We start from the raw sequence: 57,671 nt of genomic DNA, 5'->3' as shown, positions 1-57,671 counted from the left end.
TTGGAATAGAACATACTGAATGCCTTTACTCCTGAAACTTCTTTACCTAAAGAAACCATTCTGTTGGTAAAAGAAGATTTTGTAGCCTCGTTATCAGATGCCAGAACTGCAATTACAGGAGCGGACTGTCCCGTCATCATGTTCTTATCAACCTGAATATCATTAGGATTTGCTACAATAGCGATATTTGGTTTTTTAAGAGACTTTTCTAATCTTGTGCGAATATCTTCAGCATAAGCATCTCCTACGATGTATATTTTTTCTCCATTATAAGAGTCCGAAATCTCTTTAGCAATTCTCTCTGCGTAGATAGAAGCATCTGTTTCTATAATGATAAGATTTCCATATTTGTACAAATCCTTAGAATTTGCAAAAGGGGATATTACCGGAATTTTCTTTGAAGACACATAAGACATAAGCTCTACAACATCAGACTTGAAGAATGGTCCTACAATAAGATCTGTATTGTCCTTATTAATGGAAGTTAATGCTTTCTGGAATGAAGATTCGCTCCCTTCGTCAATTACATTAATATTTAACTTTTGTCCTTTCGCTACATTTCTTTGGATTGCCAGTTTAGCACCTGTTAAAAAGTCAAGCGCTGCAGTTCTGTATTTAGCATCATTGGTATCGAATCCGAACGGCAACAACAGAACAACGTTCAGCGCATCACCTGAAGACTTGATAAATGAGCTATCGCTAGATTTTTTAATTTTAAGTACCATTCCGGCTTTTAATCCGTTTGAAAGCTGAGGATTCAGTTCTATTAACTGATCCAGACTTACACCGAATTTATTCAGAATACCAAAAATAGTATCTCCTGGCTGAACGGTATAGGTAATATCGTCTGCAGCAGCCTCAGTTTTTATAGTTTCACGTTTAGGCTGCTCTATCGGGGTAATACCTACGTCTGAAATCTTTGGCTTTTCTTCAGGTTTTATAGTTTCTACTGCAACACTTCCACTTCCTACGACGATGGGTACTCCGGGCTGTAGTCCTTTTTCTTCCAACCCAGGATTCATACGGAATAAATCTTTCTGGGAAATATTGAATTTCTTGGTAATCTTATAGTAGGTATCTTTTGGCTGTACCAGATAATTTTCTGCTTTAGCAGATATTTCTACAGGCTTTTCTTCGCGCTTCTTCTCCTGAACTAAAGGCTCAGCAGTAACTTCAGCAACACCGTATTTCTTTATATTTGCAGCAGGCAGATTAATCTTCTGTCCGATTTGCAGTCCTTCTCCTAATTCAGGGTTCAGTTTTTTAATATCTGCTAATGAAACATGATAATCTCTTGAAATAGCATACAAGGATTGTCCTTGTTTTACAGCTATCTGTCCTGTAGTTGTTTTGGTTGTTACTGTTTCAGTAACATTTTTTCCTGTTTTGGATATCACCACAATATCTCCAATATCCAAAGTTTTGTTTTTCACATCCGGATTCAGTGCATAGAACTGATCCAGCGTAAGACCATACTTTTTGGAAATGCTATACGGATTATCTTTAGCTATTACTGTATGTGTCTTTTGTGCAGATGCAGAAAGCCAGAAAACAGATAATGCTGATATAAATAATTTCTTCATTAGCGTATATTATTATGCAAAAATAAACTTTTTTGTTTTTATAAAACCACCACTGTTAATTCAGGGTGGGCAACTTCGATATTCTCGTAACAAGTATTAAGCCAGTCGCGTCCATTTTCAGCATAGAAGTTACTAAAATTAATTTTACGTTCCTGCCATACTCCGGCAGGGTTTACTACTTCATATAATTGGTTGTAGCGCTGATAGAGATCTGCCTGCACAATTTTTTCTGCACGCAGCAATCTTTTATGCATTTTTTCGAAAGATTTAAGCTGACGAACTTCTTCCGCTGCTACAAGGTTACCAAATGTCTTATCGGTTGTTTCAGCTTGCTTTTTCAGCTCGCTGAACATGGATTTAATATTCTCTTCTTTTTCTTCCAGCAATGGCTGAAGAGATGTTTTCCCAAGCAGTTTACTGTGAACAACTTCCTGATAATTTCCAAAGAAATTTTCTACACATAAGTCCAGTTTTTGGATCTTACGAAGTGTTTTTTCTGTGATAAAGGCCAGTGAATTTCTGGGTACTAAAATAGGAAACTCTACATCTATTGCTTCAAAGAATTTCTTAAGTTCCAGCCAGTACATAATCTCTGCATTTCCACCTATATAAATAATATTAGGCAAAACAGTTTCCTGATATGCTGGTCTCAAAACTGCATTTGGGCTAAACCGCTGAGGATTAGTATTCAGTTCTGCTAATATTTCTTCTTCACTAAAACTAATCTCTGTATCTACAACATGATAGGATCTGCCTGTCTTTTCAATTCTGTCTCTGGAATCATCTCTAAGGTAAAAGAGGTTTATTTCCCTTGGATTAACCTGAACCTTACCATATTTATTGATCAGAACATCAACAGTTTCTTTAGAATTCTCATAAAGACTATTTTCCAGCAGTTCTTTTCTGAAAACTGGAGCCGCCAATGCTTTTAGTTTCTTATCATCTCCATTAAGGATAAGCAATCCTGAATCTCCAAAAATCCGGTTAACCAAAATTCTTGTAGCGAGGGTTAGCGATCTCCCTTCCTGATATGCCTCCTTTGCCCATCGGACTAATTCGGTTCCGTAAGTAAAATCTTTAAATTCTTTTTCAAAAATATCCAGAAAAGAAAGATCAGAGGACTTGATACGTCCCACTGCTCCACCTGATTTTTCCTGAATTTGATAGAAATTACCTTCTGTTTTAAAATGGTTGATTTCATCAAAATCATGATCTTCTGTTGCCATCCAGAATACCGGAACGAAGTTTTTCCCTTCATTATTCTCATTCAGGTATTTGGCGGTTTTTATCGTCTGAAGAATTTTATAGATAAAGAATACCGGCCCGGTAAATAGGTTTAACTGATGTCCTGTGGTTACCGTAAAAGTATTCTCCTTACGCAATAGCTCGATATTCTGCATCTGCTTGGCACTAATAGCTATATTTCGCATCTGCTTTGTCAGAACCTCTGTAAGAACTTCTCTGTGCCCGGAAGGATAGTTTCTTGATTTTTTATTTGCCTGTACTAAGGCATTATCTTTACTGAATTGTAATCCGTGGTACGCTGAAAGATTACCATCCAGGTAATCCTTCAACATTTCAGGAATGCTTGGTATGTCCCTGAAATCAATATTAAAACGACAATCTGCCATTCTTCAAATTTATGAAAAAATATACCAAACTATACCCAAATTAAGCCTGAAATCGGCAACCGGATAATATGGTGCAGCAAAACCTTTATTCCCTGATATTGTTGTATTAATCTGCTGTCCTTCTATAAAGAACATCATGGTTTTTACTTTCAGATTAATATACAGGTCCATCATTGGTTTTCCACCGATAGAATAACCTGATGTTGCACTTGGCAGCACAAACTCGTTAAGTACCGGGAAAAATTCTCTGGAAGCAAATTTACTGAAGTAATATGCCTTAACCCCTGCCTGAACTTCAGCTGCGTCTTTGAATACTTTGGACTGGAAATATACATTTGCACGTCCAACAAAGCCTGGCATAGGCATAAGGTCCTTATTATTAATTGCTGACTGGAATAATACTCTTCCGTTCAGATGGAATTTTCCATATTTAAAAGTTGCATCCCCTCCGGCCTGAGTAATATTAATGGATGAAGCTGACTGCTGCATTTGCTTGTTAGCATCAATATAGGCATAGTTTCCGATACTGAAATAGTTAAGAAACGCTGATGCATCGAACCATTTTAGTCTCACAATACCACCGGCTTCCAAAACGCTCTGGTTTTTGAAACCTAAATTAACATAGTTGAAATTTCTATATTGAGATCCGTTCAACAGCAGGTTAAATGATGGTGCTCCGGATTGGAAGTTTAGCTTCCCCTCTACTGCAAAACCTTCTGCTGGTATAAAGGAAACCTTGTTATTTATACGAATAAAATTTCCAAATGTACTTCCTGTGGTATATTCTGCAGAGGAATTAAGATCGAATCTGTTCCAGAGTTTAACCTGTAAATTTCCTTCCACTCCTATCCGATTTTCCTTCCAAACGGTATTATTATCTACAACATTACTCGGCAGGAAGATTTGATTAGTCCCCAGAATTACATTCTGATATTTCAGTCCGGCATCTAATTTAAATTTCTCCCTGTCAAAAACCAAGCTTACAACATTAGTCAACTTTTTAGAATATTTTTTTGTCGATGGTAAAAAGCCACTGATAATATCTGCTGCATTGGTTGTATAATAGCTTTCTGTTCCATTTTGAGCGTAATAGTATTTATTCCCCTCATGCATCAACATATGTCTGATTTTCAAAGGAAAAGCATCATTAATCTTAAATAAGCCAAAGTCATGACTCAGGTAATACCTTCTGTAAGAAAAGAAACTTTCTGTATTATTCAGGTTAACCTCCATATTCAGTCTATTGTTAAAACGGGAATCTCCACCTAAGAACTGATCTAAAGTTTTGATACCACCATTTTCTTCATTATTCACATTCTGATTAAGGTAATGTGCATAAAGTTCATAGCGTCCTGTTTTATTCTTATAGTGAGCTCCGGCATTAAAGTTATTGCTCGCTGAAAGGTTTCTCTGGTAGATTCCCTTGGCACGCAATCCCATATAATTTACAAAGAAGTTAAAATCCTTCCCAATATTCTGGGTATAGGTAGAGCTTAGTACATGTCCGCTTCCGGGCGCTGTATGATATATAAATGTAGTTGTAGGTGTTTTTACATCATAGTATTTAATATCGTCTACACCTAGTATAGCAAATGACTTTCCTGTTGGTAATACGGCAAGATTCTGCTGAAGATTAGTTTCATAAACTAACGGATTAAAAGTCTGTCCGGAGTTAGCGAACTGAACTTTTCCAAAATTATCTCTGTTATTATACTGTGAAAAGATATATGTTTTTTCATGTGAAAAAACCGTATCAAATATCTTTGCTTCCCCTCTCTGCGTTTTGAATTTATAGTCGCTAATTACAGGTTTAAAGATTTTCATAGAATCTTTTTTACCATTATCTACAATAACAGAATCTTCTGCAATTCTATTATTATCAGTCTTATTAACAACCTGTGCCGATATAGTTCCCGACACCAAAACTACCCATAAAAAAAAGTACCTCATCTTGTTGGAATGAGGTACAAAAGTAGAGATTTTTTTGATAAAGAATTACTGATTCTTAAAGTCTACCAATTTCACTATATGATCTTCTTTACTGAGGTCTATTTATATCCTAATAATAACCTAATCAGCAAGAGCTTTTATTCAAAGACAATCTCCTTTTTCAGCATATCAGGTAAACATGTATTCTTCTCTCATTAACTATACTTTTTCTCAAATTTTTATTACCTGTAGTTATTTTCTGCAAACCAAATTAATTTCTGTAACCAGGGTTCTGTTGTATTGCAGGATTTCCTTGTGTTTCCGACTGGGGAATAGGTAACGTAAATCTATAGTCTGTATTTAAAATGGTCAAAACAGCATTTTTATCAAAATCATCTGTTGGATCTCTATCAATACTACTGTTTGCCAACTTACCTATTCTTTTAATATCAATGTATCGATGTCCTTCAAACGCTAGCTCAATACGCCTTTCTTTTAGTACATCTCCCCAGGCTTCGATTTCATTTGCATAATTGGATATAGGTATTACACCCAATATTTGCCTTGCCTGTCTAACTTTTTGGATATAGCCTGCAGCTATAGAAAATTGCTTTTCATTAATTGCACACTCTGCAAGGATAAAATACATCTCAGATAACCTGAAGACCTTCTGATCATTTCGTAACGGCTGTGTGCCTGTGCTTTTTCCTGGGTATTTATCTATAACAAGTACATCAGATGCTTTATAGTCAGGATTGGTTTTATAATTAGCATCCAATTTAGATGTAGGATCTATATATGCCCACCTCCTTATATCGTTGGTGTTTTCATTAATAAGATTAAACAATTTTCTTCCCATATCATAAGTAACTGAACCCGTTACATTTGTGGAATTAGTTGTATACAGGTTAGCTATATTCCCCCACCCCCCGGAAACAGGTCTGCTTAAAGCAAAAATTATCTCCCCCGGACTACTATCATTCCACATCTTGATATAGGGGTTGGTAGAAGAGTAGGCGTTTAAAGAATTATGCCATGCGGCAGACCCTATAACACCAGAGGGAACAGGATTAGCTGACACTAGTAACAAACCCGACTCATCAAGTACTTTTTGGGCATACATTTTAGCCTCAGGATACTTCCCTCTGTACAGATAGTATCTCGCTTTGAAGGCATTAATGAAGTTTTTATTAAAGAATAAATAGCTATTTGAAGGATTCATATTTGCCTCAGCGAATGCAATATCTGCATCTATTACTGCAAATACATCTGCATTTTTACTTCGCGGAATCTTTTCATTAATATTAGGTACACGATCCAGAATCATTACTCCAATTGCATTATCATCCTTCATATCTGGAGAGTAATAGGTTTCCAATTGTAAATATGCAAAAGCTCTGGCGGCACGTGCCTCTGCTAAAACCCGCATCTTGGCCTGAACAGCATCAGCAGAAGTTGGGTTGACATTATCAGCAGCCGCTAATAGGCGATTTACTCTATTAATTACATAATAATTATTAATCCATATAGAAGATGCAAACCCATTGGTTATGTCCAAATAAAACTGATGGGTTCCTTGAGTTAAGGAACTATTAGCAGGCCCCTGCCCTACCTCATCAGTAAACTGAGAAGTGAAACTTATTGGTCCGGATATATCCAATCCGGTATATACATCACCTATAAGAAACTGTCTAAGATCCTCGACTGTTTGGAATGTTGATTCATTTGTTAAAATACCATCTTGCATAATATCTAAAGCATCCTGACAAGACGGTATAGCAAATGCAATAAAAGCTGTTGCTAATAAATTTGTAATTACTTTTTTCATAATTCATAAAATTTAAAAATCGATACTTGCACCAATTGATACAATTTTAGGGTTTGGATAAATACTTAAAGGATATGTCCCTAATCCTTCAGGATCAAATCCCTTCCATTTTGTAAATACAGCCAGGTTTTCTCCTTGTAGAAAAATTTTCAATGATTTTACAAATCCTTTATCTAAATAATCTTTAGGAAGATTATATCCGATCATAACAGATTTTAACCGTATAAATGAGGCATCGAATAAGAATCTGTCACTTATAGCAGAATAATCAGGAGCCTTTAAAGCTGGTATAGATGTGTTTTTATTCTGAGGCGTCCATGCATTTAACAATTCCGCTGAAACATTGGTGCCAGATGCTGCGTATGAAGGATTCATTGCCCATACCAATTGATTGTCGGATCTATAGAAACCTGCCTGAAAAGTAAAGAATGTATCCAGGAAGAAACCTTTATGAGAAGCCTTAAACCCGAATCCACCAACATAAGCCGGAAAGAAATTATTATTTTTCTTTCGTCTATCAGCATCTGTTGGGCGTTCTGTAATACTACCATCTGCCGCCAAATACTGTCCATTTCCATTTTCAATATTAACACCTAACCATGGCACAAGATTCCATTGGTTCAGCGGACCTCCTTCTTCCATTAATAAAGATCCAGATCTAACAGGAACCTCCAGTCTTGTAAGCTTATTCTTATTCCACGAAGCGTTTGCAAATAAGGCAATTTTGGTATTCGCATTATCTATAATTTTATAATTTAATGCTACTTCAAATCCTGTATTTTTCAGATCTCCAAAATTCCCTTTGTAAGTATAAAAGCCTGTAATAGCAGATGATCTTAGATCGTTATAAAGTTGACTTGTCTTTTTCTCATAAAAATCAATGTTACCATCCAACTTATTTTTAAAGACACTAAAGTCTAAACCAACATTTAATTGGGTAATTTCCTCCCATACCAACGTTTTATTCGCAATATTACTTACCGATATCCCGACATTATTATCATAACCATTTGTAGCGGAATTGAGATCATATATAATATTAGGACTTAAAAGCAGTGCATTATTCCCTCCCGCTGCTCCTACAATATTCTGATTTCCTTGTGTTCCGTATGAGGCTCGTAATTTAAGCATTCCAAATCCTGCACCTTCCATAAACGATTCTTTATCAATATTCCATCGTCCTGCCACAGACCAGAAGGTACCCCATCTGTTTTCTTTAGTAAAACGATAACTACCATCTCTTCTCACAACAGCGCCAAGTCCATATTTTTCACCAAAGTCATAATCCAGAGTACCAAAATAAGAGAGTGCTCCGGCATTAATTTTACCCGAGGAAACGCCTGGTATATATTTATTAGGGTCGGCTGCATTATAAGGAACATATCCACTTCCTGCACCCAAAGCCCAAGTCTTAGGGTTCAATCCGTTTTGAGTCTGCGAGGTAGAGAAATAATGAACTTTTGTATATTCCAGATATGCGCCTAAATCGAGACTATGCCTTCCCCAAATTTTATTGAACAAAGCCTTGGTTACTGAATTTAAATTAAGCTCCCTAGTATTCTGCTGCGTCTCATTGCCCCCATACTGGGTATTAGAATTTCTAGCCACAACTAATGCCAGATATCCCCAAGGAGCTCTCCCTGTAAACCTGTTACTTACCCTGTAGTCGGCTCCGGTTGTATTACTTATCGTAATATTATCTGTAATTTTATAATTTATACTTCCATTCAGGAAAGTGTTGATTTCCTCATAACGGTTAAACATACTGAGATACCCCTTTCTTATATTATCTTCCAAGACATAAATATCACGTCCTCCTGAAAAATTGCTACCAATAGCATCTAATAGCTCTTGCCCGGTTTTATATTTCCCCGACTCCAAATACGGAAGTCCTCCAAGCGATCCTAATAATGGATTCTGAATGGCATTAGAATTCAATCCACTATTATCTTCCTGATTTAATTGATTTCTTCTGGAAAACCCTACAGCTGCCTGAGTTGAAAAGGTTAACTTGTTATCTTTAGACTTTCCGTTCAGGTTTGTCCTCATCGTCATCCGTTTAAAATCTGTATTTGGAACCATACCTCCTTGCTCTAGATACCCAACTGATGCATACCCATTCACATTCTCCCCTCCCCCTGATAGTTGCAGATTATGCTGCATTGTTAAGTCCTGCTTAAAGAATACTTTTCGCCAATCAGTATTAATCGGGTAATTCGCTATCTCATCATCAGTCATACCTAATGCGGGGTTCAATCCCAATCTCTTTTGGATAGTAAGAAATTGGGATGCATTTGCCAGATTATAGCTATGCTTCGGAAGACTACTTATTCCCGTTGTAGTACTATAACTCACTTTCAGAGGAGCATTATATTTTCCTGATTTTGTCCTGATTAACAAGACTCCATTTGCACCTCTGTTTCCATAGATTGAGGTAGCAGCAGCATCTTTCAGCACTGTAACGGATTCTATATCTTCTGAATTAAGATTTCTAAACTGATTTGCATTAGTGGGTACTCCATCTAAAATAACAAGAGGCTCCGTGCTTGCACTGATAGATGAAATCCCTCTAATGATTACATCTATCTTTGCTGAACCAGGAGATCCGGAATTAGAAGCAATTGTCAGTCCCGGTGTAGAGCCTTGTAATGAATTCAGGAATGATATGTTAGGCCTATCTTCAAGCCTTTCTGCCGTAACAACTGTATTTGCGGAAACATCTTTTGGTTTTGACAGTCGTTTATTATAGCCCAAAACAATAACCTCGGCAATATGTTTTACTTTGGCAGTATCCGGCTTTTTCTTTTGTGCTAGCAGTCCCTGTCCTATAAAGAACAAAACGCCTGCACTAAGCATGTGTAATTTTATTTTCATATTAACAGATTTATTATATAACTATAGGTTTGTTAAAGCAACAGGAACCTGGTATAATACAAGATTTAGATGCTATACCGAGTTAGGGAAATGGCAATGATTGAAATAATTACTGAAACTAAAATGTTTAATCTATGAATGCGCCATGAACATACAACCGAAAAGTACTTTATCTAAAAATACCATCCAGATTCTGTTGCAGTATATTTTCGGGAGTATTATTACCCGTGTAATTTTACACTAGTAATTCCCTGTGAAGAAATAGGAAACCGTTGATATTTTTTGTTATTTGTTGTCAATCGTACATGTACTACATCACATCAGCACTGTTTCCCGGGATTATTCCACTATTAGTATTCATGATATACTTTTACTAGTGGTCTTTCGTAAAGTGTCTATAGTTTAAAATTTTATCCAAACATTATACACTCCTTTTTATCCGGATTACCGGATCCTGTTCATTTTGTAAAACTAATGACCAGTTCTAAAATCATTTATAGCTCTTTCTGAAGGGCCTGCTAATTCGTAATATTTCTTACGTATAGCATCTGCAGTAAGACTATATTTTTCTTTACGAATACATTGTCTAACAAATTGAGGTGTAACCTCAAACTCATCTGCCAGAACTTTTACAGCTTCAGTGTTGTAAGTCTGTCTTTTTTTTGTAGGTTTGTTCATTGCTCTTTTTGTTTCAATTAAGAAACAAGTATATAGAGTATTTTCTAGAAAACCAAATTTTTATAGTAAATAATCTAAACTTTAACATTTTGATCATTGACAGAATTCTACAGATTATCGATTTTAAGGGAATTAACAAGAACAGATTCTATAAAGAAGCAGGGCTATCTAATGGCTTTTTAGATAAGGTAAGGAAAGATATCGGGTCTTCGAAGATAGAGCAGATACTAAAGGCATATCCTGAAATAAATCCTGACTGGTTTCTGACAGGAGAGGGAAAAATGTTGAAAAAAGATATTCCCGGCACAAGTGTAAAAGAGTCTTTAAAAGCCTACAGTCAGGAAGATGAGAAAAACATCATTAATGAGTTGGAGAAAAGGTATAAAGAAGATAAGGAACTCTATGAAAAATTAATCTTGTCGTACAAGGAGAGAATATCTGAACTTAAGGAAGAGATTGTTTTCCTGAGAGAACAATTAAAAAAATAGCGTATTTTCTAAAAATATAGTGAATTAGCTATGTAAATTCTCCTCGCTTTGGTATCAATTGAAAAAGCAAATAAAAACTACTTTCACTTTTCAACATAGCTTCCTGGATATTAAATATTTAATTATTTATAAAATAGAAAAAACCGGAAGAAATTTCTTCCGGTTTTTTCATTAGTAACTATAAAATTACAATCAATTTACTGATCCCACCAAACTTTGGTCTTAAGGGACTCGAATGGGACAGGTATCCCTGGACCATTTTGTAATGAACTCGTATTGACATTAATCTCTATCTGCGGATAGGAAAGCCTTCTTGGAATAGTATTTCCAGTCGTATTGAATGAGGGTATTGTTGTAAAGACTAGAAAACCTGTTCTTCTCCAGTCTACCCGTGATTCATAAGCGCTCTGAAACATTGTTATCCATTTCTGCTCCATAATTCGCTCTAACGAGTTGTTATAAACAACCCTTGAATCTGCCATATAAGCAGGAAGCCTACCTGAAAGCCCAAGAACAGAGAAATCTTGCGCTATGGCTGTATCAAAAGAAGCTTTAGATTTACTCATATCATTTGATCTGAAATAAATCTCTGATTTTATAAAGAAACAGAACAATAAAAGTAAAAAAAAGGGGTGCAAAAGCACCCCATCTTATCTTTCTTAAAACCTTCAATATTATTTATATCCAAAGTTTTGTTTAATGTTACTATTAGCAGAAACTTCTGCATCTGGTATTGGAAAAGCATAATTATACTCCCCAAATTTAACAACGCCGTACCTTTGTCTTAAATTATCGACTAAAGGCATATCCATTCCCGTTCTTGCAATATCATCAAATCTAAATCCTTCAAAAGCCAGTTCTTTTCTCCTTTCCAACAGAATATTTTGCATCGTTACATTTGTATAAGTTACAGCATTTCTATTAGCTGGTATTTTATTTAGTTCTGTCAACGCCTGAGATACTTTCCCGTTAGCCAATAGAGCTTCTGCATATAATAAAATTATTTCCTCTATTCTGATTACCGGAATATCATCAATAGGTGATGCAGTAGAAGGATATTTTCCTATATTCCTATATTCCTCAGTTGAAGCCCCATTCTGACTAATAAAAGCTGTGGTTCTTCTTACATCTGCACTATCATAGATATCATATAAGTCTTTCAGCGCAACTATATCACCATAGGCAGCACCTCTATATATATTTGCTAAAGAATTATTACCAAGATTATCGTTGGCATTCATCGCAATAGAAAAAATAACATTAGCTGTCGAATTCTGGCTAAAAGTATTGGCATAACCGGCCGCCGTAGCGATAGTATATTTTCCGGAGTTCACCACTATTCCAGCCTCCCTCTCCACAATATCATATCTTTTGAAGTATGCTGCAATTCTGGCTTTTAGCGCATTCGCTGAATACGATGTAAAATAATGTTTTGTCTGATTATCCAAAGAAGAGTTCATCAAAGCTATTGCCTGATCTAAGTCTTTCATTATATTATCATAATTCTGCTGAACAGTCTCTCTCGAAGGAAATAAGCCTCCAGCTTCTCTAAACGTTACAACGTATGGTACTCCCATAGACCCCATTCCTCCTTGTCCAGTAATAAACTGTTGCCCGAAAAGCCTTAACAAATCAAAATGTCCCAGAGCTCTCATTGCATAAGCCTGTCCTTTTAAATGATCAAGCTGAGCAGCATCTCCTGTTGCTCCCTGTTTATTAATCACAATATTGGCATTTCCTATTACTTCATATATTTTATTCCATGTATTATTGGGATAGCCATCTGTTATAATCATTTTCATTTGAGACACAGTCACAAATCTATTAGAGTTAGCATTAGAAAAAGCATTATCACTCCTTGCTTCTCCATAAATAATCATATCTCTGCCATAATAAGATGGGTGTTGCATTCTGTCATAACCACCATTTAAAACAGTTCTGAGATCTCCTAATGTCTTCGCATTCTGCTCCAAATCTTTAGACTGTGCTAATGTAGGCTCCAGAGAGTTATCATTACAGGACCATAATAATCCTGTTAGCATTACACTAAATAATATTTTTATTGTTATTTTTCTCATTTTTACTAATTATTAAAATTGCACATTAACTCCAAACATTACAGATTTTACAGGGGGAGTTGTTAAGTTTGAATAACCATTTATATCAACCTCCGGATCAAATTTTAAATTTCTGTCGAATGTATAGGTCCATAAGTTAGTTCCCCTTACAGTTAATTTCAAACCTGTTACCCCTATAGAATTAACAAAATCCCGAGGAAGGCTATATCCTAAGGTAATATCTTTTAGACGGATAAAATCCCCCTTATACAAATACCTAGATGAAACAGCATCAAAATTATCTTGCCCATTTAAAGCCAGTTTGGGGATATCTGTTACATCTCCAGGTTTTTGCCATCTTCCCATTAAATCTTCACTACCATTATATGTTGCTAAAGTAAAGCTATTGGTCCTGTAATAAAACTGAGCAAATTGCTCATAAATTTTATGACCTCCGGAGTAATAGAAACTAGCATTCAGAGATATGTTTTTGTAGCTAAGATTAGTACCGAAACCTCCCGTATATTTAGGAATAGCGGTTCCCTGAAACACTCTTTGGGCTTTATTATAATCAGAAGTCTTTTCTCCATCAACTCCGTTCACATACCATTCAGGAGCTCCTGTCTGTGTATTAACTCCAGCCCACGTACGCATAAACCAACCCTGAAAAGGCATCCCTTCCACTGCTTTCCTATACTCGCTACCTGCATATACATCTATTGGCAACCCATTGACACTAGGAGCCAGTTTCAATATAGTATTCTTTACTGTCGCTACAGATCCAAAAACACTCCAATTAAAATTCTTTGAATTAATAATCTGTACGTTCAAAGATGCTTCAATTCCACTGTTATGCATCGATCCTACATTTTGAGCCTGCTTGGTAAATCCGGTTGTTCTGGATAGAGGAACATCCTGAAGCAAATCAAAAGTCTTTCTGTTATAATAATCTACCGACCCACTAATTCTGGCATTCCATATAGAAAAATCAATTCCCGCATCAAAAGTTTTATTCTTCTCCCATGTCAGATTTGGATTACCAAAGTTGGTAACGTAAGACCCCCCATTTCCATCATAAGCCACATTGTAAGAAAGTGTTGCCTGATATGCATTAATTCCGACACCACTATTACCTGTTAATCCATAAGATGTTCTTAACTTTAGTTCATTAAAGAATTTAGGCACAAAATTTTCTTTATGTATATTCCATCCTGCCCCAAAAGACCAGAAAGTACCGAATCTTTTATTAGGGGAAAATCTTGAGGACCCTTCCCTTCTTATTGTAGCATCTAAAATATATTTATTAGCAAAAGAATAGTTTAATACACCAAAATAAGATGCATTCTTCCAATCTGAATAATTTGATTCTACCCTATAATTTGCACTTGCATTATCAAGATTTGTTAGACCATCCGTTGGAAAGTTTTGTCCTGCTGCTCTAAGAAAATCTCTTTGGTTTTTCTGATATTCAAAGAATGCGGATACGTCTAACCTATGATCTCCAAATCTTTCAACAAAGTTTAACTGATTTATTGATGCCCAGTTGAAATTTTGCGTATTCCTTCTATCCGCAGAACCATTATTATTACGTCCATCACCATGATTTCTGTTATCATAACTCTTATAATCATTAAACATATAATCAATATTTAACCGAGTAGTGTAAGTCAGAGTTTTCAGGATTTTGTAATCAACCTTAGTATTGACCATACCTCTCATCTGTTTATTCCACAGAATATTGTTTTTCTGAGTATATAAGGTATTTGCAATGGAGGTCATTTGAGAAAAGTTATCAATATTATAAGACCCATCTGCATTATATGGCCTAGCCCATGGTGTTAGCAAAACCCTGGTTAGATAAGGATTTGAAAAAAATGAACCTCCTTCTAATAAAGGATTCTGCTTTAACCAAGATCCGTTAATAGAAGTTTCAAAATTTACTTTATCCGTTAACTTTCTTGTATAACTAAATGCTCCTGTTATTCTTTCAAAAGGATCACCTATTGAAATAGGCTCAGTTTTATTATATCCTAATGAAGTGTAAAAAGTAGATTTATCATCGCCTCCTTTAGCACTTAAGTTAACTACATAAAGCCCTGCATTTTTGCGCGTCAATAAATCCTTCCAATTGTATTCCTTCCCATCCCACAGATTATATCTCCCTATTTTATTTGATTTAATCCTCTCAAAAGCAAGATCTTTAGAAAGGTTAAGAGAATTAGCTACAGCTTCTGTCAGTAGCTCTAACCTTTGTTTTCCAGATAACATATTCATTTTATTATATGCTTCATTCTGAAATCCTACAGTAGTGGACAGATCAAATTCAGTTTTCCCTTTCTTTCCTCTTTTAGTTGTTATAACAATAACTCCATTAGAGCCTCTGGCTCCATATACTGCAGTAGAAGCAGCATCTTTAAGTACCGTTATTGACTCAATATCATCATTGCTTAAACTAGCTAATGCTGAAAGCGTAGTAACATTCGTAATAGCTGCATTATTTCCATTTACAACCGGAACACCATCAATTACAAATAACGGAGCATTTGATGCTGTAAATGAACCAACACCTCTGATTCTGATATCCTGAAATGCTCCCGGAGAACCAGAAGAAGTATTAACAACAACCCCGGGTACCTTACCTTGCAATGCCTGATCAACACTGATAGCGGATGGAGTATCAATATCCGAAGCTTTTAAGGTAGTTGAACTTCCTGTTAATTGAGCAACACTCTTTTTAACATACCCTACAACTACTACCTCATCTATATCTTTTGTTGAGGCAGTGTCTTTTTTCACTTTTTGCGCTAATGCACCATGCCCTATAAAGAACAAAACACCAGCACTAAGCACGCGTAATTTTACATTCATATTTAAACAAATTTTAGTTTCAGTTTTTTATCTTATATATCTAAAAAGAGTTTAGCACATGAAACAGTTGATTATGTATCCTTGTATTCTATGACAAAAAAGGTGAAAAGAAACTTTAGTTGAAAAATAATTTGCTTTATGAATGTCATATAAATGCAGAAAACAGGCTAAAAACCAAATTGCACAGTACCAAACTCTATAATGTTTATTATATCTGAATAGTAATAATGTGCTAAAGATAATTTCGCCACTTCAGCTTTCACAAAAATTCGCATTCCATTACCTTACAGGTAGGCATACGATTTCTTACTCATTCAATAAAACATTATTAAATGAGCATCTCATAGAATAGTAAAAAATATAAATCAACAGGAATTTATAAGGAATGACAACATATTAATTGTTCAAAAAGTATTATCGTAGGGAAGTGAATGGAAAAAAGAATAAAGAAAAAAGCAATGTATTGTTTTTCTAATTAGTTATCAATATAGCTTCAATAAATTGACGCTAAATATTTTTAATATAGTATTTTTTCAACAAAAATATTGGTATACAACATAGTAAGAGCAATAAAATAAATACTATTTTTTACAAGTAGACTTTATTTTATTTAACTTTATAAAAGAAAATTTTTGAAATATGAAAAAAATAATTAACACAGCCTTATTCCTAATTTTACCTATCACTGTTTTTTCTCAAGAACTAAACCGAAGCCTTAATGATATAATGAATTATGATGTAAAAAGAGCTTCTAAAAATACTGAAATCGGAGGGTCTCCATATTTAGACAATAATTACTCTGTAAGCAGTATATCAAATGTAAAATATAAATTACAGGCTAAATACAATGTTTATACTGATGAAATAGAGTTTTTAGCAAAAGATGGTACTGTTTATATCTTACCAAAAGAAAAACAATACTCTGACATTACCTTTAATGACAACACCCATATCAAATTAATAGACAATATTTATTATGTAGTACTTTCTTCTACTCCCAATATTTATTTGTTGAAAAAATACCATATTGTATTGGATAAACAAGAAACTGAAGTCAAAACCGGGTACTCATCTGCAAAGAATCCTGAATACATAAAAGAAAAGCCATCTTATTTTATTTATAACAATACTGAGATTATTGAACTCGACAAATCATTTGGAAATCTTCTTAATAAATATAAGGATAATAATCTTCCAGATTTTATAAAGAAACAAAATATTACAATAAAAAATGAAAAATCATTATTCAAAATTGTTGATTTCCTTTCTGGTAAAAACTAAACTAAAAAAGGAGTGGTAAATCCACTCCTTTTTTTATTGCTAAAACTTGTATCCTACTGATATCCAAAATTCTGTTTAACATTATTGTTTGCAGAAATTTCGGCTTGAGGTATAGGAAACGCGTACTTATACTCGCCAAATTTCACTACACCATAACGTTGTCTCAGGTTATCTACTAAAGGCATATCCATACCTGTCCGGGCAAGATCATCAAATCTAAATCCTTCAAAAGCCAGTTCTTTTCTCCTTTCTAACAGAATATTTTGCATTGTTGCACTTGCATAAGGAGCAGCATTTCTATTTGAAGGAATCTTATTCAATTCAATAAGAGCTTCAGGAGTTTTTCCATTATTTAATAATGCTTCAGCATATAATAAGACAACTTCTTCGAACCTAATTACAGGGACATCATCTACGGGTGATGCTGTAGAAGGATATTTTCCAATATTTCTGTATTCTGCCGTGGAAGTTCCATTCTGACTAATAAATGTAGCGGTTTTTCTAATATCTCCATTGCCATAAGCATCATATAAATCCTTTAGAGCAACAATATCTCCATATGCAGCTCCTCTATAAATATTAGCTAACGAATTATTACCCAAATTATCATTTGCATTCATAGCAATAGAGAAAATAACATTAGCTGTTGATTTCTGACTAAAGGTATTAGCATAATTAGTTGCTGTTGCTATTGTATATCTACCAGAATTTACTACTATTCCAGCTTCTTTTTCTGCAATATCATATTTTTTAAAATAAGTTGCGATTCTTGCCTTTAAAGCGTGGGCTGAATATGATGTAAAATAATGTTTAGTTTGATTATCTAATGAAGGATTCATTAAGGCAATTGCCTGATCTAAATCTTTCATAATATTATCATAATTCTGCTGAACAGATTCTCTCGAAGGAAATAAGTTCCCAGCAACTCTAAATGTTGTTACATATGGAACACCCAATGCACCCATTCCTCCTTGTCCAGTAATAAACTGTTGCCCGAAAAGCCTTAACAAATCAAAGTGCCCCAGAGCTCTCATTGCATAAGCCTGTCCTTTTAAATGATCAAGCTGAGCAGCATCTCCTGTAGCCCCTTGTTTATTAATTACAATGTTAGCATTCCCTATAGCCTGATAGATTTTATTCCATGTATCACTAGGATAAGCATCTGAAACAAGCATTTTCATTTGAGACACTGTAACGAATCTATTTGAATTAGCATTAGAAAAAGCATTATCTGTTCTTGCTTCTCCAAATATAATTATGTCTCTTCCATAATAATTTACATGCTGCATTCTATCATATCCTCCAGCTAAAACAGTCCTTAGATCATCTAACGTATTAGTATTCTGTTCTAAATCTTTAGATTGAGTTAAAGTTGGTTCCAGAGAATTATCATTACAAGATGATAATGCACCACCAATCAAAACTGCACTAAATAAACCTTTTAATATTATTTTTTTCATTTTCTACTAGTTATTAAAATTGAACATTAACACCAAACATTACAGACTTTACAGGAGGTGTCGTTAAGTTTGAATACCCATTTACATCAACCTCCGGATCAAATTTCAAATTTCTATCAAATGTATAGGTCCATAAGTTAGTTCCCCTTACAGTTAGTGTAAGCCCCGTTAAACCAATTGTACTAACAAAGTCTTTAGGCAGATTATACCCCAAAGTAATATCCTTCAGACGGATAAAATCTCCTTTATATAAATGCCTTGAAGAGGTTGCATCAAAATTATCCTGGCCGTTATATACTAATTTTGGAATATCTGTTACATCTCCAGGTTTTTGCCATCTTCCCATTAAATCTTCACTACCATTATATGTTGCTAAAGTAAAGCTATTGGTTCTGTAATAAAACTGAGCAAATTGCTCATAAATTTTATGACCTCCGGAATAATAGAAACTAGTATTTAAGAAAACATTTTTATAACTAATATTTGTACCAAATCCTCCCGTGTATTTGGGAATTGCTGTTCCTTGAAATGTTCTTTGTGCCTTATTATAGTCAGATGTTTTATCTCCGTCAACACCATTAATATACCACTCAGGAGCTCCTGTCTGTGTATTAACTCCAGCCCAAGTCGGCATATACCAACTATGAAGAGCCCTGCCTTCTTCAGATTTTTTATATACACTACCTGCATAAAGATCTATAGGCACCCCATTTACACTAGGTGCTAATTTTAAGATTTCATTTTTCACAGTAGCAATTGATCCAAAGATACTCCAAGAAAAGTCTTTAGAATTAATAATCTGTACATTCAAAGATGCTTCAATTCCACTGTTACGCATCGATCCTACATTTTGGGCCTGGATTGTAAAACCTGTAGTTCTGGATAATGGAACATTCTGAAGCAAGTCGTATGTCTTTTTATTATAATAATCCACTGATCCACTGATTCTAGAATTCCATATTGAGAAATCGATTCCTACATCAAAAGTTTTATTCTTCTCCCATGTCAGATTTGGATTACCAAAGTTGGTAACGTAAGATCCCCCATTTCCGTCGTAAGCAACATCATAAGAAAGTGTTGCTTGGTATGAATTAATATCAACACCACTATTACCTGTTAATCCATAAGATGTTCTTAACTTTAATTCATTAAAGAATTTAGGTACGAAATTTTCTTTATGTATATTCCATCCTGCCCCAACAGACCAGAAAGTACCGAATCTTTTACCAGGGGAAAATCTTGAGGATCCTTCCCTTCTTATTGTAGCATCTAAAATATATTTATTAGCAAAAGAATAGTTTAATACACCAAAATAAGATGCATTCTTCCAATCTGAATAATTTGATCCTACCGTATAATTTGCACTTGCATTATCAAGATTTGTTAGACCATCTGTTGGAAAGTTTTGTCCTGTTGCCCCAAGAAAATCTCTTTGGTTTTTCTGATATTCAAAGAATGCGGATACATCTAGCCTATGATCTCCAAATCTTTCAACAAAATTTAACTGATTTATTGATGCTAGATTAAAGTTTTGTGTGTTTCTTCTGTCTGCAAACCCATTACCATTACGACCATCACCATGATATCTATTGTCATAGCGTTTATAATCGTTAAACATATAATCAATATTTAATCTTGTTGTATAAGTTAAATTTTTCAGGATTTTGTAATCAACCTTAGTATTGACCATACCTCTCATCTGTTTATTCCACAGAATATTGTTTTTCTGAGTATATAAGGTATTTGCAATGGAGGTCATTTGAGAAAAGTTATCAATATTATAAGACCCATCTGCATTATATGGCCTAGCCCATGGTGTTATTAAGATCCTAGTTAAGTAAGGATTTGAAAAAAATGAACCTCCTTCTAATAAAGGATTCTGCTTTAACCAAGATCCATTAATAGAAGTTTCAAAATTTACTTTATCCGTCAACTTTCTTGTATAATTAAATGCTCCTGTTATTCTTTCAAAAGGATCACCTATTGAAATAGGCTCAGTTTTATTATATCCTAATGAAGTATAAAACGTAGATTTATCATCACCCCCCGTAGCGCTTAAGTTAACTACATAAAGCCCTGCATTTTTACGAGTTAATAAACTTGTCCAGTCATATTCTTTCCCATCCCATAAATTGAATTTACCAATATTATCGGATTTAATTCGTGCTAATGCAACATCATTAGTTGAATTAAGAGTATGAGCTACAGCTTCAGTTAATAATTCAAGTCTCTGAGCTCCAGATAACATATTCATTTTATTATATGCTTCATTCTGAAACCCAACGGTGGATGATAAATTAAATTTGGTCTTTCCTCTCTTTCCTCTTTTAGTTGTTATAACAATAACTCCATTAGAGCCTCTGGCACCATATACTGCAGTAGAAGCAGCATCTTTAAGTACTGTTATTGACTCAATATCATCATTGCTTATACTAGCTAATGCTGAAAGCGTAGTAACATTCGTATTAGCTGCATTATTTCCATTTACAACCGGAACACCATCAATTACAAATAACGGAGCATTTGATGCTGTAAATGAACCAACACCTCTGATTCTGATATCCTGAAATGCTCCCGGAGAACCAGAAGTAGTATTAACAACAACCCCAGGTACCTTACCTTGCAATGCCTGATCAACACTAATAGCGGATGGAGTATCAATATCAGAGCCTTTCAATGTTGTTGAGCTTCCTGTTAATTGAGCAACACTCTTTTTAACATACCCTACAACTACCACCTCATCTATATCTTTTGCTGAAGCAGTGTCTTTTTTCACCTTTTGTGCCATAGCGCTGTGTCCAATAAAGAACAGCACACCTGCACTAAGCACGCGTAATTTTACATTCATATTAACAAATTTTAATATTTCAACTTTTACAAATATGTTAATAATTTTTAACATATCCAAAAAAAACAATAACACACAAGCTCTTGAAATACGCATAAAGCACCATAACACCAATTAACACAAGGATTAGATAATTTATCTATATAAAAAAAAGTTAAATTTTAACATAATCTAATTGTAATTTTGATATGTTTTTAATTCTTTTTGAAGAAAAAAAACTATCAATATTCACATATCCAGGTCAAAAAACATTTATAATTGCAATACTTACAAATTGTTATTACTCATATCCAAACAATTAAGCATAATAATCATATTATATACAGTCGTGAAAGAGGTGAAGTTTATTTCGCCTTAATTTCTCTAAAAACACTTACCCTAATTATATTTATACAAAAATCCCCGAACATTAATGTCCGGGGATTATAATTAAAGAAAATTAATTTCTTATATCTGACTAATAATTATCTATAATTATCTATAATTATCATATCCAGGATTACCTTTTACTAATGTACCAGAAAGATCCGTTTCAACTCTTGGCATAGGGAAAGCTGTTAAATTTTTATCTTTATTAGCCCCCGCTGGTCTTGGAACTTCTACACCCCATCTCAACAAATCCCACATTCTGAAACCTTCACCAATCAGTTCCTTAGATCTTTCAGCCATAATGCTTTCCATTGTAATAGAAGTTGCTTTATCAAGCCCTCTATTTTCAAGAATCATATTAAGATATTCTAATGCTTTAGCTGTATTACCTAATTTAAATTCAGCTTCTGCTCCATCCAATACAACTTCTTCAAAACGAACAATACGAATACTGGTTGCTCCTGTAAGGCCTGGGAATTTTTTATTTAAGAAATAGCTTCCGTCTACTTTTTCAATTAGACCAAGACGTGCATCATTACTAGCATAAGAAGCCATACCTGAATCACTCACAACAGTATTAGCATAACCTCTACTATTCATAATATATGCATAAGATGCTGCTCCTGGCTGAGCTACTTCACCATAAGCCAATTCAAAAATAGAGTTCATAGCTGAGCCACTTGCTTCCCAAGAACTCACTAAAGCATCTTTTTCTATAACTTTATATTTCTTGCTTGCAACAATATCATTTACCAAAGACTGTACTTTAGCATAATTGTTTTTGTACAAGTAATATCTTGCCGCTAATGCTTTTACCGCATTAACAGAGATTTCAGATCTTTTATCAGGTCTGTCAAAGCTTTTAGAACTTTCCATTTTAGTTATAGCTGCATCGAAATCTGCTTCAATCTGTTTTTCGGTATCAGCAATGCTAGATCTTCCTTGTTTATTTAACGGATCAAATTTCAAAGGAAGAACAATACCATCATTACCCCCTATATATTTTTGTCCAAATAATCTTAATAAATCAAAGAAGCTTTGTGCTCTTAGTGCGTATGCCTGTCCTACATAATACGTCGCTTCAGCTTTACTTGCAGCAGCATTATCTAGTGAGTTAATATCAAAATTAACAATATTATTTGCCTTTGCTACAACTTTATAAATTTGCTTATAAGTATTTGAAGCATAAGCATCAGCAGAAGTCATTTCGTAACCAGCTACCGTGTTATAATACCCTGACCTACCATTACTAAACATATGATCAGATCTTACTTCTGCAAAGATTGAGAAATCTTTTCCATAATAGTATTGAGATCTCATATCTACATATGCACCTAAAACAAATGAATGCATCTGCCCTGCAGATTTCCATGAAGATGCAATTTCACTTTCATTAAAAACCGTTTCTGTAAAATCCCTGCTACAGCTTACACTCGTTAAAGCTAGAGAAAGTGCAAGAACTCCTGTTTTTATATTTAAATATTTCATTTTATATTTTTTTAATTAAAATCCGAAATTAACCCCTAACATAAACGCCTTCTGAATTGGCAATCCTAAATCGTAGTTACCTGCCAAATTAATTTCCGGATCTAATTTTAAGTTTTTGTCGAATTTATAAGTCCAGATATTATTTCCTAATAAATAAATCTGTAATGATGTAAGACCTGTTTTTTCTAACACATCTCCTTTGAAAGTATAAGCAATTTTAAGATTACTTAATCTTATATAATCAGCCTTAAACATTCTTCTTGTAGACAATCCATAACCTCTTTTATTTCCTAATGAATAAATAGGCATAGGATTAGCAGCATTTGGATTTTCCGGAGTCCAGAAATCCATCTGAGAAGCATACCCAGGTGTATCATATACACTTGCTCCATCAGAAACAACATTACCCATCCACTTATCTAGGATTTTACCTCCGAATCCGTATGTAAAGAATGCATCTAAGCTAATATTCTTATAACTAAGGTTAGTACCAAATCCACCTGTAACTTTACTTAAAGCATTTCCTTGAATTTCCTCTTTAGCTAAGTTATAGTTATTAGTAGTTTCACCATCCTTACCGTTAAGATACCATAGTGGATCTCCGTTTCTTGGGTCTACACCTGCCCATTTTCTCATATAGTAAGAATTAATACTCTCTCCCTGACGAAGAATCATACCACTCATAGTAATACCATCAATTGTTGGATTTACAACGTCTCCTCCATATAACTTAGTGATTTTATTACTTAGCGTAGAAAGGTTTGCATTTACACTCCAGTTAAGTCCGTGTGGATTCTTTAAGATTTCCGCATTAACAGAGAATTCAAAACCTTTATTTACCATATCTCCAATGTTTGCATTGTAGCTGGTCATACCCTGAGATACCTGCAATGGTAATTCATAGATAAGGTCTTTAGATTTTTTGTTGTAATATTCTGCTGTAAAAGTAATTCTGTTATTCAGGAATCCGAAATCTACACCTACGTTAAAAGGATTAATAGTTTCCCAAGAAAGGTTAGGATTATAAACTCCTCTCAAGTCACCAGCTGCTAAAGCATTGTAGTTTCCTATATAAGTATATAATGCATAAGGATTTGCTCTCACCTGGTTACCTACCTTACCATAGGATGCTCTAAGTTTTAACATTGAAATTGCAGGATCATTCTTTAAGAATCCGAATCTCGCAACATCTAGCGCAACCCCTGCAGACCAGAAATTACCTGCTTTTTTACCCGGAGTAAAGTTAGACAGAACGTCTCTTCTGTACGATCCATCCACCATTATGATTCTATCATAATCCCAGTGTCCAATAAGACCATAACCCCATCTTGAATCAATAACTTTTCTACCTCCTACTCCAAGTGGTTGAATAAAATTATCCATTGTTTCCAAGAATGGAGACCCTACAGTACTACCTCTGGCAATTACCATGTCTTTTTGAGTTCTGTAAGCTTCCTGTAATGCTGTAAAGTTGAAGTTATTTACTCCCGCTTTAAAGTTATACGTTAACATATTCTGCACATTAAAACTAAAATATCTTGAAGATATATCAGTTTTTCTTCCTTGATAGGCATATCCATCACCATGTAATGGGGAGTAATATGCATTTTCCAGGATATTAATAAATTCCGGTGCAAAAACGAATTTATAAGTAAGACCTTTTATGATTTTGTATTCAGCCTGTAAGTTTGCAAAAACTCTCGCTGTTTCATTTCTGCTATAGTTCAGATCCTGAAGCGCAGCAACGTTGAATTTACCGTTAGTCAAACGACCGCTTTGCCCTAGATTCCAAGACCCATCAGCATTTCTTAAAGCATCCGTAGGTCTGTTAAAATATTGTGCTAAAATTGGGTTGGCTGTAGCTCCACCTTCCGATAAAGTATTTGTTTTACCGTAAGACATTTGGATATCTGTAGTAATTTTAAGCTTTTCTGTAGCTTGGTACCCAACTCTTGTAGATGCAGCTAATCTTTTAAAGTTAGCTCCCTTTACTGTAGACTGCTGATCAAAATAGTTGATCGAACTGAAGTAGCTCAGTTTATCATTTCCTCCAGAAAGAGAGAAATCTACATTAGTCTGATAAGCTTCATTTTTCTGAGTTGCATCTTTCCAGTTTGTATTATACGGACTATTTAAAACATTAGCAATATCAGTTTTTTTAAGATCTCCCTTAACATCGGAACCTCCCGCCTTTAAAAAGTCATAAACTTCCTGATAGCTTTTACCTACGAAACCAGGATCATTTGCTCCCTGATATCTATTCATAACAGAATAAGTAAGTAATTTTTTATATTCATCGGCAGTTAATCCTCTTTGTCTTTTTACAGCATCGCTAGTAATCCCCTGAGTAAAGTTTAAACTAAACTTTGCTTTACCTTTTTTACCAGATTTTGTTGTAATAATAATTACCCCAGAACCAGCATCCGCTCCATACATCGCCGTAGAAACCGCGTCTTTCAAAACACTGATATTTTCTATATCATTTGGGTTAAGACTCGCTAAGATATTTCCGGTAGTAGAGTTACTAGATAAATCTCCTGACTTTACACGAACTCCATCAATAACATAAATAGGATCTTTAACACCATTAATAGAAGAGATACCTCTTACACGAACAGAAGCGAATCCACCAGGCTGACCATTAGAAACACCTGTTTGAACTCCGGCAACTCTACCTTGCAACATTTTATCTACAGAAGCAGAAACAGGGTTATCTTCAATAGCCTTAGCTGTCATCGTTCCTACAGAACCTGTTAATTCTTTTACAGTTTTTTTCTGTCCAAAACCTACTACTACTACTTCTTCAATAGTTTTTGTTGAAGCAGCAGTGTCCTTCTTCACTGACTGAGCCATAATATTTTGTCCCATAAAGAACAAAACCCCTGCACTCAATACTTTAAATTTTACATTCATATTAACAATATTTAATATTTCAACAGACAAATATGTTAAAAAATATTAATACACGTAAAATTCATTTTTTTTACAACATTATTTTATATAATTAACAAATTATTACACATTGATATTGTTAAATTATTAACTAAATGTTAAAATTCAATAAGGATAAATCACCTCAAAGGACAATCTGTTAACAAACCTATTCAACACTCAACAAACACCGATTAATACTACATTTTAACATTTTTTATAAAATAGAATATTTTTAACCAACAGAATCACAATAGCAATCATTAAAAATGAAGCACTAAGACTTACTCAGCCATAATTAAACTTACTACAAGACATATCAAATGTTAAAAACCCCATCATTACACAGTTTAAAGAGATTATTAACATATAATAACAAAGTTTAAATTTTTCTTAATTAAGGCTAATATTAAATTTTTACATAAAAAAAGCCCCTGTTAATTTTAACAGGGGCTTTCTATATATAAATTGAATTATTTCAATTTCTTCTTAACAGCTACTTCTTCGTAAACCTCGAGTATATCGCCAATTTCGATATCATTATAGCCTTTAATATTAAGACCACATTCGTAACCTTTAGTTACTTCTTTAACATCATCTTTGAAACGTTTTAAACTCTCTAACTCACCTGTATGTTGTACAATTCCATCACGGATTAGTCTGATCTTAGAGTTTCTGGTTATCTTACCTGTCAGTACCATACAACCTGCAATTGTTCCAACTTTGGAAATCTTGAAAGTTTCACGGATCTCAACGTTACCAATAACCTGTTCTTTGATCTCAGGAGAAAGCATTCCTTCCATCGCTTCTTTAACCTCGTCAATTGCGTCGTAGATTACAGAATAAGTTCTGATTTCAATCTCCTCCTTATCAGCAAGGTCTTTTGCATTACCACCAGCTCTTACATTAAAGCCAATAATAATAGCATCAGATGCAGAAGCTAACAACACGTCAGACTCAGTAATCTGTCCTACACCTTTATGAAGGATGTTAATATGGATTTCTTCAGTAGATAATCTTGCTAACATATCAGAAAGCGCCTCTACAGATCCATCCACGTCACCTTTAAGGATAATATTCAACTCTTTGAAGTCTCCTAATGCAATACGACGACCGATTTCATCAAGCGTAAGATGCTTCTTAGTTCTGATTGTCTGCTCACGCTGAAGTTGTTCACGTTTAGTTGCAATTGACTTCGCTTCACGTTCATCTTCAAAAACTCTGAATTTATCACCTGCTGTAGGCGCTCCGTCAAGACCAAGTATCGTTACAGGAATAGAAGGTCCGGCTTCTTGCATAGGCTTACCTCTTTCATCAAGCATTGCCTTCACCTTACCGTGGTTTTTACCTGCTAATACATAGTCACCAATTTTAAGTGTACCATTTTGTACTAACATAGTAGCCACATAACCTCTTCCTTTATCTAAAGCAGCTTCAATAACTACTCCGGAAGCTTTTCTATCCGCATTCGCTTTTAATTCTAATAACTCTGCCTGGATTAATACTTTTTCTAAAAGTGTATCTACGTTATTACCAAACTTAGCAGAAATCTCCTGAGCCTGAACATTACCGCCCCACTCTTCTACAAGGATATTCATCCCCGAAAGTTGCTGGCGGATATTATCAGGGTTTGCTCCCGGCTTATCTACTTTGTTAATTGCAATAATCATTGGTACACCTGCTGCTTGAGCATGGGCAATTGCTTCTTTAGTTTGTGGCATCACGTCATCATCCGCTGCAATTACAATAATTGCAATATCAGTTACCTGAGCACCACACGCTCTCATCGCTGTAAAGGCTTCGTGACCAGGTGTATCTAAGAATGTAATTTTCTCACCATTATCAAGCTTCACATTGTAAGCTCCGATGTGCTGTGTAATACCCCCAGATTCCCCTGCAATTACGTTCGTTTTACGAATGTAGTCCAATAGGGATGTTTTACCGTGATCTACGTGTCCCATTACTGTAACAATAGGAGCTCTTTTTGATAAATCTTCTTCTGCATCCGGTTCTTCTTCTAATGAAGCATCATCGATATCCGCATCCGAGAATTCAACTTTATAACCAAATTCATCAGCAACTAATGTAAGTGTATCAGCTTCCAAACGTTGGTTCATTGTAACCATTACACCTAAAGAGAAACAAGCAGAAATTACCTCAGTAGCACTTACATTCATAAGGCTCGCTAATTCGCTTACCGTAATGAATTCAGTTACTTTAAGAGTTCTGTCTTGTGCTTCCATTTCTTGCTGAAGCTCGTCCTGCTCTCTTCTGAAAGACCTTTTTTCTCTTCTGTGCTTAGCTCCTTTAGATTTACCACCTTTATTAGTAAGCTTCTCTAAAGTTTCTTTAATCTGGTTTTTAACTTGTTCATCAGTTAATTCAACAGGCATAACCTTATTCCTGTTGTTATTACCACCACGGTTATTATTATTTCCACCACGGTTGTTATTGTTACCTCCACGGTTGTTGTTGTTACCACCTTGTTGGTTACCACCTCTGTTAAAAGGCTTTCTGTCGGAATTATTATTGTTATTATTATTTCCGCCCTGGTTGTTATTTTGTCCCTGGTTATTGTTGTTATTCTGCCCTTGGTTTCCTCCTTCCTTGGTTATTCTCTTTCTTTTCTTCTTGAAAGAGTTATCTCCACTTTCTTTCTTAGGCTTTTGCTGGAACTGTGATAAATCCACTTTCTCTTTCAAGATTTTTGGACCATCCAATTTCTGATAAACAGTTTCAATTTTCTGTGGCTCTTGCGGAGTTTCCGGCTGAGCAGGTTTTACTTCTTCCACTTTTTTCTCAACAGGTTTTACTTCCGCTTTCGGTGCTTCAGCTTGTACCTTCGGCTCTTCTTTTTTAGGAGCTTCTGGTTTTTTATCTTTTTTATCAGAATGTTTAGGTCTGTCTGATCTAATCTGAGATAAATCAATTTTACCTAAAACTTTGAATTCCTGCTCCTGAGGCTCCTCTGTTTTTTCAACAACAGGCTGGGCAGGTTCTTTTACAGGTTCTGGCTTAGGAGCTTCTTCTACTTCTTTCGGCTTCTCTTCTCCCAAATCAATTTTCCCTAAAATTTTGGCACCAGTTTGCGGTGCAGCTTTGGCTCTTATCACCTCAGGTTTAACCTCTTCTATTTCCAGTTTTTCATCCGGAACTTTAGAGATCACAACCTCATGGGAAGCTTTCTTCTGTTCGCCATCTTTACGGAACTCAGCCTCCAATGCAGAAAATGCCTCGCTTTCTAATAGAGCGTTAGGATTACTTTCCACTTCAATCCCTTTAGACTGTAGATATTCTACAGCTCTGGAGATAGAGATGTTAAGTTCCTTTACCGCTTTATTCAATCTAATTTTTGGCATAAAAAATATTCGTTCTTTTGAATTTTTAAATTCGTAATTATTATAAAAATTGGGTTAAGATCCAGATTAGTCGTCTAATTCGTCTCTCAATATTTGTTTTACTTCCTCAATGGTTTCTAACTCAAGATCAGTCATACCCACCAATGCAGCTGTTTCTTTATCCAGTACACTTCTTGCAGTATCAAGACCAACTTTTTTAAACTCATTAATGATCCATTCTTCGATCTCGTCAGCAAATTCTACTAACTCAACATCGTCACCTTCTTCCTTATCTCTGTATACATCGATATTATATCCTGTTAACCAAGATGCAAGACGTATATTCTGTCCTTGTTTCCCAATAATTTTGGAGATCTCTTCTGCCGGAGCATATACTAAAGCATGCGACTGCTCTTCGTTCATATCAGCTTTCTGAATATTAACATTTCCTAGAGCTCTCTTCACTAAGATCTCAGGATTTTTAGACCATTGAATCACATCAATATTCTCATTACGAAGCTCTCTTACTACTCCATGAATTCTTGATCCTTTCACCCCAACACAAGCTCCTACAGGGTCAATTCTGTCATCGTAAGCGTCAACAGCAATTTTCGCCTTTTCACCTGGAATTCTAACTACTTTCTTCAGGATAATAGTTCCGTCCTGGATTTCAGGAATTTCAAGTTCTAATAATTTTTCTAAGAATTTAGGAGCAGTTCTGGAAACAATAATCTGAGGTTTAGAACCTTTAAAGTCTACACTTTCGATTACTGCACGTACGCTATCTCCTTTTCTAAAGAAGTCTGAAGGAATCTGATTTTCTTTTGGTAAAATAAATTCATTCCCTTCATCATCTAACAAAATTACATGTTTGTGACGAATATGGTGTACTTCTCCTACTGCAATTTCACCAATCCTATCACGGAATTGATCATATAACATTGCATTATTATGTTCCTGAAGCTTAGTTGCCAGGATTTGTTTTAATGTAAGAATATTTCTTCTTCCTAACTGTGCAACCGGAATTTCCTGAGTAAATTCTTCTCCTACTTCGAAAGTCGGATCGATTTTCTTAGCTTCAGAAATTTCAATTTCAAGATCATCATCTTCTGACATTTCATCCTCAACAATTCTCTTGTTTAAGAAAATCTGGAAATCTCCTTTATCAGGATTTACAATAACATCAAAGTGATCATCTGAATCGTATCTTTTTCTTAAAAGAGTCTTAAGTGAATCTTCAATAATCGCCATAAGGTCAATCTTACTGATCCCTTTTTCATCTTTAAAATCCCCAAAGGATTCAATTAACGCTATATTGTTTATTATATTGCTCATCTTTTTTATTTATCTTTTTCAATCAAAATTTAATTACCACAAGGGCTTTTTTAATTTCAGTCAATGGAATTATCCGGTCTTCTATTACATCTTCTTTACCTTTCCCTACAAGCTTAGGACGTCTGTATTTCAGCTCTAAGGTAATTGAATCTTCACCAACAATCTTTAATTCACCCTGAATTTTTGTATCATCATTCAACAATACATCCAGTTCTCTTCCAATATTTTTAGCAAATTGTCTTGGTAACTTCAACGGTTCTGAAAGTCCTGGTGACATTACCTGAAGACTAAAATCATGCTCTTCTCTGTCTAACTGAAATTCTACTGCACGGCTAACATCCAGACAATCCTGAAGACTTACACTCTGGTCTCCGTCAATAATAACTGTAATATTGCTATCTGCAGAAATTTTAAGTTCAATTAAAAACAAATCTTCCCTTGTTGCAAGGTACTGATCCACTAATTCTTGTACGCGCTCCCTAAATTCCATATTTCATTGTTATGTCTACGAAAAAAGGCTTTCTTCCGAAGGCCTTTGCATTGAATTCCGTAAAACTTCTGCAAATATAGTTTTTTATTTTGAAAATCACAAACATACACGCAGAAAACCAACATTTTAATAAAAAATATCTGCACGAAAAACATTCAAAACCAAACAATTATTCTTCAAAAGGCTTTTTTTGTAACTTCACCCATCTAATTAACCACAAACAGAAAACCTCATGAAGCATTTTACAGCCTGCTTTCTCATACTATTTATTTCAGTTTTCATTCAGGCTCAAAAGCTGGAATCTCCTGACAAAAATCTTACCCTCAGCTTTTTACTAAATGAGAAAGGCGAAGCCTATTACAGATTGAAATATAAAAATAAAGATGTAGTAAAAAGTAGCAAGCTTGGCTTTTTAATTAGCAGCCCAACTTCTTTTGCAGAAAGCTTTAAAATAACCAACACACAATTTTCCTCCTCCGATACATCATGGAACCCTGTATTAGGCGAGCAAAAAACAATCCGAGACAATCATAATGAGATGCTTATTTCTTTACAGCAAGCCAAAACCGGATATCAACTCAACATCAGATTTAGGCTTTTTAATGATGGCCTGGGATTCAGATACGAATTTCCAATTCAAAAAGACCTAAGACACTTTCGTATAGACGAAGAGCTTTCAGAATTCAATCTGGCCCAGAACTGCAAAGCTTTCTGGATTCCTGCAGATTATGACACTAACGAATTCCGAATTACGACCTCTAGAATTTCCGAAATATCTTCACTAATAGAGACCGCAAGAGATGAGCCTTTAGCAGCAAAAGCGCCATCAAAAAACCTGGCTGTACAAACGCCGCTCATGTTAAAAGCTGATAATGGTTTATATATCAACATTCATGAAGCTGCATTGGTCGATTATCCCGCTATGCATCTGAATGTAGATGATAAGAACTATAAATTAAGCACTCATCTTACCCCTAATAAAAATGGCGAAAAAGCCTACATACAAACTCAGATGAATACTCCATGGAGAACTATCGTGGTCAGTGACGATGCACGCGACATACTCGCCTCTAAACTTATCCTAAATCTAAACGACCCAAGCAAAATTGAAGACACATCATGGATAAAGCCTACAAAATACATTGGTGTCTGGTGGGAATACTTTACAGGAGGAGGATCTACCTGGGCTTATAGCGACAATCAGGATATTATAATTGGAGAAACAGATTACACCCGACTAAAACCTAACCAACATCATGGGGCCAATACCCAGCACGTGAAAGAATACATAGACTTTGCCGCTGAAAATGGATTTGATGCCATACTTGTCGAAGGCTGGAATGAAGGTTGGGAAGACAACTGGGCTTATGGAAAGGAAAAAATATACAGCTTTACAAAAGCCTATCCGGACTTCAATGTAGAAGAATTACAGGCTTATGCGAAAGCAAAAGGCATAAAGATAATCATGCATCATGAAACGACCTCTTCAGCAGCCGACTACGAAAGACAATTGGATGATGCATTTTCTTTCATGAATAAGTATGGATATACAGCTGTAAAAACTGGATATGTTGGTCCCATTATTCCAAGAAGTGAATATCATGACGGACAATGGATGGTCAATCATTATAACTTTGTAGCTCAAAAGGCGGCGCAGTACAAAATTATGGTAAACTCCCATGAAGCAGTAAGACCCACCGGACGATCTCGAACCTATCCTAACTGGATAGCTCAGGAGTCTGCGAGAGGAACTGAATTTGAGTCTTTCAACGGAAACAACCCCGATCACACCACCATCCTGCCTTTCACAAGATTAATGGGTGGCCCTATGGATTACACGCCTGGGATTTTCCAGGGAGATCTTTCCGTATATGGTAAAAACAAAGCCAGGCTTAGTACAACCCTGGTAAAACAATTAGCGCTCTATGTAACTTTATACAGCCCACTACAGATGGCCGCTGACCTTCCAGAAAATTACAAAAAACACATGGATGCCTTCCAATTCATCAAAGATGTAGCAGCAGACTGGGACAACACTTATATTCTGGAAGCTGAACCCGGAGATTACATTACGATTGCACGTAAGGCAAAAAATAAAAATGAATGGTTTGTTGGTGGTATCACTGATGAAAATGAAAGAACAGCAACAATTAATCTTAGCTTTTTACCAAAAGGGAGAAATTTTGAAGCTATTATTTATGAAGACGGAAAGAATGCTGACTGGAAAACCAGTACAATAGATTATAAAATAAATAAACAAAAAGTATCCTCCGCTACTATTCTGAAAAAAAGACTGGCTCCAAGCGGAGGTATTGGAATAAGTATTAAAGAAATCAAATAAGCACAAAAAAGCGAAATACAGATTAGTTTATTTAGTAATTTTGCATATTATCTTTTAAAGACAAAACATTGAATATTACGATAGTTGGAACGGGCTATGTAGGCCTTGTTACCGGAACATGTCTGGCAGAACTGGGGAATTCAGTTTTCTGCGTAGACATTGATGAAAAGAAAGTAGAGGGCATGAAGAACGGAATTGTTCCGATTTATGAGCCTAATCTGGAGGAAACATTTTTAAGAAACATTCAGGCAGAACGTTTACATTTTACGACAGATCTTAAAGAAGCTTTGGATCAATCTGAAATTGTTTTTCTTGCGCTTCCAACCCCTCCGGGAGAAGACGGCTCAGCAGATCTTTCATACGTCCTGAACGTTTCTGAAAATATTGGTAAGCTAATTACGGATTACAAAGTTATCGTAAATAAAAGTACTGTTCCGGTAGGAACTGCTGACAGAGTAAGGGAGACTATTGCAGCATTTGCATCCGTAGAATTTGATGTAGTTTCTAATCCTGAATTTTTAAGAGAAGGCTATGCTGTTGAAGACTGTATGAATCCTTCCAGGGTTGTTATAGGCACCAGCTCCGAAAGAGCTAAAAATTTGATGGCGAATCTGTACGAGCCTTTTAGCAATATCGGTATTCCAATCATCTACATGGATGAAAAATCTTCCGAACTGACCAAATATGCAGCCAACTCATTCTTAGCCGTAAAAATTACCTTCATGAATGAAATTGCTAACTTCTGTGAAATGGTAGGGGCTGATGTTGACAAAATAAGATTAGGAATGGGATCTGATAACAGAATCGGACATCGTTTCTTATTCCCGGGAATCGGATATGGAGGAAGCTGTTTTCCTAAAGATGTAAAAGCACTGATAAAAAGTGGTAGCGAACAGGGATTCGATTTCGAAATCTTAAAATCCACTGAAGAAACTAACCAAAAACAAAAAACAATTCTGGTTCCTGCTATCGAGGAATATTTCAACGGAAACATACAAGGTAAAAAAATTGCAGTGTGGGGATTAGCTTTTAAAGCAAATACCGACGATATCCGTGAGGCTTCTTCTTTAGACAATATCGCTTTATTACTTGAAAAAGGTGCTGAAGTTATAGCTTTTGACAGTATTGCTGAAGGCAATGTACAAAAGATTCTTGGTGACAAAATTAGCTATGCAAAAGATATGTATTCCGCTTTGGAAGGTGCAGATGCTTTGTTAATCTGTACTGAATGGCCGGAATTTAAGAACCCGAACTTCGAACTAATAGCAAAAAAGTTAAAAAACAAAGCTATATTCGACGGACGTAATATGTTCTCTACTGAGTTACCATCCAAACATGGTTTCTTTTACAAAAGTATTGGACGTAAAACTGTACAATCAGAAAATTAGATAATTCTAAAGCAACAATGTATTGTTGCTTTTTTTATGCGAAATACTGACTGGTAAAGTGATATCATGTTAAAAAAATATTAAACCTGATAAATTATAGAATTTTTCTATCAGATTTTGCATATTTTTAGCCCCAATAAATTTTAATTTTTTATTTATGTCAAATTCTTATGAACAAATTTTCGAGAACAATCGGAAATGGGTAGAGAGCAAACTCTCTCAGGATCAAGATTTCTTTACAAATCTTGCCGCAACACAAACTCCGGAGTACCTTTACATTGGTTGCTCAGACAGTAGAGCTACTGCTGAAGAACTAATGGGCGCTAAACCAGGGGAAGTATTCGTTACACGTAACATTGCCAATGTTGTGAACACTTTAGACATGAGCTCTACTTCTGTTATTCAGTACGCTGTAGAACATTTAAAAGTAAAGCACATTATTGTATGTGGACACTACAACTGTGGAGGTGTTAAGGCTGCTATGACTCCTCAGGATTTAGGACTTTTAAATCCTTGGTTAAGAAACATTCGTGATGTTTACAGAATTCACCAAGCAGAACTAGATTCTATTAAAGACGAGCACAAAAGATACGACCGTCTTGTTGAGCTAAACGTTCAGGAGCAGTGTATCAACGTTATCAAAATGGCTTGTGTACAGGAAAGATATATCACTGAAAATTTCCCTATTGTACACGGATGGGTATTCGATTTGAGAACAGGAAAATTAATTGATTTAGAGATTGATTTTGAAAACATCCTGAAAGACATCCAAAAAATTTACGATCTTACCAATTCTGATTGGATGATGCGTAATAAATAATTAACATCAGTGAATTAATTTTTGCATTATTTTTGCATTATAAAGTCTTCATTTTCAGAAAGTGAAATATATAAGTATTATCATATTAGGAGTTTTTCTCAATTTCATGGCACTACCGAGTATTGCCAAACTAATGGATTGGGATCTACCTACTATGTCACAAAACCTTTCTGAAGAAGAAGTAAAAATCAAACGAATGAGTGAAGAGCAGTTACACAGCGAGCCTTTGCAAATTCAAAAAATACATAGGGACCACAATCTCAAGAAAGCATTTGTTCTTTACGACGATAGCAAACGTGTAGATCCCCTTCTTATGATATTTTCCCCTCCTCCGGAGGCATAATACACTCTTTCACAGCTTTTACACAAAGCTTTTTATCCAAATTAATTTTTCTTTTTATTGATTTATTGAGAATCGATCTTCATATCATTATTTTTCAAGCGAAAAAAAACTAATCCATGAATTCTCAAATTTTTCAATAAAAACATACTTGTACTCAGTTCAGGTATAATGTATCAGTCATTTCAATATCAAAAGTATTGAAACAATCTCTGGTTCAACATATTCTATATATGATATGCTGGTAAATATTTTATGTCTTTACATAAGGTGTTGATCCATCATTAAAATTAATATTATGAAACAAAATAAAACCAATATATTCAGCGATGTTAAACCCAACTTTGCATCAGGTCTGGTTGTTTTTCTTGTCGCTTTACCTCTTTGTTTAGGTATTGCTTTAGCTTCTGGTGCCCCACCTTTATCGGGTATTATTGCCGGAATTATCGGCGGTATCATTGTAGGCTTTCTCAGTACATCTAACATCAGTGTAACCGGTCCTGCCGCAGGCCTCACAGCTATCATCCTGGCTTCAGTGACCGAATTAGGAGCATTTGATCTGTTTCTTTGTGCCGGAATTATCGCCGGAGCTACTCAGCTAATCTTAGGCTTCCTAAAAGCCGGAAGTATTTCCAATTATATACCTACAGCCGTTATCGAAGGGATGCTTGCAGGGATCGGGATCATCATTATTCTGACCCAGCTACCTCATGCATTAGGCTTCGACAAGGACTATGAAGGTAAACAAACATTATTTGACAATGGATTCAATCTTGTTCCATATATGAATGAAATCGCCTCTGCAATTCATCCGGGAGCAATATTAATTTTTGCAATTTCAATAGCTATTCTGATTGTGTGGGACAAAATTCCTGCATTGAAAAAAATAAAAATGCTTCCTGCGGCTCTTGTAGCAGTGACAGCAGGGATTGTGATTAATCTGTTGTTTACGTCTTCCGGAAGCTCTTTAGCTGTGACTACAGATCACCTGGTGAAGCTTCCTGTACCGAAATCTGCAGAAGACTTCAAAGCATTGATTACCTTTCCAAACTTTACTGGTTTTACAATGCCCGCAGTATGGGTAACAGGTATTACAATTGCAATTGTAGCCTCTATCGAAACGCTTCTTTGTATTGAAGCTGCGGACAGAATGGATTTTAAGAAAAGAATTACTGATACCAATCAGGAACTTCGCGCACAGGGAATTGGTAACCTCATCAGCTCATTTATTGGTGGATTACCTATGACATCGGTAGTTGTAAGAAGTTCAGCGAATGCCAATGCAGGTGCTACAACCAAATTATCTGCCATTATCCATGGTGTACTATTGTTAGTATGTGTACTAAGTATTCCTGCAATCCTAAATATGATTCCATTGGCAACTCTTGCTGCTGTCCTTATCCTTGTAGGCTATAAGCTGGCAAAACCTGCAACAATAAAGCACTTCTGGGACAAAGGAAAATATCAGTTTATTCCATTTATGGCAACTATGCTTGCTGTCGTTTTCACAGACCTGTTAAAGGGTGTAGCTCTTGGTTTAGTAATCAGTATTATCTTTATTCTTCTTGGGAATATGAAACGTGCTTACTACCTAAGCCGTGAGGAGTTGGAAGATGCTGATGCTATCACAATTGAGCTTGCTGAGGAAGTATCTTTCCTGAATAAAGCTGCAATCAAAAAGACCCTGAAGAATATTCAACCAGGATCGCAGGTAACAATTAACGGAAAGCGTACATCTTATATTGCCACAGATGTTTTAGATCTTATTCAGGAGTTTGCAAATATTACAGCAAAAGAAAACAATATAGCTGTAAATCTGGTTGGCTTCCGAACAGATTATAAACAAATCAAAGAATCCCACGTTATAGTGGATCACAAAAGGTCTATGTAATCAGAATTTTATTTTCCGTTAAAACCGGACATCGTATTCTGTATACCTGCAAATACAAAAGATAAAGCTGCTTGAGAAAACTTATCAATTCTTTCCTGCAGCTTTTCTTTTTCTTCTTCACTCCAGCCACCCAGAACATAATCTACTTGCTGACCTTCTTTAAAATCTGCAGAAATTCCAAAACGAAGACGTGTATATTGACCTGTATTTAGTACAGCTTCGATATTGCGCAGCCCGTTATGCCCGCCATGGCTGCCTTTCATTTTCATTCGCAGGGTGCCGAATGGCAACGCCAAATCATCGGTAACAATCAACAGATTTTCTAACGGAATATTTTCTTTCTGCATCCAGTAGCGTACAGCATTTCCACTAAGATTCATATAAGTATCCGGCTTTAGGACAAAGACTTTTCTTCCTTTGTATTTCCCTTCGGCCATCCACCCAAAATTGGTTGTATTAAATGGTGCATCTATGGCTTCTGCTATCTTTTCTGCAACTTTAAAGCCTATATTATGTCTTGTTTCTTTATATTCATCGCCTTTATTACCAAGGCCTACGATTAAGTATTTCATTGTTTTTATTTAAAAAAATATGAAGTTTATTATGCCAATATACTATTTAGCAAAGCATTAACCTCATCCACATTACTAATCTTATCTTTACGCATCATTAGCTGATTCCCTTCTGGTGAATGCTTTTCTTTTAACTGTGCATGTTGAGGATTGGAACCAAGGTATTGAATAATCTTTTTAAATCGATCACTCTGATAAAACTTATCTTGAGGATTACCCGGAAAGTACCCAAGGAAGATTCCGTTTTTCATCACTATCTTATCAAATCCTATATCTGCAGCCAACCATTTCAGTTCAATACTCTTCAGTAAGTTAATCGCTTCTTTTGGTAATGCCCCGAAACGGTCATTCAACTCATATTCGAAACGACTAAGCTCTGCAGCGTTCCTTACATCCGCCAGTTTTTGATATAACAACAATCGCTCTTCTGTACTATTTACATAATCATCCGGAAGCATCAGCTCTAAATCGGTATCAATATTCACATCCTTAACAGAGTTGAAAAGCTTTTTGCGCTCTTCTTCATTTTGGAAAAGGCCTTCCATATCTTCATCCTTCAGCTCTTCCAGAGCTTCCTGCATAATTTTCTGATAGGTATCGAAGCCCATTTCATTGATAAAACCGCTCTGATCTCCTCCTAACAAATCTCCGGCACCGCGAATTTCTAAATCTTTCATCGCAATATGGAAACCGCTACCCAAATCCGAAAACTGTTCAATAGCTTCCAAACGTTTACGAGCATCTGAAGAAACCAAATCCATTGGTGGAGTAATAAGATAACAAAATGCCTTTCTGTTACTACGTCCTACACGTCCACGCATCTGGTGCAAGTCTGCCATACCAAACCGCTGTGCATCGTTGATGAAAATCGTATTGGCATTAGGTACATCCAATCCGCTTTCCACAATCGTAGTAGAAACCAACACATCATATTTGCCCTCCATAAAATCCATCATATTTGCTTCCAGCTGTTTACCATCCATTTGTCCATGCCCCGTAATAACTCTGGCATCCGGAACCAATCTCTGGATAAGACCTGCAATTTCTTTAAGATTTTCTATTCTGTTATTAATAAAATAAACCTGTCCGTCTCTTTGTAATTCATAACTAATAGCATCTCTCAGAGTTTCTTCGTTAAAGCCTACCAATTTAGTATCCACAGGCTGCCGGTTAGGCGGTGGTGTTTTAATAACCGAAAGATCTCGCGCTGCCATCAGAGAAAACTGTAATGTTCTCGGGATAGGAGTTGCAGTAAGCGTTAAAGTATCAATGTTGGTTTTCATAGTCTTCAGCTTATCCTTTATAGCTACGCCGAATTTATGTTCCTCATCAATAATCAGTAATCCCAGATCTTTAAACTTTACGCTGGCGCCTACCAATTGATGTGTACCAATTACAATATCTATTTTGCCGGAAGCTAATCCTTCCAACGTTTCTTTCTTCTGTTTTGCTGTTCTGAAGCGGTTAAGATAAGAGACCTCAACAGGGAAGTCTTTAAGCCTTTCTTTAAAACTTCTGTAATGCTGAAATGCCAGAATTGTTGTAGGAACCAAAAGCGCTACCTGTTTCCCGTCTACAGCAGCTTTAAAGGCAGCACGGATAGCAACTTCTGTTTTTCCAAATCCTACATCTCCGCAGATTAATCGATCCATTACTGTATCTGCCTGCATATCTGCTTTTACGTCCATTGTTGCTTTTTCCTGATCCGGAGTATCTTCATAAATAAAGGAAGCTTCCAACTCATTCTGCATATATCCGTCCGGTGAATAGGCAAAACCTTTTGCACTTTTCCTTTGTGCATAAAGCTTGATAAGGTCAAATGCAATCTGTTTAACTCTTGCTTTGGTTTTTTGTTTCAGGGATTTCCATGCGGAAGATCCCAGCTTACTCAACACAATGTCTTTTCCGTCAGGTCCGTTATATTTTGATATTTTATGAAGTGCATGAATACTGACATATAATAAATCTCCATTTTTATAAGACAATTTAAAACATTCCTGAACTTTACCATTGTTATTGACCTTTACCAGCCCCATAAATTTTCCTATCCCATGATCAATATGTGTAATGTAGTCCCCAACTTTCAGAGACATCAGATCCTTTAAGGTAAGTTGCTCACTTTTGGCAAAAGCATTTTTCGCTTTATACCGTTGGTATCTGTCGAATATCTGGTGATCGGTATAAACTGATATTTTATTTTCATTATCTACAAAGCCTTCATGCAGTTCGGAAGCACAACTTTTAAACGGGATATTCTTTTCAAGCTCTTCAAAAATGCTTTCCAGACGATCCTTTTGTTTTTCGGAGGAGAATGAAATCCATGCATCATAACCTTTTTCCAGTTTATCTTCCAGATCCTGAATCAACCATTCAAAGTTTTTATTAAAAACAGGTTGCTGGGTTAGTTTCAGTTGAATTTCAGCTCGTGAAGATTTTAATACTTCTGAAGTAAAGTCTGCCCATACAAAATGGTTAATCTCATTCAGAAACTCATCTTCTGATACAAAAATAGCTTTAGGTTCGCTGTATTTAATATCCTGATGCAGGGTTTTATATACTTCCTGCGCCTTTTCAAAAAACTCACGAATATGCTTTACTCCCAAAAATGCATTTCGGGTAAACATGACAGTTTCCTTAGGAAGAATTCCTAGCAAAGAAGTTTTCGAAGTATCTCCTGAGATATCCTGAATAGCGGACACCAGCTGGAATTCTTCCACTTTTCCCTGTGTTAGCTGACTTTCTATGTCGAAAGTACGAATACTGTCTACTTCATTCCCGAAAAAACTGATCCGGAAGGGAAACTCGTATGCATAAGAAAACACATCTATAATACCACCACGAACAGAGAATTCACCAGGCTCTGATACAAAATCTGTTCTGTTGAACTTATAATGGTTCAGCAATTCATCTATAAAATCAAAATCCAGTTGTTCTCCTACTTTTATGGTATGGGAGAACTTTCCAAACTCTTCCTTCTTGATTACCTTTTCTGAAAGTGCTGCCGCATATGCTATAATTACTTTTGGTACTTTAGACGAATTCAATTGATTAATAACCTCTGTCCGCAATACTCTGTTTGCATTCTGCGTTTTTTCTATCTGATAAGGCTCCAGAAAAGTTGCCGGAAAATATAATACATTCTCTTTTCCACAAAGTTCTTCCAGCTCTGCGGTAGTATATAAGGCATCCTCTTTATCATCCAAGATTATCAGCATAGGCTGATGGAATGACACAAAGTATTCCGCAGCCAGCAAACTCATAGAGGAACCCGCAGCTCCTTTTATACTAATCTTTTGTTTTTCGCGCAGTGTATCGAATATTTCTTTACCCCATTGTTTCTTTAATAAATCGGGTAACAGCGTATTTTTTATAGAAGTTAATTGCACCTGGTATTAAATTTCATTTAAACGACGAAAAACGGATTCAGTGCTTCCTGAAACCGTTATCGAACTGCAAATTTACGAATAATATAGTTATTCTTTTATAGATAATTGAAAATGAGAATATAAGCCAATATATACTGTCACAGAACAGGAAAACCTGCTATTTCTCTCTTATCTGGTTTAAGCCCGTTTTAAACTGTGATAAAATTTTGTTAAATTAATTGTCATCGAAATTTTTAGCACACATCTTGATAGTTTTTTAGTGTAACTTCACAGAAGTAAAAATTTAAATTACACATACAAAAAACCATTAAAAAATGAAAAATCTATTATCAGCATTATCTCTGGCTTTAGGACTAGGATTTGCAACTGCTCAGACAACTACACCTCGTCAGACAACACCTGTTACTCCGGTAAAAAAAGAAATGAAATCTTCAGTAAAAGAAGTAAAATCTACTGCAAAAGATACCAAGACAACAGCAGTGAAAGAAGTAAAGTCAACTTCTAAAGACGCTAAAGGAGCAGTGAAGGAAGTAAAATCTACAACAACTACACAAGGTGTAAAGCTAAAAAAAGACGGAACTCCTGACAAAAGATACAAATCTTCACAACATCTTAAAAAAGACGGAACTCCTGATATGAGATATAAAGAAAACAAAAAGTAATAATAATCAATCCAAATTCTCTATAACACCGTTTAGTATTAATACTAAACGGTGTTTTTTGTATATCTAAGAAATATCGAACCCGACAGCTTTGACAGAAGCTTATATTATTACTGAACGGTATTCAAAACAAACTTCCATTCATATGATAGAAAATATCTTCTGATCATTCTCACTTTTACAACATTGGTTTCAAGTGGAATTACGTAATTTTGCCCTCGATTATGTTGAGCATCTTAAAAAAAGCTATTGCCAAAATCTGGGCGAAGCAATATGTAAAATCATCGGAAGAGTTTACCCGGAATGCAGTTTCTAATCAGGAAGACTTATTAAAAAGCCTGATTACAAAAGCTGAAAACACAAAATTCGGAAAAGAACACAACTTCGGAAGCATCCGCAATATTCAGGATTTTCAGACAAAAGTTCCTTTAGCTGATTATGAAGATCTGAAAAATTATATTGAAGAAATAAAAGAGGGAGAAAAGGATATCTTATGGCCGGGACAACCAGAATATTTTGCCAAAACATCCGGAACAACATCCGGCAGCAAATATATACCCATTTCTAAAGAAGCAATGCCATATCAGATTGACGCTGCCAGAAGTGCACTATTTTTCTATATTGCACAGAAAGACAATGCTGATTTTGTAAATGGAAAAATGATTTTCCTGCAAGGATCTCCGGAACTTACAGATCTGCATGGAGTAAAAACAGGCCGCCTTTCCGGGATTGTAGCTCATCATATTCCAAATTATCTGCAAAAGAACAGGCTTCCAAGTTGGAAAACCAATATAATAGAGGACTGGGAAACCAAGGTTGACAAAATCATTGCTGAAACTGAGAAAGAGAATATGACACTTATTTCCGGCATACCACCATGGTTAATCATGTATTTTGAAAAACTTACAGAAAGATCCGGCAAAAAAATAAAGGAAATATTTCCAAATCTCCAGCTTATTGTTACCGGCGGGGTCAATTACGAGCCCTATCGGGAAAAGATGAATAGTCTCTTAGGTGGTACTGTAGACATTGTCCAGACCTTTCCGGCATCAGAGGGATTCTTTGCATATCAGAATAATTATAAAGAAGACGGACTTCTTTTACTAACCAATCATGGTATATTCTACGAGTTCATTCCTCAGGAAGATCTTGGAAAAGAAAATCCAAGGAGACTAACCCTTGGAGAAATAGAACTTCATAAAGATTATGCTCTTGTCATTACAACTAATTCCGGACTTTGGGCTTATATGATTGGTGATATGATAAGATTTATTTCTAAAAATCCATATAAAATTCTGGTAAGCGGAAGAACAAAACATTTTACCTCTGCATTTGGCGAGCACGTTATTGCCTATGAAGTAGAGGAAGCCATGAAAGAAGCCATATTAAAACACCCGGCTCAAATCTCTGAATTCCATTTAGCACCACAGGTAAATCCGGAAAGCGGTCTCCCTTATCATGAATGGTTTATAGAATTTGAAAAAGAGCCTGCAAATATGGAAGCGTTCCGACAAAGTCTGGATATAGCACTAAGAAATAAAAACACTTATTACAACGACCTAATTACAGGTAACATTCTACAGACACTTATTATATCCCGACTGAAAAAAGACAGCTTCCTGGAATATGCAAAATCACAGGGTAAACTAGGAGGACAGAATAAGATTCCGCGTTTAGCAAACAACCGTGATATTGCAGACTTCTTTCATCGGCCAGAGTTAAATCTCATAATAAAATAATTAACAAAATTAATTTCCTTCATTTTTTTACTATACTATGATATCACTGGCTCCCCTCCAGACACTAAGAAATACTGAATACAGAAATCTTCTTATTGGGCGATTCTTTCTGATCATCGCTTTCCGAATGCTTGCAACCTTACTTGGCTGGTGGGTATATCACTTAACCAAAGATCCTTTTTCTATTGGACTTATTGGTTTATCTGAAGTAATCCCCGCAGTTGGATGTGCATTATACGCCGGGCATATCATAGATATGAGTGAGAAGAAAAAGTTACTACTGATTTGTAACTACGCTTATTTTTTCCTTTTAAGCTGTTTATTAATACCGGCATTCTGGGGACATAAGCTTAGCTTTAGCAATCATCAGATTACTTATTATATCTATGGTATTATTTTTCTTTCCGGAATCTGCAGAGCATTTTTATCACCATTAGTTCCGGCTTTAATCCCTAACATTGTTAAAAGAGAGGAACTACCAAATGCCATTACACTTAATCAGGCAACATTTCTTACAGCATCAGTATCAGGTCACGCACTGGGAGGTTTTTTAATAGCATGGCTGGGAATCAGCGGTACTCTTGTCGTTATATTATGCTTTTTATTTATCGGATCATTATTTTTCTGGACACTGAACAAACACAGATCTGAATACGAAGGACAAGAAGTAAACGTTTGGGAAAGTATGCGTGAAGGTGTAGTTTATATCTATAAAACGAAAGAAATTCTCGGCGCTCTTACACTTGATCTTTTTGCTGTTTTATTTGGAGGTGCTGTAGCAATGATTCCGGTTTACGCAACTGATATTTTAAAGGTAGGGTCCGAAGGATTTGGACTACTAAATGCGGCATCAGATATTGGCTCAATGTGTATTATTATTACACTATCATTTATGCAGCTTAAAAAGAATCAGGGAAAAATACTTATCGCTGCTGTAAGTGGCTTTGGACTTTGTATTATAGGTTTCGGATTGTCTCATCTGTACTGGCTGTCTTTTGGATTCCTTGTTCTAAGTGGCATGCTGGATGGCATTAGCGTTGTGATCCGCGGTACTATTGTTCAGCTGAAAACTCCCGACAAAATCCGTGGTCGCGTATTAAGCGTCAACACCATATTTATAACTTCCAGCAATGAACTTGGCCAGTTTGAAAGTGGTCTTGCTGCAAAAATGATGGGTGTAATACGCTCTGTTGTTTTTGGTGGCAGTATGACGCTTTTAGTAGCTTTAATGGTAGGGACATTTGCACCAAAACTTCGTAAAATGGAGTATTAACACCAATCACACACCATCAAATATTAACCGAAAAACATTCAAAATTACAATATACAGTTAAGACAAAATAAATATCGTGCTCAGCACATCAATACATAAATATTTATACTTCTTAACACGATTTTTTCCTAATTTAGAGGAGAAATCGCTACTTAAAATTTATTTGTGAATAAAGCAATTGTGCTTTTAGTTTTTTAAAATTTATCTTTGCCTCATGGCTCAAAAGGAAACATTATCATCATTAACGCAAGGGAATTTTGCCAAGGAATTATCTATTTCGCAAGGTAAAATGCCTCCTAATGCAGTGGAATTTGAAAAGCTGGTTATCGGAACTTTTCTCATAGACAAGAAGGCTTTAGACTTTTCTATAGACCTTCTCACCGAGAAGGTTTTTTATGATCCTCGCCATCAGGAAATCTATTCTGCTATTCTGAAATTATATCAGGACAACCATCCTGTAGATATGATGACCGTCATTCAGGAACTTAAACGTGAAGACAGATTAAATCTCGCGGGTGGAGACTCTTACATCATAGAGCTTACCCTGGGAGTATCGTCTTCTGCACACATAGAATATCATGTAAGAATCGTTCTGGAAAAATTCATTCTGAGATCCCTTATCAATGTATCCGGAAATGTTATAGACCAGTCATACAAAGAATCTACCGATGTATTCGAACTTTTAGATGAGGCTGAAAAAAGCTTCTTTGAAATTACTAATGGTACAATTAAAAAAGGGTTTGACACGGCGAATTCCTTAGTAAAGGAGGCTTTGGACAAAGTAAAATCCCTAAGAGGAAAACAGGGACTTTCCGGTGTACCTTCAGGGTTCAAAGCTGTAGATAAAGAAACAGGAGGCTGGCAGCCTTCCGACCTTATTATTATTGCTGCACGTCCGGCGATGGGAAAAACAGCTTTTATCCTTTCGATGGCCAGAAATATTGCTGTAGACCAAAATATACCTCTTGCCTTGTTCTCTCTTGAGATGGCATCTGTACAGTTAATTATGAGGATGATATCCTCTGAAACAGGAATTTCTTCAGAAAAGCTAAGAAAAGGAACGTTAACCGATGAAGAATGGGAAAGACTATTCAGTAACGTCTCCAATCTGGAGAAGGCCCCTCTTTATATCGATGAAACACCTGCCCTTTCGATATTCGACTTTAGAGCAAAATGCCGTCGATTGGTTATGCAGCATGGTGTGCGGATCATCATGGTCGACTACCTTCAGCTGATGACAGCCCAAAGTGGGAAAGGCGGTGGAAACCGTGAACAGGAAATCTCAACCATTTCTCGTTCCCTTAAAGCGATTGCAAAAGAATTAAATGTACCTGTAATTGCTCTTTCTCAGTTATCGCGTTCCGTAGAAAACAGACCCGGTAAAAGACCTCAACTATCCGACCTTAGGGAATCCGGAGCAATTGAACAGGATGCGGATATCGTATCCTTTATTTACCGTCCAGAATATTATAAAATTGAATATTGGGAGGATGAAACTCCTTCTGCAAATCAGGCTGAATTAATTATTGCAAAACACAGAAATGGTACAACAGAAGATGTCCGTTTAGCATTCCATGGCTCCATGGCAAGATTCGGAGATTTAGGTGAAGACACTTTCGGTGGTGGCATGGGAAGCCCATCACAAGCCAATAATGACAATTTCTATGATAAGATAAAGACCACAATGGATCCTGGTTCGGCATTTGGAATGTCTCCTACTCCGCCAAGCAGTAACAAAGTTTCAGGCTCGGCAATGAATGACGATGATGAAGATGAAATGATGCCTTTCTAATGAAAATAGACATCTATACAGACGGAGCATGCAGTGGTAATCCCGGAAAGGGCGGATATGGAATCGTAATGAAGGTTGTTGAAAAGAAATATGAAAAACAATTTTCTGAAGGTTTTCGCCTAACAACCAACAATCGTATGGAGCTTTTAGCTGTTATCGTAGCATTGGAAAAACTCAATACTCCACAAAGTAATGTTCACATTTACACCGATTCCAAATATGTTTCGGATGCTATCAACCAGAACTGGATATTCGGATGGATTAAGAAAGATTTCAATAAAGTAAAGAATGATGATCTTTGGCGCAGGTTTATCCCTTTAATGAGGATGCACAAGCTCCAATTCCACTGGATAAAAGGACATGCCGGACATCCGGAAAATGAACGCTGTGATCAGTTAGCTGTAAAAGCTGCTCAATCTCAGCAATTATCTGTTGATGTTGTCTTCGAACAGCTACAAAATTCGTAAGTTTATACTTTATTAACGAGAAGGAATATAGACTTCAAATTTTATAAGCTATGATTAAAGCGGATGTTTTAGTTATTGGTTCCGGAATATCAGGACTTTCTTATGCCATTAAGATTGCAGAGACGCTGCCGGATGCACAAATTACTATTGTCACCAAGTCGGATGAAGATGAAAGCAATACCAAATATGCACAAGGCGGACTAGCCGTTGTCACTGATTTTTCAAAAGACAATTTCGAAAAACACATAGAAGATACCATGCGTGCCGGAGATGGGGAAAACAAACGCAATGTTGTTGAAATGGTAGTAAAGGAAGGTCCACACCGCTTCAGAGAGCTTGTAGAATGGGGAACCCGTTTTGATAAAGAAAAAGACGGCGACTTCAAACTGGGAAGAGAGGGCGGACATACCGAAAATAGGATTGTTCACCATAAGGACATTACTGGTTTCGAAATTGAGCGGGCACTTCTGGAAACCGTTAATAAGCTTCCGAATATTGAAGTTCTGGATCACCATTATGTGATCGACTTGCTTACCCAGCACCATGTTCCCGGCAAGGAACTGAATCATGACAACATTCATTGTTATGGTGCTTATATTCTGGATCAGAAAAATAAAAAAATAAAGAAAATTACCGCCAAGATCACCCTTGTTGCAACAGGTGGTGCCGGGCATGTTTATAAAAACACCACAAATCCTATTATTGCAACCGGAGACGGAATTGCCTTTGTTCACAGAGCACGTGGCAAGGTATCCAATATGCAGTATTACCAATTCCACCCTACTGCTATGTTTTCAAAAAGAAGCGGCATGCTGTTTTTGATTTCGGAAGCTGTACGTGGTGATGGTGCAAAGCTGAGAACCAAGGATGGACAGCCCTTTATGCAAAAATATGATGAACGTGAAGAATTAGCTTCCCGTGACATTGTAGCCAGAGCTATAGATAATGAAATGAAAATTTCCGGGGATGACTACGTTGGTTTAGATTGCCGTCATATGGATCAGGAAAAATTCAAAGAACACTTCCCGAATATTTACAAGAAATGTCTTGAAGAAGGTATAGACCCTTTCGAGCAGCTTATTCCCGTTGTACCTGCCTGTCATTATTTAATGGGGGGGATAGACGTGGATATAGACGGACAGTCTTCTATTAAAAATCTTTTTGCTGTTGGTGAATGTACCAATTCGGGATTACACGGAGCCAACCGATTAGCGTCAAACTCTTTACTGGAAGGTTTAGTATTCGGTCACGAAGCAGCTGTAAAAACAGTAGAATTACTGAAACAGAATGAATTTAATTTCAATGACCTAAAGGCTATCCCTGAATGGAATCAGGAAGGAATGAAGCTAATGGACGAAATGGTAATGGTCTCTTATTTCAGAAAACAGTTACAAGAAATGATGAGTGACCTTGTAGGAATCGTGAGAAGCAATTCCCGCTTAAAAATAGCACAGCAGAAACAGAGAGAAATTTATGAAGCTGTAACAGCTCTTTATAATAATTCTATCCTTTCGCCACAGCTATCTGAACTTAGAAATCTTGTGAATGTTTCTTACCTGATCATCAAACATTCTATGGAGATGAAAGAAAACAAAGGAGCTTTTTTTAATAAAGATTTAGTAAAATAAAATGAATCCTATTATTAATCCCGATGAGTTAGTGAATATTCTGCACCAACCAGAAACTATCATTATCCATGCCGGAAACAATGCCAAAAGCATATACGATAATGGACATATAACTAATGCCTATTATATGGAACTAAACACTGATATGTCCGATGTTCCTGAAGATTATAAAAACGGAGGCCGACATCCGCTGCCCAAAATAGAAAATTTTATAAAAGTACTGCAGGAAACTGGTATCGAAAAAGACTCTCATATTGTTATATATGATGATAAAAACGCATCGAACGCTGCTGCCCGGTTATGGTGGATGCTTCGTTCTGCGGGACTCGAGAAGGTACAGGTACTAAATGGAGGCTTGCAAGCAGCTATTAGTAATGCTATTCCTACAACAACAGAGGCTTCCTCGAAAAAAACGTCTGGAAATTACACTTTTACAGAATGGCAATTACCTATTGCTAGTATTCAGGAAGCTGAAAAATTCACCCAAAAGGAAGAGACCTTAATTATTGACGTTAGAGAAACGCCTCGTTACAATGGAGAAACAGAACCCATAGATACTATTGCGGGGCATATTCCAACTGCAAAGAATTACCCTTTTGCCAACAATCTTAATTCGGACGGAACTTATAAAGATCCGGAGGAATTAAAACAGTATTTCACAAAAATATTCGAGGGTCATGAACCTGAAAATATTATGGTACATTGCGGTTCTGGTGTTACAGCTTGCCATACATTATTGGCAATAGACTATGCCGGACTCAATATCCCAAAACTTTATGTAGGCTCCTGGAGTGAATGGTCCAGAAACGATAAACCAATTGAAACAACAAGAACAATATAAAATGAACCGTCCAAGTTATATTACAGAAAAAGCACTAAATACTTTTATTAAAAATGCTCTGGCAGAAGATATTCAGAAAGGAGATCATTCTACATTGGCAACAATCCCTGCCACATTGCAACAGTCTGCAAAGTTGTTGGTAAAAGAAGATTGTATTCTAGCAGGTGTTGAACTGGCAATATATATATTTAAGTATTATGATAAAGATCTCACTGTCGATGTCAAAATTAGAGATGGTGAACAAGCCAAAGTTGGTGACGTCGCGTTTATTGTAACCGGTTCTGCTCAGTCTATATTGTCTACAGAAAGATTTGTACTAAACTGTATGCAGCGCATGAGTGGTATTGCTACGCTTACTCATGATTGGGATTCCCGATTGGTAGGAACCAAGACCAAACTTTTGGATACCCGTAAAACTACACCTAATTTCCGTTTGTGTGAAAAATGGGCAGTATCTATTGGTGGTGGAACCAACCACAGATTTGGATTGTATGATATGATTATGCTGAAAGATAATCACATTGATTATAACGGCAGTATTTCCAATGCCGTGAAAATGGCCAGAGAATATGTAGAAAAAAATAAGCTCAATCTGAAAATCGAGGTTGAAACCAGAAACCTAAAAGAGGTTCAGGAAGCCATCAATACTCCGGGAATAGACCGTATTATGCTGGACAACATGGACAACGAAACCATGGCTGAAGCAGTAATTCTCATTAACAAAATTTGTGAAACTGAGGCCTCCGGCAATGTTACAAGAGAAAGACTTAAGGACATTGCAAAAACCGGTGTAGACTATATCTCAGCAGGTGCATTAACCCATTCCGCGAAAAATATTGACCTGAGCCTCAAGGCATTGAAAATTTAACATTTCGTTAAACTGTGTTAAAAAAAAAAAGTGCATTTTGCAACCTGAAACTATCTGCGTATAAAAGTAAATCAATAATATGAAGATCAATTTTAGAAAGCCAATGCTTGCGGCGGTACTTACACTAACTACAGCCAGCGTGTATTATGCACAGCAAACACAGGACACTACAAAATCCAAATCAAAAGACATCGATGAGGTTATTTTAAGGGGTGTTACTGACATTGCTAAAGATAGAAAAACTCCGGTTGCAGTTTCTACCATCAAAGAAGCGCAGATCGTTGAGAGACTGGGTAACCAGGAACTTCCTGAAATCTTAAAATCAACACCCTCTGTTTATGCAACAAAAGGAGGTGGTGGTTTTGGCGACGGACGTGTAAATATCAGAGGTTTTGATACCAATAATATTGCCGTAATGGTTAACGGTATGCCAGTCAATGACATGGAAGGTGGTACTGTTTATTTTTCTAACTGGCAAGGGCTTTCAGATGTAACTTCCGCGTTACAGGTGCAAAGAGGGCTTGGTTCTTCTAAGTTAGCTATTGCTTCTGTTGGTGGTACCATGAATTTTATTACCAGAGCAGCTGACAAAAAAAAGGAGGGCAATGTAACGATAGGTGTTGGTAATGATGGCTATTTAAAATCTTCATTTTCTTACAACACAGGTAAATCTGCTAAGGGATGGTCCACTTCATTCTTAATGGGCAGAACATCTACTGACGGTTACGTTAACGGAACAAAGGGTGAGGCATATAATTATTATTTTGCTTTAGGTTATCAGCCTAATAAGAAACATGATTTCCAATTTACGTTTACAGGGGCTCCACAATGGCACAATCAAAATAACTTCCAGAATACTATTGCAACAGCTATAAAGTATGGCAATGGTGTTGACAAACCTAACAGAAGGTATAATTCCAACTGGGGTTATATGACAGGAGAAGATGGTATTGCCAGAGAATATTCTCAATCAGTAAACTGGTATAGCAAACCGGTTGCTATGCTGAACTGGGACTGGACCATGGATGAAAAATCTAAATTATCTACTGTACTTTATGGCTCTTGGGGACGCGGTGGCGGTACAGGGGTTATTGGAACTATCAATGGAACCAATATTAATAGCCTTCCAAAAACTTCCGATGGTCTTATCAGATTTGATGATATTGTTAGATGGAATCAAGGAGGAAATGTTGCCGATTTTGGTGCAAATAACAAAACACCAGGTGTAGCCACCAGAACTAATGGACTTGTAAGAAGATCCAGCGTTAATTCACATGACTGGTATGGGTTTCTTACTAATTTCCAACACAAGATTAATGATAACTGGAATTTCTCTGTTGGTTTAGATGGTAGATATTATTATGGCTATCACCCAGGTTTATTAACAGGTCTTTGGGGAAATAACAAGTATATTGAGAAAGACAATATGAATATTCCCGGAGGTTATGATGTAACCCTTGTACAGAAGCCACAACCTTCTGCAAACCCTTTCGTAAAAGCAGTTAAAGATCAGAGCCAAATCGTATACAGAAATTATGATGGTGAAATATTATGGGGAGGTATTTTTGGACAATTAGAGTATTCTAACGATGTAATATCTGCTTTTGTTCAAGGATCTGCTTCGGAGCAAGGCTTTCAGAGAATTGACAATTGGATTATAGACGGTGTAACAGTACAACAAGGTCAGACAGTTAATAGAAAAACCGGATTCAAATATATTTTCGGATATAATGCTAAAGCTGGTATTAACTTTAATCTTGATGAGCATAACACTGTTTTTGCAAATGCAGGATATTATTCTAAACAGCCTAATAATTATGCTGTGTACAATACTCCTGTCGCAGATGGTCGCCAAACAGGTAACCAACAGATACTAAATCCTAATTTAACGAATGAAAAAATCGCTTCTGCCGAACTTGGTTACAGATTTAGAAGCGCAATTTTCAATGCAGACGTTAACCTTTATTATACATCATGGAAAGATAGATATCAAAGATTTTCTAATTTATCAGGAAATGATGCTAATAATAAACCATATTCAAGAGCATTTGTAGATGCAACTGGTATTCAGGAAATACACATGGGAGCTGAATTTGAAGGAACTTTAAAAGCCACTGACTATCTAACATTCAATTTAATGTTCTCTATTGGGGATTGGAAATATAAAGGGAACCCTACAGGAAATTTATTTGACCTAAATGGTACCCCAATTCCAATTAATGGAAGCAGTAATACTGCAGTATTCGCTTTAGACAAAGTAAAAGTTTCAGATGCAGCACAAACAACAGGTTCAATAGGTTTTACATTAAAACCTGTAAAACAGTTAAGCATTTTTGGTAACTGGAATTACTTTGGGAATTATTATGGTGGCGTGAGCTTCGGTAATGATTATGTTGTTCGACCTGATGGTTCGATAACTGATAATGCAAAAAGAGGTGCTTTAAAATATCCTAGTTATAATACAACAGATGCTGGTCTCTCTTATACATTTAATATAGGTAACAATCAAAGATTAATTATTACCGGGAATGTGTTTAACCTGTTTGATACAACATATATTTCAGATGCAAGATCTTCTAATTTCGTAAAAGAATTGTCTGATTTTTCTACTACCACATCGGGAGGAGTAACAACTACAGCACAACAAAAGTATGATGCCTATAGAAATAATCCTTTAAATTTCTATAAGGGAATAGATACCAGTAACAACGTTTATTGGGGATTTGGAAGAACTTGGTCTGCTAGTATTTCTTATAGATTCTAATTAGAATATAAAATAATAAAAGAACGAGGCTGCTTTAAAAAGCAGTCTCGTTTTATTTGTTCAAATATTATGGATTTTAATTATTGCAAACCTTTATTTTTTATTATTATCAGAGTACCCCCTTGTTTACTTTACAATTAAAAAGCAGCACAATAAATATCTATTTTTGTTAACAAAATTTGTGAGATATAATAATTCAAACAGATTGCAAAAACCGTTGTAGCCTGCATTTTTACAATCTGTAGTTCAGATCATTTCATGAGAAATATAACCCTGATTATCAAAGTTTTGAAAATTTAACAATTTGTTAAACTACGTTAAAAAAAAAATATGCATTTTTGCACTCCAAAACTATCTGCATAATAAAAGTAAAGTAAATCAATAATATGAAGATCAATTTTAGAAAGCCAATGCTTGCGGCTGTAATTACACTAACCACAGCAAGTGTTTATTACGCGCAGCAAACACAGGACTCCACAAAATCCAAATCGAAAGACATCGAGGAGGTAATTTTGAAAGGTGTAACTGACATTGCTAAAGACAGAAAAACTCCGGTTGCTGTTTCTAACATTAAAGCTGCACAAATTGTAGAAAGACAAGGTAACCAGGAACTTGTTGAAATCTTAAACACAACTCCTTCTGTATACGCAAGTAAAGGTGGTGGTGGTTTCGGAGATTCTCAAATCAATATCCGTGGTTTTGAATCCAGAAATATTGCTGTCTTGGTAAATGGTATGCCTGTTAATGATATGGAAGGCGGTACTGTATATATGTCTAACTGGACAGGACTTTCTGATGTAACTTCCGCTATGCAGGTACAAAGAGGTCTTGGTTCTTCTAAATTAGCAATTGCATCTGTAGGAGGAACAATGAACTTTTTAACCCGCTCTGCTGATATGAAGCAAGGAGGGGTTATCCGTTTAGGTGTTGGTAACAATGACTTTTTAAAAACATCTTTTGCTTATAACACTGGTAAATCTCAAAATGGCTGGTCTTCTTCATTCTTAATGAGCAGACAAGCTGGTTCAACTTTTGTTCAAAATACACAATATGAATCTTATGCTTACTTCTTTGCATTAGGATATCAGCCAAGCAAGAAGCATAATTTACAGTTTATGATTACTTCTGCCCCACAATGGCACAACCAGAGAAGTACATCAAATACTATATCAGATTATATTAAATATAATCCGGATAATGATGGCACTCCTGACAGAAGTTACAATTCAGACTGGGGTTATCGTACAATGCCAGACGGAAGAAGAGTTTCAATTGCTAATAAAGCTAATTATTACTCTAAACCAGTACTTATGTTAAACTGGGACTGGACAATCAGTGACAAATCTACCTTAAGTACTGTTGCTTATATGTCTAACGGCCGTGGTGGTGGATTATCCGATCAAGGTAAGTTAAATGGAAAATTTGCTAGTGGGTATTTAGATAATACAGGACACATTGATTACGATCAGATTTTTAAAGGAAACGCTGCTGTTGATGCTAATACAGCTGCTGCAGGTAGTACACTTATCAGAAGATCTAGCGTAAACTCTCACAATTGGTACGGTATCTTAATGAATTTCCAACATAAAATCAACGATAATTGGAATTTCTCTGTTGGTACAGATGACAGATATTACTATGGTTATCATTACATGGTTGCAACTGATTTATATGGAGCAAATGGTTATAAGGATGACAAAAATCAAAACATTGCACCTAATGTAATTCGTAATACATACGATTATAAAAAATTAGCTTGGAATCCATTTGGAGGAAATCAACCTCCAATGTCAGACAGATTATCATACAGTAATGATGGTGAAGTTCTTTGGTATAGTGGATTTGGTCAAATCGAATATTCTACTGAAAAACTAACTGCATATCTTCAAGGATCAGTATCTAATCAAGGATATCAAAGAATTGATAGTTTTGTAAAAGATGGTGTAACATTACTTAATGGAAAACTAATTGGAGATCCAATCCCGAATACCAAACCTCAACAATATTACGCAGCAACAGATAGTAATCCTGCTGTTCATACTAAAACAGGATTTAAAAATCTATTTGGATTTAATGTTAAAGGGGGAGTAAATTACAATATTGATGATCATCATAATGTATATGCAAACTTAGGTTATTACAGCAAGCAGCCATTTATGAACTCTGTATATCCAAGTAACAAACAGTTTGTTAATCCCGCATTAACCAATGAAAAGATTTCATCTTATGAAATTGGTTATGGATACAGATCTGCTAAGTTCAATGCTACATTAAACCTATATAGAACGCAGTGGAAAGACAGATGGTTAAGAAGATCTATGCAATTTGATATGGGAGCTGCAGGTATAGTTTCCGGATATTCTGAGTTAGCAGGAATTACTGAAGTTCACCAAGGTATAGAATTTGAAGGAACTTATAAGCCATTCCGTTTCCTTGAGTTTAATGGTATGTTCTCTTTAGGTGATTACTTCTACAAAGGAAATGCAACAGGTGCTAATTATGATGACGCTAATAATCCTATTACTGTACCTGGAACTGATAAAAACTCAAGTACATTATATCTTGATGGTGTAAAAGTTGGAGGTTCTAGTTTTAATAGTATCCCACAAATGACATCAGCTCTTGGAGTAACTGTTAGACCTGTTCAAGATTTAAGTGTTTACGGTACGTGGAGACATGTTGGTAAAGTATATTCAGGAATGGATGCTGGGACATTTACAAAACCAGGAGGATCGGCTTTAAAGCTACCTGACTTTGATCTTTTTGATGTTGGTGCTTCTTATAAAATTAGATTAAAAGATTCTAAACAATTCTTTACTATTGGAGCTAACGTATACAACTTATTTGACCTTACTTATATTTCAGATGGAGGAACGAATATTAAACTTACTGACAAACCTGCAAATTTAGCGGACGGAAGTAAAAATTCTCAAAACCTTACATATGAGCAGTTAGGATATGTATATAAAGGTATTGCAAATGGTAATAAAGTATACTTTGGGGCACCAAGAACTTGGGCTGCAACTGTATCTTTCAATTTCTAATCAAAACAACATTAGAATATAAAAATAAAACCCGCCAAATGGCGGGTTTTATTTTTGCTTTTTTCATAAAAAAATTAACATCGTGTTAAAGAATGTTAAAGAATAAATACTCATATTTGCAGCGTTAAAAATCAACACTGTTATTTATGAACATTAATTTCAAAAAGCCATTAATTACGGCTCTTGTATTATCCACAGCCAGTGTGTATTACGCACAGAAAACTAAGGATTCTCTGGAAAAATCTAAGTCTATTGACGAGGTAGTTTTAGTAGGAAGAAACCTTACACAGGTTGCTAAAGAAAGAAAAACACCTGTTGCAGTTTCCACAATTAAGGCAACGGAAATTCAGGAAAAATTGGGAAACAGAGAGTTTCCTGA

At 35.8% G+C, this 57,671-nt stretch carries 36 protein-coding genes (2 of these 36 cut by a window edge); 18 read left to right on the top strand and 18 right to left on the bottom strand.

The features are described 5' to 3' along the window. The 6 genes from AYC65_RS19105 to AYC65_RS19080 all read right to left on the bottom strand — a co-directional run. Positions 1-1,583: the 5' portion of a LysM peptidoglycan-binding domain-containing protein gene (locus AYC65_RS19105; RefSeq protein WP_034871648.1), read on the bottom strand. The gene continues 319 nt to the left of window position 1, outside the view; only the first 1,583 of its 1,902 coding nucleotides appear in the window; its start codon is at positions 1,581-1,583; its stop codon lies beyond the left edge, outside the window. Between the two features lie 38 nt (positions 1,584-1,621). Then, the gene (gene bshC, locus AYC65_RS19100; protein WP_034871649.1) at positions 1,622-3,214 is read right to left on the bottom strand and encodes a bacillithiol biosynthesis cysteine-adding enzyme BshC; all 1,593 of its coding nucleotides are present in this window, start codon (positions 3,212-3,214) and stop codon (positions 1,622-1,624) included. Positions 3,215-3,223: 9 nt separating this feature from the next. Beyond that, positions 3,224-5,164 (bottom strand): putative porin, encoded by a 1,941-nt coding sequence (locus AYC65_RS19095; RefSeq protein WP_034871650.1) that lies wholly within the window; start codon positions 5,162-5,164, stop codon positions 3,224-3,226. 250 nt (positions 5,165-5,414) lie between these two features. Beyond that, positions 5,415-6,971, bottom strand: a complete 1,557-nt coding sequence (locus AYC65_RS19090) for a RagB/SusD family nutrient uptake outer membrane protein (protein ID WP_034871651.1) — start codon at positions 6,969-6,971, stop codon at positions 5,415-5,417. Positions 6,972-6,983: 12 nt separating this feature from the next. Continuing rightward, positions 6,984-9,845 carry a SusC/RagA family TonB-linked outer membrane protein gene (locus AYC65_RS19085; RefSeq protein WP_034871652.1) on the bottom strand — a complete coding sequence of 954 codons (2,862 nt, stop codon included), beginning with the start codon at positions 9,843-9,845 and terminating at the stop codon, positions 6,984-6,986. Positions 9,846-10,316: 471 nt separating this feature from the next. Continuing rightward, complete coding sequence (locus AYC65_RS19080; protein ID WP_034871653.1) at positions 10,317-10,523, bottom strand: hypothetical protein; 207 nt, start codon at positions 10,521-10,523, stop codon at positions 10,317-10,319. Between the two features lie 89 nt (positions 10,524-10,612). On the opposite strand from AYC65_RS19080, the gene AYC65_RS19075 reads away from it, so the two are divergent. After that, positions 10,613-11,011, top strand: coding sequence for a hypothetical protein (locus AYC65_RS19075; RefSeq protein WP_034871964.1), 399 nt, complete (start codon positions 10,613-10,615; stop codon positions 11,009-11,011). A gap of 197 nt (positions 11,012-11,208) precedes the next feature. On the opposite strand, the gene AYC65_RS19070 is transcribed toward AYC65_RS19075, so the two are convergent. The 3 genes from AYC65_RS19070 to AYC65_RS19060 are packed head-to-tail and all read right to left on the bottom strand — an operon-like array spanning position 11,209 to position 15,936. Next, entirely contained in the window at positions 11,209-11,655 is a 447-nt protein-coding gene (locus AYC65_RS19070) for a SusD/RagB family nutrient-binding outer membrane lipoprotein (protein WP_257788228.1), read from the bottom strand. A gap of 30 nt (positions 11,656-11,685) precedes the next feature. Beyond that, positions 11,686-13,089: a RagB/SusD family nutrient uptake outer membrane protein gene (locus AYC65_RS19065; RefSeq protein ID WP_034871655.1), complete on the bottom strand. Its 1,404-nt coding sequence runs from the start codon at positions 13,087-13,089 to the stop codon at positions 11,686-11,688. A gap of 12 nt (positions 13,090-13,101) precedes the next feature. Next, a complete protein-coding gene (locus AYC65_RS19060; RefSeq protein ID WP_034871656.1) occupies positions 13,102-15,936 on the bottom strand; it encodes a SusC/RagA family TonB-linked outer membrane protein in 2,835 nt (944 codons plus the stop codon). 639 nt (positions 15,937-16,575) lie between these two features. On the opposite strand from AYC65_RS19060, the gene AYC65_RS19055 reads away from it, so the two are divergent. After that, positions 16,576-17,217, top strand: a complete 642-nt coding sequence (locus AYC65_RS19055; protein ID WP_034871657.1) for a hypothetical protein — start codon at positions 16,576-16,578, stop codon at positions 17,215-17,217. A gap of 53 nt (positions 17,218-17,270) precedes the next feature. Here AYC65_RS19055 and AYC65_RS19050 read toward each other — a convergent pair whose 3' ends face one another. From AYC65_RS19050 to rimP, 7 genes are all read right to left on the bottom strand, one after another. Continuing rightward, positions 17,271-18,677 (bottom strand): RagB/SusD family nutrient uptake outer membrane protein, encoded by a 1,407-nt coding sequence (locus AYC65_RS19050; RefSeq protein ID WP_034871658.1) that lies wholly within the window; start codon positions 18,675-18,677, stop codon positions 17,271-17,273. Positions 18,678-18,690: 13 nt separating this feature from the next. Then, entirely contained in the window at positions 18,691-21,525 is a 2,835-nt protein-coding gene (locus AYC65_RS19045) for a SusC/RagA family TonB-linked outer membrane protein (RefSeq protein ID WP_034871966.1), read from the bottom strand. 474 nt (positions 21,526-21,999) lie between these two features. Then, complete coding sequence (locus AYC65_RS19040) at positions 22,000-23,382, bottom strand: RagB/SusD family nutrient uptake outer membrane protein (protein WP_034871659.1); 1,383 nt, start codon at positions 23,380-23,382, stop codon at positions 22,000-22,002. Positions 23,383-23,397: 15 nt separating this feature from the next. Continuing rightward, positions 23,398-26,295, bottom strand: coding sequence for a SusC/RagA family TonB-linked outer membrane protein (locus AYC65_RS19035; RefSeq protein WP_034871660.1), 2,898 nt, complete (start codon positions 26,293-26,295; stop codon positions 23,398-23,400). A gap of 491 nt (positions 26,296-26,786) precedes the next feature. After that, entirely contained in the window at positions 26,787-29,672 is a 2,886-nt protein-coding gene (gene infB, locus AYC65_RS19030; RefSeq protein ID WP_078674609.1) for a translation initiation factor IF-2, read from the bottom strand. A 66-nt stretch (positions 29,673-29,738) separates the two neighbouring features. Further along, positions 29,739-30,974, bottom strand: coding sequence for a transcription termination factor NusA (nusA, locus tag AYC65_RS19025; RefSeq protein ID WP_034871968.1), 1,236 nt, complete (start codon positions 30,972-30,974; stop codon positions 29,739-29,741). 34 nt (positions 30,975-31,008) lie between these two features. Continuing rightward, positions 31,009-31,476, bottom strand: coding sequence for a ribosome assembly cofactor RimP (rimP, locus tag AYC65_RS19020; protein ID WP_034871662.1), 468 nt, complete (start codon positions 31,474-31,476; stop codon positions 31,009-31,011). Between the two features lie 232 nt (positions 31,477-31,708). On the opposite strand from rimP, the gene AYC65_RS19015 reads away from it, so the two are divergent. The 5 genes from AYC65_RS19015 to AYC65_RS18995 all read left to right on the top strand — a co-directional run bounded on the left by AYC65_RS19015 (position 31,709) and on the right by AYC65_RS18995 (position 38,256). After that, positions 31,709-33,817 (top strand): glycoside hydrolase family 97 protein, encoded by a 2,109-nt coding sequence (locus AYC65_RS19015; protein ID WP_034871663.1) that lies wholly within the window; start codon positions 31,709-31,711, stop codon positions 33,815-33,817. Positions 33,818-33,885: 68 nt separating this feature from the next. Further along, positions 33,886-35,205 (top strand): UDP-glucose dehydrogenase family protein, encoded by a 1,320-nt coding sequence (locus tag AYC65_RS19010; protein WP_034871664.1) that lies wholly within the window; start codon positions 33,886-33,888, stop codon positions 35,203-35,205. A 157-nt stretch (positions 35,206-35,362) separates the two neighbouring features. Further along, entirely contained in the window at positions 35,363-36,025 is a 663-nt protein-coding gene (locus tag AYC65_RS19005) for a carbonic anhydrase (RefSeq protein WP_034871665.1), read from the top strand. A 133-nt stretch (positions 36,026-36,158) separates the two neighbouring features. Beyond that, on the top strand, positions 36,159-36,368 hold the full coding sequence (locus tag AYC65_RS19000) for a hypothetical protein (protein ID WP_234300405.1): 210 nt from the start codon (positions 36,159-36,161) through the stop codon (positions 36,366-36,368). Between the two features lie 295 nt (positions 36,369-36,663). Beyond that, entirely contained in the window at positions 36,664-38,256 is a 1,593-nt protein-coding gene (locus AYC65_RS18995; protein ID WP_034871667.1) for a SulP family inorganic anion transporter, read from the top strand. A gap of 8 nt (positions 38,257-38,264) precedes the next feature. Here AYC65_RS18995 and pth read toward each other — a convergent pair whose 3' ends face one another. Next, complete coding sequence (pth, locus tag AYC65_RS18990) at positions 38,265-38,828, bottom strand: aminoacyl-tRNA hydrolase (protein ID WP_034871668.1); 564 nt, start codon at positions 38,826-38,828, stop codon at positions 38,265-38,267. A 29-nt stretch (positions 38,829-38,857) separates the two neighbouring features. Next, entirely contained in the window at positions 38,858-42,214 is a 3,357-nt protein-coding gene (gene mfd, locus AYC65_RS18985) for a transcription-repair coupling factor (protein ID WP_034871669.1), read from the bottom strand. Positions 42,215-42,528: 314 nt separating this feature from the next. Here mfd and AYC65_RS18980 point away from each other — a divergent pair, with 314 nt between their 5' ends. The 11 genes from AYC65_RS18980 to AYC65_RS18930 all read left to right on the top strand — a co-directional run. Next, positions 42,529-42,876: a hypothetical protein gene (locus tag AYC65_RS18980; RefSeq protein WP_034871670.1), complete on the top strand. Its 348-nt coding sequence runs from the start codon at positions 42,529-42,531 to the stop codon at positions 42,874-42,876. A gap of 224 nt (positions 42,877-43,100) precedes the next feature. Beyond that, a complete protein-coding gene (locus AYC65_RS18975) occupies positions 43,101-44,615 on the top strand; it encodes a GH3 auxin-responsive promoter family protein (protein WP_034871671.1) in 1,515 nt (504 codons plus the stop codon). Positions 44,616-44,652: 37 nt separating this feature from the next. Then, positions 44,653-45,888, top strand: coding sequence for an MFS transporter (locus AYC65_RS18970; RefSeq protein WP_034871672.1), 1,236 nt, complete (start codon positions 44,653-44,655; stop codon positions 45,886-45,888). Between the two features lie 214 nt (positions 45,889-46,102). Continuing rightward, entirely contained in the window at positions 46,103-47,680 is a 1,578-nt protein-coding gene (gene dnaB / locus AYC65_RS18965) for a replicative DNA helicase (protein WP_034871673.1), read from the top strand. Next, the gene (rnhA, locus tag AYC65_RS18960; RefSeq protein WP_034871674.1) at positions 47,680-48,147 is read left to right on the top strand and encodes a ribonuclease HI; all 468 of its coding nucleotides are present in this window, start codon (positions 47,680-47,682) and stop codon (positions 48,145-48,147) included. The genes dnaB and rnhA overlap by 1 nt, the downstream gene beginning before the upstream one ends. Positions 48,148-48,197: 50 nt before the next feature. Continuing rightward, a complete protein-coding gene (gene nadB / locus AYC65_RS18955) occupies positions 48,198-49,775 on the top strand; it encodes an L-aspartate oxidase (RefSeq protein WP_034871675.1) in 1,578 nt (525 codons plus the stop codon). 1 nt (position 49,776) lies between these two features. Next, positions 49,777-50,616 carry a sulfurtransferase gene (locus AYC65_RS18950; protein ID WP_034871676.1) on the top strand — a complete coding sequence of 280 codons (840 nt, stop codon included), beginning with the start codon at positions 49,777-49,779 and terminating at the stop codon, positions 50,614-50,616. A 1-nt stretch (position 50,617) separates the two neighbouring features. After that, positions 50,618-51,484: a carboxylating nicotinate-nucleotide diphosphorylase gene (gene nadC / locus AYC65_RS18945; protein WP_034871677.1), complete on the top strand. Its 867-nt coding sequence runs from the start codon at positions 50,618-50,620 to the stop codon at positions 51,482-51,484. Between the two features lie 79 nt (positions 51,485-51,563). Next, complete coding sequence (locus AYC65_RS18940; protein WP_034871678.1) at positions 51,564-54,248, top strand: TonB-dependent receptor; 2,685 nt, start codon at positions 51,564-51,566, stop codon at positions 54,246-54,248. A 386-nt stretch (positions 54,249-54,634) separates the two neighbouring features. Continuing rightward, on the top strand, positions 54,635-57,292 hold the full coding sequence (locus AYC65_RS18935) for a TonB-dependent receptor (RefSeq protein ID WP_034871679.1): 2,658 nt from the start codon (positions 54,635-54,637) through the stop codon (positions 57,290-57,292). Between the two features lie 146 nt (positions 57,293-57,438). Then, a protein-coding gene (locus tag AYC65_RS18930) for a TonB-dependent receptor (protein ID WP_034871680.1) crosses the window boundary here: on the top strand, positions 57,439-57,671 show its 5' end (the start). Its footprint extends 2,371 nt past the window's final position; 233 of the gene's 2,604 nt are visible here — the first part of the coding sequence; its start codon is at positions 57,439-57,441; the stop codon falls past the right edge of the window.

The sequence above is a fragment of the Elizabethkingia bruuniana genome, assembly GCF_002024805.1.
Classification (GTDB): Bacteria; Bacteroidota; Bacteroidia; order Flavobacteriales; family Weeksellaceae; genus Elizabethkingia; species Elizabethkingia bruuniana.
This window is presented reverse-complemented; position numbering and strand designations above follow the sequence as displayed.

What these genes read in the sequence shown, in the direction of transcription:
- pth (WP_034871668.1), bottom strand. Translation starts at nt 38,828, where the DNA reads ATGAAATACTTAATCGTAGGCCTTGGTAATAAAGGCGATGAATATAAA.
- AYC65_RS19045 (WP_034871966.1), bottom strand. Translation starts at nt 21,525, where the DNA reads ATGAATGTAAAATTACGCGTGCTTAGTGCAGGTGTGCTGTTCTTTATT.
- AYC65_RS18995 (WP_034871667.1), top strand. Translation starts at nt 36,664, where the DNA reads ATGAAACAAAATAAAACCAATATATTCAGCGATGTTAAACCCAACTTT.
- AYC65_RS19065 (WP_034871655.1), bottom strand. Translation starts at nt 13,089, where the DNA reads ATGAGAAAAATAACAATAAAAATATTATTTAGTGTAATGCTAACAGGA.
- rnhA (WP_034871674.1), top strand. Translation starts at nt 47,680, where the DNA reads ATGAAAATAGACATCTATACAGACGGAGCATGCAGTGGTAATCCCGGA.
- AYC65_RS18950 (WP_034871676.1), top strand. Translation starts at nt 49,777, where the DNA reads ATGAATCCTATTATTAATCCCGATGAGTTAGTGAATATTCTGCACCAA.
- AYC65_RS19085 (WP_034871652.1), bottom strand. Translation starts at nt 9,845, where the DNA reads ATGAAAATAAAATTACACATGCTTAGTGCAGGCGTTTTGTTCTTTATA.
- AYC65_RS18940 (WP_034871678.1), top strand. Translation starts at nt 51,564, where the DNA reads ATGAAGATCAATTTTAGAAAGCCAATGCTTGCGGCGGTACTTACACTA.
- AYC65_RS19055 (WP_034871657.1), top strand. Translation starts at nt 16,576, where the DNA reads ATGAAAAAAATAATTAACACAGCCTTATTCCTAATTTTACCTATCACT.
- AYC65_RS19080 (WP_034871653.1), bottom strand. Translation starts at nt 10,523, where the DNA reads ATGAACAAACCTACAAAAAAAAGACAGACTTACAACACTGAAGCTGTA.
- AYC65_RS19050 (WP_034871658.1), bottom strand. Translation starts at nt 18,677, where the DNA reads ATGAAAAAAATAATATTAAAAGGTTTATTTAGTGCAGTTTTGATTGGT.
- rimP (WP_034871662.1), bottom strand. Translation starts at nt 31,476, where the DNA reads ATGGAATTTAGGGAGCGCGTACAAGAATTAGTGGATCAGTACCTTGCA.
- nadB (WP_034871675.1), top strand. Translation starts at nt 48,198, where the DNA reads ATGATTAAAGCGGATGTTTTAGTTATTGGTTCCGGAATATCAGGACTT.
- nadC (WP_034871677.1), top strand. Translation starts at nt 50,618, where the DNA reads ATGAACCGTCCAAGTTATATTACAGAAAAAGCACTAAATACTTTTATT.
- AYC65_RS19000 (WP_234300405.1), top strand. Translation starts at nt 36,159, where the DNA reads ATGGATTGGGATCTACCTACTATGTCACAAAACCTTTCTGAAGAAGAA.
- AYC65_RS18980 (WP_034871670.1), top strand. Translation starts at nt 42,529, where the DNA reads ATGAAAAATCTATTATCAGCATTATCTCTGGCTTTAGGACTAGGATTT.
- AYC65_RS18975 (WP_034871671.1), top strand. Translation starts at nt 43,101, where the DNA reads ATGTTGAGCATCTTAAAAAAAGCTATTGCCAAAATCTGGGCGAAGCAA.
- AYC65_RS19035 (WP_034871660.1), bottom strand. Translation starts at nt 26,295, where the DNA reads ATGAATGTAAAATTTAAAGTATTGAGTGCAGGGGTTTTGTTCTTTATG.
- dnaB (WP_034871673.1), top strand. Translation starts at nt 46,103, where the DNA reads ATGGCTCAAAAGGAAACATTATCATCATTAACGCAAGGGAATTTTGCC.
- AYC65_RS19060 (WP_034871656.1), bottom strand. Translation starts at nt 15,936, where the DNA reads ATGAATGTAAAATTACGCGTGCTTAGTGCTGGTGTTTTGTTCTTTATA.
- infB (WP_078674609.1), bottom strand. Translation starts at nt 29,672, where the DNA reads ATGCCAAAAATTAGATTGAATAAAGCGGTAAAGGAACTTAACATCTCT.
- AYC65_RS18935 (WP_034871679.1), top strand. Translation starts at nt 54,635, where the DNA reads ATGAAGATCAATTTTAGAAAGCCAATGCTTGCGGCTGTAATTACACTA.
- AYC65_RS19015 (WP_034871663.1), top strand. Translation starts at nt 31,709, where the DNA reads ATGAAGCATTTTACAGCCTGCTTTCTCATACTATTTATTTCAGTTTTC.
- AYC65_RS19040 (WP_034871659.1), bottom strand. Translation starts at nt 23,382, where the DNA reads ATGAAATATTTAAATATAAAAACAGGAGTTCTTGCACTTTCTCTAGCT.
- AYC65_RS18970 (WP_034871672.1), top strand. Translation starts at nt 44,653, where the DNA reads ATGATATCACTGGCTCCCCTCCAGACACTAAGAAATACTGAATACAGA.
- AYC65_RS19005 (WP_034871665.1), top strand. Translation starts at nt 35,363, where the DNA reads ATGTCAAATTCTTATGAACAAATTTTCGAGAACAATCGGAAATGGGTA.
- AYC65_RS19095 (WP_034871650.1), bottom strand. Translation starts at nt 5,164, where the DNA reads ATGAGGTACTTTTTTTTATGGGTAGTTTTGGTGTCGGGAACTATATCG.
- AYC65_RS19090 (WP_034871651.1), bottom strand. Translation starts at nt 6,971, where the DNA reads ATGAAAAAAGTAATTACAAATTTATTAGCAACAGCTTTTATTGCATTT.
- bshC (WP_034871649.1), bottom strand. Translation starts at nt 3,214, where the DNA reads ATGGCAGATTGTCGTTTTAATATTGATTTCAGGGACATACCAAGCATT.